Origin of the sequence: Ruminococcus sp. Marseille-P328 (genome assembly GCF_964249465.1) — a bacterium.
GTDB lineage: Bacteria > Bacillota > Clostridia > Lachnospirales > Lachnospiraceae > Blautia_A > Blautia_A faecis.
In genome coordinates this window covers 1-57671 of sequence record NZ_CAXUBQ010000005.1, presented here as the reverse complement: position 1 = coordinate 57671, position 57671 = coordinate 1, and the positions used below count along the sequence as shown (strand labels likewise).

Here is a 57671-nt window from a genome sequence, read left to right as displayed (position 1 = left end):
GTCATCATGGACTACGTAAGCACAACAACTTACGCCAAATGCCCACACAAATAATCGCCTGCACTAACTTTAATGGGAGGAAGTTAGCCCAGCCGAATTATTAAATCATTCACACTTACCCAATTATGTCATTTTCCATTATTATCTTTCGTGAAGCTCAGAGGGAACGGAAGCTAAAAACGAGCCAGGGAAGCGTTTCGCTTTCCCTGGCTCTTACCCGTTTCAGAAACATATTATAACATTTCTCTTCTTTCTTTCCATCACGCCGCTTTCCCGGTACCTTTCAGCTGTCCATGCACCGTCTGTCTCACAAACACAAAGCAGACCACCTGCAGCACAATGGTAATGAACCAGGAGGCCGGATAGGAAATAAACAAGGTGTACAGGCTTCTGTGCTGTGGGAATATCCAGAAGATCCACACAATTCTGGTACCAACCGTACCGATAATAGAAAGGATCATAGGCACACCGGAATGTCCCATTCCCCGGAGAGCGCCAGGAAAAAGATCCATGATTCCACATAAGAAATAGGGCACTGTGGTGATGGAAAGAATTTCCACACCGCATCGGATAACCTCCGGATCCTCTGTGTAAACCTTCAGGATCTCACCGCCACACATGTAAGAGCCGCATCCCAGCACAAGGGCGATCACAAAAGACAGGATTCCGCAGTCCAGCAGCACTCTGTCCATACGTTTATATTTCCCAACGCCATAATTCTGGCTGGTAAAGCTCATACAGGCCTGAGTGACCGCATTTACAGACGCATACAAAAATCCCAGAATATTATTCGCCGCCGTATAACCAGCCATGGCAGTGGAACCAAAGGAATTTACAGAAGACTGCAAAAGCGCATTGGAAATGTTAATAACCGTACTCTGCACTCCCGCCGGTATTCCCACCTGGAAAATCTGTACCAGATAAAATTTCTTCATGCACAATCTGGAAAACCGAAGCTGATAACTGCTGTCCGTCATATACAGACATCTAAGAACCAGAATACAGGAAATCAGCTGGGAAATAATGGTCGCAATGGCAACACCTGCAACACCCAGATGAAACACGATCACCAGAATCATATTCAGCACCGCGTTGGTCACACCAGCCACGACCAGGAACATCAGCGGACGCCTGGTATCCCCTACCGCACGCAGAATAGCTGCACCATAGTTATAAAGCATAAAAAACGGCATTCCCAGGAAATAAATCCTCATATACAAAGTGGACTGGTCAATCACATCCGCAGGGGTTCCCATAACCTCCAGTGCCCATCTTGAAAAAACAAGTCCTACAGCAGCCATCGCCACACCACTGACCAAGGCCAGTGTCACAGACGTATGTACCGTTTCCGACATCTCTTTTGCCTTACCTGCCGCATAGAATCTGGCAGCCAAAACATTAGCTCCCAGTGAAACACCAATAAAAAGATTGGTAAACACATTGATCAAAGCGGTAGTAGAACCAACTGCTGCTAGGGCCTGGCTGCCGGAAAACCGTCCCACCACAATAATATCCACAGCATTGAACATCAACTGCAGGATTCCGGAAACCATCAGCGGAATGGCAAAAGAAACCAGCTTGTCCATAATGGTTCCGTTACACATATCAATTTCGTACTTATTCTTACTCAACTCTATCGCTCCCTCATTCATATGCCAGCACCACCGGAAGCCCCTTCCGGTCTGCTGCCAGAGTATATAAAAAGCTCTGGCAGGTACTGGCGCACATCATCCTTTCTGTCCCCGAAGCCATTTTTCAAGGACAGAATAAATCACATTCATGTCAATAGGCTTAGTTACATAATCACTCATTCCACACTCTGCAGCCCGGCTCTCATCCTCCTGGAACACATTTGCGGTCATGGCGATCACCGGAATATTTTTCCAGTAATCGCTCTCTCCTGCACGGATATTTGCCGTAGCCTCATACCCATTCATCACCGGCATCTGAATATCCATGAAGATCAGTTCATAATAATTCTCCGGCCTGATTCCAAGAAGCTTGATCGCCTCCTGTCCATTCTCTGCCACATCCACGATCAGACCGGATTCGGACAAAAGCTCGTAAGCAATCTCCCGGTTCAGCTCATTGTCCTCCACCAGCATGATCCTGCGTCCCTTCAAAAAGCCCGGATCTTTTTTCTTCTCTTCACCAGCCTCTGCTGCCAGTAAGGCCTGATCAGCCTCCTTCTCTTCTTCCACAAGCTTCAGATCCAGCCGCACAAGAAAAGTCGTACCTTTCCCCTGAATGCTCTTTACCTCAATACTTCCACCCATCTGCGCAATGATAGACTTGGCAATAGAAAGTCCCAGTCCTGTTCCCTGGGTAGCATTTGTCATGCTGTTATCTTCGCGGGAAAAAGGCTCAAACAGCTTCTTCTGAAATTCTTCCGACATTCCGATTCCATTATCCTTCACCACAAAAAAATAGCTTGCTTTGCCCTCTGCAAAGCTATTGCCCTGGGTTACTTTTACCTGCACACATCCATGCTCAGGCGTATACTTCACTCCATTTGAAATCAAATTGATCAAAACCTGCCTGAGTCTTACCGGATCTGCCAACACATGATCGTCCCGGATTTCTTCTATATCCATATCAAAAATCTGGTGTTTGTCAACAGCTGCCTGACGGCATACTCCATCCACAATTTTCATGGTTTTGCTCAGGTACAGTGGTTCCTCATGAAGCGTCGTATCCCCACTCTCAATTTTCGACATATCCAGAACCTCATTGATCAGCTCCAGAAGGTGTCTGGAAGAATCATCGATCTTCTGAAGACAATCCAGAATACGCGCAGGATCGTTCAGATGATTCATGGCGATCTGGGTCATACCAAGTATTCCATTCATAGGAGTGCGGATGTCATGGGACATACTGCTGAGGAAAATGCTTTTTGCCTTGTTTGCCTCTTCTGCAGACTGATATGCCTCCTTCAGACTGTTCATCAGCTGTTCATTTCTGCTGTGGCTTTCCTGAACATCTGTCGCGATCACAGTCATCATGCCAGGCATAACATTTTCCTCGTCCAGGCAGATAAACTGGAACCGCACCCAGCGGTAAGCATCTTTTACCCTGATCCGGGCTTCACACTCATAGCTGCCCTCCTGCTCCAGAAATATATGGGAAAGCTCTGACAGTCTGATTTTCAGCCGTACTTTTTCCCAATCACCCGGTTCGCAGTTTGGCGCCAGATATTCTTTCAGGAAGTCTCCGTAATAACCGTCCGGAATCTTTTTATCCAGAAGTCTCTGGTTTCCGCGGTAGTATACCTTGTATTCGCCAGACATCATATCCACATACAAAATGATCAGAGAATTCCTTGCCAGTGCTCCAAGAAGCTGACGGCTCTCGTTTCCGCTTTTGTGAAGGAAATCGAGAATCGTATCTCCCTCTTCATCACTTTGCTTCCGGCTGCTGGCTTCCCAGTTTTCAATATCTGTGAACAACCTGCTTTCTTCTATTTCAGTTTGATCTACTGCCTTGCCATATACCGAATAACAGGTACGGATGCGTCCCGCTCCCAGCAGATATCTGAGATCTGCCTGCAGTTCTTTGTCCTCTTCCAGAAGCTCCACCAGCTCTGGACAATAAACAGAACCCTTTCCCCAGGAAAACTCCTCCGCTACCTGTTCCAGCTTCTTGGCATTCTTATAGCTTCGTCCCACAAAGTCAGTGGCTGCATCCAGACAATCGCTGATATGCAGTATTTCAATAAGAATACGCTCATTTGACCTGGTATTGTCAAAATCTGCCGGATATCCTATTTTTCCATCCCAGGATTTGTGATGTCCCAGAACAGCATCCCGATATTTGCGAAGAGCCGGAATCTCCTCGACGAATTTAGCCCCTTCACAGGGATGGCTGAGAATACCATTCTTTTCCCTTTGTGTCAGCTGCCGTGACTGCTTGTTCACAATAGATGCAAGTCTGATCATTCCAATATCCAGAAGCTGTGCAGACTGGGAAACATAGTCCAGAATGGTCTCCTGATTTTCCAGCACTTCCACCACGTTCTCATAACCAAAGGTTCCAATCAGAAGCTCCGGCCGCTTTTTCATCACTACATTCAGAATTCGCCTGGCAATCTGCTCCACCATTGCACTGTGCATGGCAGTGCCCTCATCCCGGCTTACCATGATCTGCATAAGAACCAGGGTGTTTATTTCATCTCCGGTAATATATTTCAACACATCCCTGAGAGAACGCCATACTACATCATTTACAAAGGTATCGTTTTCTGTCCTGGACAGCCTGCGAATAGCATGCACATAATTGGATACACAAAAATCACGGAGATCTGGTGCTCCGTGATATTCATCCGCATATTTCTCCAACAATTCCAAAATCGTCGGCAGATGGTTGATCGCAACCTGAAAATAGCGGCTGTCAGAAAAAGGCACTCCCTCCTGGCTGTCCAGATCGTCATGCTCCATACTGTGTTCACAGAATTTCCGGTAATCCTCCAGAAGCTCTGTGCAGGTTATCTTACCCTGATAGAACAGACAGGACTTATAATTACAGTATATTTCATCCAGCATTTCGTAGGGCTCCGGATTCTTCTCAAGCTCACGCTGATAATATTCTTCCAGAACCCGGGATGCTCTGGAAAGAAGCTCCGGATCAATCTCCCTCACGGTAAATCTCAGGACTGAATTTCCAAGAAGATCATAATTCAGTTCTTCGATCAGTTCATCAAAATCAAACCGCTCTCCGTCTAATTCCCGGACTTTCTCATCATTATAAAACTCCAGTGCCTCATCAATGTACTGCAAAAGCTCCCTGGACGTGTCCAGATTAAAGTTCATCAACACTATCGGAAAATTATAATAAGAAAAAAGGATTCGCTTCCTTACGTCAAAATCCTCGATTTCAAAATATCTGGAAGAAAGTGCCCGCAGTCTGTCAAAATACATGGCTCCTTTCTTTCCATCTTCATCGCTGAAGGGACGGTTATAAAAATTTCCCAGAAGATTCAGGGTCCAGATATAAGAGTCCAGATCATCACTTTTCTGAAAATATCCATCCAGAAGCTCCAGAATTTCCAGCATGGCAAGGTTATCCTCATAGCCCTCCTCATCGGCCATGCGGATCTGATGCAGAAATTCTCTCGCCAGTTCCTCGTTCAGGCTCGCCTCTCCGTCAAGGAAGGGGCGGATATACAGATTCAGAAGTGCCTCATTTTCAATGTAAAGCCGGCGCATCATTCTGGATTTGTTCTTCAGATTTTCGATCCACGCCTCCTGGTCTTCTGCCTTCAGCAGATTCTCCTGAATCTGATCTTCCGTCTTCAGATTTTCTTTGTATTTGGTGTAAAAATGAATAATATTTTCCCGCGTAATCATTCCGCCGCACCTCTTTTGGAAATACGCTCATGATTCCGGCTCTTGCACTGATACATTCTTTGATCCGCTTCCTTCACCAAATCTGCGATTTTTCCCTTTTTTTCCTCAAATGCCACAATGCCATAGGAAAAGCTGATGTTGCGGATTTCTCCGTTAATATCAAAATGAATCGGGCTCTTTTCCAGAATTTCGTTTAGCCGTTCCTGTATCTGCTCCGGCTCCAGTGCAGACAAAATAAGGAACTCATCTCCTGCATACCGGTACAGAAGATCCTGCCTGTCCATAGCACACTTCATATTCTCTGCAAAACACACCAGGTAACGGTCTCCGTTTTCATGGCCATAGCAGTCATTGATCAGCTTCAGATAATCCAGGTCAATAAATACAAGGCTGCCCTTCTTATAATTCTTCATAAAGCGCTTGCTGTTGTGGTCAAAAGCCGCACGGTTCAGACAGCCGGTAAGGGCATCCTTCTCCATGGACACCTTCAGGCGTTCAATCCGAAGCTCCTCACGGGTAAGGAGACGTACCATCTGGTCGTAATTCTCCTTCTCCTGCTCCAGAGACTCCAGATACATTCTCTCGAATTCCGGTATCTGTCTCCGAAGCTCTTCCCGGTCACTTCCGTATGCAGCCGTGCGCATAAGCTTATAAACCGGGCAGAAGCTTCCACTGAAATTTCTGGCATTCTTAATGTAATTGCCAATACGTATAATATCGTCCCAGCGTTCTTCCTCCGCCATTACCTGAAGGAACTCTCCGAAATAGCAGACGCAGAAGCTTAAGGTATCCCTGGCACCCTCCCCGGCTTCCATTTTCTTCATATAGCTGTTAAATTCTTCCGCAATGACCGCCTTGTCTTTTTGCTGGTAAAGGCGAAGATACAAGTCCGTAAATTCCTTCTGAAGCAGGAAAAAGGCTCTGCCATCTTCAGGAATCTCCCGTTCTGTAAGAATCGCCTGCATATCCACTGACGCCTGCTCTGCACCTGCAACATCTCCCATTCCCAGTTTCACGTAAACTTTGCTGTCATAATAGACCAGCTCATTTAAAGTATCCGAATTCCAGAAATTCACACTGCTGTCACAGGGATCCAGTCTGGAAATATCCATCATTTTCTCCAGATAAAAATCCGCCTCAAAAAACAGTCCACAGTCTGAAAAAGCGGCTACGATAGTGTTATAAACGGATTTCAGAGGGGATCTTAAGGTAAATCCGGAATTGGCATATTTCAGGCCATATTCTACAATCTTCGGGGGAAAACCAAGGCAGAAATAAAGTCTTACCAGGGCAAGATAAAGTCTGGATTTCTCCTTGGAACGCTCCATGTGAACTCCGGCCTCCCGGCAGATTTCGATCAGAGGATAAGCATATTCCCGAAAATTATAGGCAAAAATCCCATAACTTATATAATAGATTTCTTCTGTATAAACAGTAAAATCCGATATCTGCTTCAGCTCCTCCACACAGCGTGCCACATCCTCTTTTGTCCAGGTTCCTGTTTTTACTTTATTTTTTATTTCTTCAACTGTATACATACAAGTTTTATTCTCCTGCTTATTACTGTTGTTAATTCGACAAAAGACCCGGTGAGTTTAATAGATCACCCGGTCTCTTCCCTGTTCTTTGCCCATATAAAGTTTCGCATCCACATTTTTCAGCAAGGTGTCTATATTGGACTTGAAATCATTCTCCTCCACGCCAAACGTCATAGTAACCGGAATCCATTCTCCCCTCCAGTCAAACAGATCGTTGCCCAGCTTCATGCGAAAAGTGTTGAGCATAAGGCATACTTCGTCTCCGTTCATATCCGGGAAAAAGAAGATGAATTCTTCGCCTCCCCAGCGGCACAATTTGGCATGCTCACCCAATTCCCGGCTCATGTGCTGTGTGATCCATACCAGTACCGCATCTCCGCAGTCATGTCCCCAGTGGTCATTAATTCTCTTAAAGAAATCAATATCACCCATACCAATGGTAAACGCCATAACAGGCTCTTTCCTGCGCTTCTCCGTAATGTACTGTATCATCTGACGGCGGTTCCACAAACCTGTCAGCGGATCGGTCCCTGCCTGTTTCTTCAGCTGCTCATTATACAACACCAGCTTCTTCTCCGCAGATTCCACATTGGAGCTGAACATACTGCACGCTACAGCCATAAGCACAAACGTCACAATGGTATTTATGATCTGTAATACAACTGTAGCCGTTTCTGTCAGGGCAAAAACAGAAATATTTACCCTGCAGTACAAAAACAGACTGAATCGTACTGCAAACAGAACTACTGTATAGCTGATCTTATACACAAGAGAATTGTAGACAGCAAAATATACCAGTACCAGCATCTCAAACATCAGATGCTGAATACCGCAGTCCCATCCATAGAGAATAACAAACACAATCACCCATGCCAGCTGCAGACCACTGCAGACAAGCACACTGGTATGTACCTTCAACCGGTATGTTGCATAAAAAGCAGCAACCGACATTGCTGCGAAAATATATCCTGTCCAGACCTCTGTCTTCGGTCCCACAATGCAGAATACGAACGGAATGATCAGAAAATAAAGTCCCAGAATCAACAATATAATTCTGAGAAGGAACAATATACGCTGAGGCTCATTCTCATGAACTGCTTCTTTCCTCAACAATGCATTAAATTTCCTGCACAGCCCTTTAACCATTACAGGTGCCGCCTTTCCCACGAGTGTTCAATATAATAATATTGCACTATTTATCACAAAAATGCAACCTTTTTTGTAATTATTTATATTATTTGCGCTTTTTACTTTACGGTTCAATGGTAACGTTCCGCAAGGTGCTTTTTGCGAACAAAGTTCACAGGGAACCCGGGAATCTCAGCGCGAAATCATGCGAATGCATGATTTCTGCGCATCGCAAAGCGTGTTACTGGTCACGGAGTGACAGTAGCCTTTTTGCCAAATATTGCTTTTTATTCATAGTCAGGATTACAGAATCAAAAAATCTGATATATAAATCTTCGGCAGGTGCTTTAATCCTCCACTCTTGTTCCCATGTAATAGAAGCCTTTACAGGTATCCAGACGCACATTCACATACTTGCCAAGAAGATCCGGGGTTCCCGGAAAATGAACCAGCAGATTATACTGGGTTCTTCCTGTGAAAATACCCTTTTCCTTGCTCTCCGTCTCAACAAGAACTTCCTGAATCTCGCCCTGGAATCTGGAAGAGACTTCTCTTCCTTTCTCCTGAACCAGCTTCAGAAGGCGGTCAAAACGATCCTTCACCACATCCTCCGGAACCTGATCCTCCATCTTCGCCGCAGGAGTGCCGCTTCTCTTGGAATAGATAAAGGTAAATGCAGTATCAAAACCAGATTTCTCCACTACATCCAGAGTCTCCTGAAAGTCCTCCTCAGTCTCACCCGGGAAGCCTACAATAATATCTGTAGTCAGGGAAATATCCGGCACCGCTGTACGGATTTTCTCCACCAGTCCCAGATACTTCTCCTTATCATAATGCCGGTTCATGATCTTCAGGATACGGCTGCTGCCAGACTGCATAGGCAGATGCAGATGATGGCACACCTTCCTGCTCTTACTCATATATTCGATCAGCTCATCAGAAAGATCCTTCGGATGAGAAGTCATAAACCGGATTCTCTTCAGCCCCTCGATCTGCTCCACCTTCTCAAGAAGCTGTGCAAAAGTCACCGGATCCTTCAAAGTCTTTCCATAAGAGTTTACATTCTGTCCCAGAAGCATAACCTCTGTAACGCCATCCGCCACCAGAGCCTCTATCTCTTTCACAATCGCCTCCGGCTCACGGCTTCTTTCACGCCCTCTTACATAAGGTACAATGCAATAACTGCAGAAATTATTGCATCCAAACATAATATTCACGCCGGACTTAAAAGAATAATTACGCTCTGTAGGCAGCTCCTCCACGATCTTATCCGTACCCTCCCAGATATCGATCAGCTGGCTGTCACGATTCTCCATCTCATAAAACAGCTCTGCAAACTTAAAAATATTATGGGTTCCAAACACCAGATTGACAAATGGATAATCCTTCTGGATCTTATCCACAACCTGCTTCTCCTGCATCATACACCCAAACAAAGCAATCTTCATATCCGGATTAGACTTCTTCAGACTATGCAGCTTACCAAGGCGACCATACACCTTAAGATTGGCATTCTCACGAACCGTACAGGTATTATAAATCACAACATCCGCATCCTCTGTTTCCTGTCTCTTAAATCCAATCTCATCCATAATCCCTGCGACAACCTCAGACTGCTTCTCATTCATCTGACACCCAAACGTCTGCAGACAATAAGTAATCCGCCGTCCCAGCTCCCGCTCCCTCAAAGCCACCATCTCAGCCAGCTTCGCCATATAATAATACTGACGCTCTGTATCATCCTGAGGCGGTGTAATATTCGTATCTATCTTACTGAAATCAATTTCATTAAACATACTTTATTCCTTTCATAAAAAGACCCCTTGTCAAATCAAGGGGCTACTCCTGTCTATATCTAAATATTTTATCCTATTTACCCCCTTTTGTCCAGCAATTTATTTCCCCACACTAAGCACTATCCTGCACACAACCTTTTCATTTCCCGATCCATCCTACACCTTCCCACCTATACAATTATCCTCCCCCAGGCGCTGCCTGCAGCCGCCGTCCCTTCCCAGTAACCAGTGAGAGGAAGTGGGTGCCGTCTGGGGGCATTGCCGAAATGGGGCGTCTGGCGAGCATAGCGATCTATAAAATTGCACTGTCTGAGCCCTGCAAGGGCGAGTTTGCAATTTTATAGATCACTAGGCGGCGGAGCCAGACACCCCATTTCGGCACCGCCCCCAGACGGCACCCACTTCCTCTCACGTCCCTCGAAATCAAAAAGGCTTCAGGGAACGCACTCACACACTCCCTGAAGCCATTCATATAGGGGAAATTACAGCTCTACGTAATGTCCCTCTGCTTCACCGTTTACTACATAATATGCCTTATTCTCTTCAGTCTTAACGTAAACTTTAATATCCTGGATATCTTCTTCTTTCTTTCCGGTCATCTCTGTCCAGGCCTTTTTCACATTTGCCACTACATCCTTAGTAGTGAATTCCTTGCCTGCATACTGAATAAAAATCTCCTCAGCTGCAACAGCAGCCTTCTTAGCAGTTCTTCTAACAGCAGGCTTCTTAGCCTCTGCCTTCCCAGCTGTCTTAGCCGGAGCCTTTGCAGTCTCCTTAACAGCCTCTTTCGCAGTCTCTTTAACGCTCTCAGTAGCAGCCTTAACAGTCTCTGTAGCTGCTTTCACAGTCTCAACAACAGCTGTCTTAACAGCCTCTGCCTTACTTGGCTCAGCCTTTACCTCTGCTGCAGCTGTAGCTTTAACCTCAGCCACAGTCTTAGCAGCCTTCTTGGCCGCCATTGTTTCTGCCTTTTTTGTAGTTCTCTTCGTAGCCATTATAATAGCCTCCTTGACGGTGAATATAATCTTCGTTTTCGCTTCTATGATAGAATACTACGAATCAATTTTTTTTGCAAGTTCTGCTAAAATCCCCCTTGACAAACCATTTCTCTGAATTCATAGGTAAAAGTATACAAACAAAGCCTGTTAATTTCAGGAAATCCTCGGGTACAAATCTTAAAATCCTGATAATTTTTGTTTTCTTGCACAGTTATTACCAAAAAAAGGATGTATTTTCTTATTTTTTTCGTCATCTATTTCCCTGTAAAACCTTACAATCCAAGGTTCTCAAGGTCATATTTCATATAAGCATTCAATCTTTCTTTCAATTTTTCGTGCTGGGACAGTTCCAGCTCCCTGTCAAGCTCCAGAATTCCTCCTGCGGCGTCACTGGCAGCTTTCAGTACATCTGAATCCTGATAAATATCTCCGATCCGGAACTCCAGCTGTCCGCTCTGACGGATTCCAAACAGATCTCCCGGTCCCCGAAGCTTCAGATCCTCCCCTGCTATAAAAAATCCATCATTCGATTTATTCAAAATCTCCAGTCTTCTGGAGGTCTCTTCCTCTTCATTTCCCTGCATAAAAATACAGTAAGACTGATACGCCCCACGTCCAACACGCCCTCTCAGCTGATGAAGCTGCGCAAGTCCGAACCGCTCCGCATTTTCTACCATCATCACCGTAGCGTTTGGCACATTTACCCCTACTTCCACTACTGTAGTAGACACCAGCACCTGGATTTCTCCCCTTGCAAACTGTTCCATGATTCCATTCTTTTCCTTGGGCTTCATTTTTCCATGGAGCATTCCAATGGTGATGTCTGATGGGAAAATCTCTCTCAGCCGTGCTGTATAGTCCGTCACGTTTTCCCCGTCTGCCCCCTCGCTTTCTTCTACCATAGGGCAAATCACATACGCCTGGCGCCCTTCCCGCACCTGCCTTTCTATAAAGGAGTAGGCTTTCGGGCGATAAGACGTGCCAACTACACAGTTCTTAATCGGGAGACGCATGGCAGGAAGCTCATCTATAATGGAAATATCCAGATCCCCGTATACAATGATTGCAAGAGTTCTGGGGATGGGAGTGGCACTCATAACCAGCACATGCGGCGCATTTCCCCTGGTAGTCAGTGCCTCTCTTTGCTTCACGCCAAAGCGATGCTGCTCATCGGTGATCACAAGGCCAAGATTCTCGTACACCACTTTTTCCTGGATCAGGGCGTGAGTTCCAATGATCACATTTGCCTCCCCGGATGCGATTTCTCCATAGATTCTTCTTTTCTCTTTCTGGGTGGTTGAGCCAGTAAGAAGAACCGGATGGCAGGATGAAATCTCCTGTTCCTCTATCAGCTTTGTAAATGCTTCAAAATGCTGATTTGCAAGTACCTCTGTGGGCACCATCAATGCTGCCTGATAGCCATTTTCCACAGTAAGGATCATTGCCAGAAAAGCCAGAATCGTTTTTCCGCTTCCAACGTCGCCCTGAACCAGCCGGGACATAAGGGTATGCCCGCAAAGGTCTCTTTCGATTTCATGCCAGGCGTTTAGCTGCGCCTTTGTCAGATGATAAGGAAGACCTTCCATAACCTGTTCTGTGGTCCATACCGGCTTCATGGGAAAAGCGTTAGGAGCTTCTTCTGTTTTTCCCTTCAGGATCTGTACTGCCAGAATAAACAAAAGAAATTCGTCAAACACAAGGCGTTTTCGTGCCACCAGAAGTTCCTGCATATTGCCTGGAAAATGGACAGTTGAAATAGCATAATTATCATCTGCCAGGTGATAAAATTCCTTAATCTCATCTGGGAGAAATTCTGTCTGCAGGCTCTGTTCATCCAGGATCTGATGCATCAGCTTGATTATCAGTTTGTTTGTAAGCCCTGCAGTAAGTCCGTATATGGGCTGCATGCTGTGAAGGATTTCTTCATAAGCCGCCGGTGTGAAAATCTCCGGATGCTCCATCTCCAGGTGACCTTTTTTTCTGGAGATTTTGCCGCGGAAAATAAAGCAGCTGCCTTTTTTCAGAGTGTTTTTTAAGTAGGGGACATTAAACCATACCACAGGAAGTTTTCCGGTGGTATCTGCCACAGTGATGGAGATCACCTGAAGATTACGGATCCTGTTTACATAGACTCCGGCAGTGACAGTTCCACGAACAGACACCACGGAGTTCTCCTTCAAAGAACCAATTTCCTCCGGTGCCTCATATGAGTCGTAATTTCTTGGATAATAATGGAGCAGATCATCTGTTGTGGTGATACCGATCTTCTGAAATAGTTTTTCCGTCTTTTCTCCTACTCCTTTTAGTTCCCGAAGAAGCTTTGCCACTGTTTTTCCTCTCTTTCTGATCATTCATCTCTGTTTCCGGGTCTTTCTTCATTTGCCCGAAAAGTGTTCTCATTATTTTACAACAAAGACTGCCGATTTTCCATACTTATTTCACTTTGCACATGCTAACCACTTCGAACTCAATAACAGCTTCACGGTGCGCAAAAAACTTAATATTACCAATGAGCCTATGTTTATTGTTAAAGAAGACAGGGCGGAAATCTTCCACCCTGTCTTCCATCTCTTTATCACTCGCCGCCCTGCAGCTATTCATTAGTTACTGTTCACTCCGTGACCAGTAACGCGCTTCGCGATGCACAGAAAAACGAACCTTCTTGTGACAAGCACAAGAAGTAGCGTTTGCTGCGCAAACTTAATTCTCGGGTTTTCTGTGAACTTTGTTCACAAAAAACACCTCGCGGAACGTTATCACTGAACAGTAACATTCATTACTCAACAGAAATAATGTAATAATAAATCGGCTGTCCGCCCATATTTACCTCTACTTCGCAGTCCGGATATGCTTCCTCCAGCTCTGCGGCAAGGCTCTCGGCATCCTCTTCTGTGGTCTCAGCACCGTAGTAAATACTGATCACCTCAGAATCCGCGTCTACCATAGCTGCCACCATCTCTTTGGCAACATTCTCACGTCCCTTGCCTACTGCAAGAATTCCGTGATCACCGATTCCCATAATATCGCCCTCGTGGATTTCTTTCTCATCCAGTCTGGTGTCGCGGACTGCGTATGTTACCTGTCCGGTCTTCACCATGGATACAGCCTCCATCATGGCTTCCAGATTCTCTTCTCCGTTCATTTCCGGCTGGAAGCTGATCAGAGCTGTGATTCCCTGCGGGATCGTCTTGGTAGGAACTACCACGATCTCTTTGTCCTCGGTAAGGTCTCTCGCCTGGTTTGCAGCAAGAACAATATTCTTATTATTCGGGAAAATATAAATAGTATCTGCATTTACTTCAGCGATGGCATTTAGCATGTCCTCTGTACTTGGGTTCATGGTCTGACCGCCCTCGATGATATAATCTACATTCAGCTCTTTAAACAGGGTGGAGAGTCCTTCTCCGACGGAAACACTGATAAATCCGTATTTCTTATGCTCTTTGGCGGCTTTCGCAGCAGCTTCCTTCTTCTCCTGTTCTTCCTGCTCCCGTGCAAGCTTCTCGGCATCCTTGATCAGCTTCTCCTGGTGTTCCTCACGCATGTTATCAATCTTCATGCGGGAAAGTGCACCGTAGGTAAGCGCTTTCTCGAATGCCTGGCCAGGATGATTGGTGTGTACATGTACCTTCACGATTTCATCATCTGCTACCAGTACAATGGAATCACCAATTGATGTAAGGAACTCCTTGAAGCTGTGAAGCTCCTCGTCCGGAAGAGGCTTGTTCAAAAGAATGATGAACTCCGTGCAATATCCAAATTTGATATCTGCTTCTGCCTGCTGGGAAATCCTGGTCACTGCCGGGCCGGAAGATACTTTCTCAAATGCAGAATAGTCGATTTCTTTTCCAAGATAACCATCAAATGCACCACGGAAAACTTCCAGAAGTCCCTGTCCGCCTGAGTCTACTACACCTGCTTCTTTCAGGACAGGAAGCATTTCCGGTGTGCGGGCAAGTGTCTTCTCAGCATGCTCGAAAATGGCACGGAAGAAAAGCTCCAGATTTGCAGATTCCTCTGCAATCTCAGCAGCCTTTACTGCGGCCTCACGTGCTACTGTAAGAATGGTACCTTCCTTCGGCTTCATAACTGCTTTGTATGCAGTCTCTACAGCCTTCTCCATAGCAGCTGCGATCACAACTGCATCCATTTCTTTATGTCCCTTGGTTCCCTTGGTAAAGCCTCTGAGAAGCTGGGAAAGAATAACGCCTGAGTTACCTCTGGCTCCACGCAGGGAACCGGACGAAATAGCCTTGGCGAGTGTCTCCATATCAGGATCTGTAAGACTGCTTACCTCTGATGCAGCTGACATAATAGTCATTGTCATATTCGTACCGGTATCTCCATCCGGAACCGGGAATACATTCAACTCGTTGATCCATTCTTTCTTCGCTTCCAGGTTCTTGGCTCCTGCCAGAAACATTCTGGAAAGTATCTTGGCATCTATGGTCTGTCTATCCACCACAAGTTTCCTCCTCTAATCCTAATCTATTGCACGAACACCTTCTACGTAAATGTTGATTTTCTCAATCTCCATTCCTGTAAAAGCCTCGACTTTATATTTCACATTGTTTACAAGATTATCTGCAATAGTGCTAATATTCACACCGTACGCCACGATTACATGAAAATCAAGGCGAATCTTATTATCTTCTGTGATCTTAACATTTATACCATGCTGTAAGGAATCTCTCCTGAGCAGCTTTACAAGGCCGTCCTTCATGCTGACAGCGGCCATACCGATAATACCAAAACATTCTACTGCAACGCTTCCTGCATAAGTCGCGATTACATCCGTATCAATAATGATCTGGCCAAGGCCGGAATCTATACATCCCTTCATATGGTTTACCTCCATTAATTTGATTTTCAAAATGTATATACCATATTATACCCTTTTTTCATTCATAACACAATGTCCAATTTTAGCACGCATCCACGCAAATAGCAAATTTATTTTAAATTGTTTTAAAATTTTCCTTTTTTTGCTTGCAAAATGTTTTTCCATCTGTTAGAATATGAACTGTTGAAAAAAAGCGTCAAGGAGGTGCTATCATGGCTAAATGCGCAATTTGTGAAAAAGGTGCTCATTTCGGAAATAATGTGAGTCATTCCCATAGAAGATCCAATAAGATGTGGAAATCAAACGTGAAATCCGTTAAGGTTAAAACTGAAGGCGGAGCTAAGAAAATGTACGTATGTACTTCCTGCTTAAGATCCGGAAACGTTGAAAGAGCCTAAGAAACACCTGCCCTCACAGTTTTGTGGGGGCTATTTTTTTGTTTCCGAATAAGTATTTTCTAAGTGTGGTTGAAAATCATTCCCGCAAAGTATGGCGCACATTTTGCAGAAGGCCTTTTTCAACAAACTCCAGAGCAGCTTCTCCCAGACAGAAATTATTTTAATAAAAAGGATAGTTACATAAAATGTAAATGGGTATGAAAGGATTCGCTGATAATCTTTTCATACCCATTTTATTTACAAAATAAATGATAGCCACACAGCATACACAAAGCTGCTGCAATCAGAAGTGCGGTGGTCTCGGAGACAAGCAAGCCGATCACCATTCCAAGTCCGATGAAAAACAGCATAAAACCAAGAGCTTTTCCCATAATTCATACAGCCTTGCCTCTTTGGTTTAGTATATTTTATGCTGAAATGCCACATCTGAACACATTAACTTCTAAAATAACCGCCTGCAGCTTTTATAATCAGTTACTCGATCAGACACGATCTAGTTCTCTTCAGAATCTACAGTTTCATCCGCGCTGTTATCTCCGCCAGGTGCGAAGCGGTTTACAAAGTCAGGAACCATATCCAGAACTTTAGTAAGACCATCCTGGTTCTTTACGTTTACAAGCTTGGTGGTACCATTCTGGATTACCAGAACTGCGCATGGGGTCATCTTTCCGGCGAGACCTCCGCCGCCATTGTTCTTTTTATCACCTGCAAATGCACCAGCGCCTACACCAAAGGATACATCCACCAGGGGAAGTATAATGGTGTCTCCTACATGGATCGCATCTCCTACCACTGTCTTCGCAGATACAAATCCATCCATTCCCTTAAACAGGGAGCTTACGGTTTCTTTAAAGTTGTTTTCGTTTTCCATTTCTAGTCCTCCTTATGCTTCCATCGGTTGATAACGTATTTTATATTTTTATTGAAGTAAATCTCTATTGCTGCCTTGATAAGCACAATGCCATAAATACGACCTTTCAGAAATACATTTCCAGTCAGCTGGTTCTCTCCATCAAAAAGCGGATTCACATGAATCCTGTTCTTGTGAAATGGAAAGGTCATACCAAGCACTGCCAGAACTGTCCCGGTAATGGCCGGATCATCGCATCCAAAAGTAACATCACCTTCCAATTTCGTTGGAAGTACATGATGGAGCAGACCTTTTACATCTTTCCATATAAGAGAAATTGCAGCCTTGGTCCGTTCATTGGTAAGAAATTCTTTCCACCAGCCAAGCTTATCTGTGATTCCTGAAATTGTTTTCTTTATATTTTTAATTTTCTCAATTATACCTTTAATTATTGAAATAACCTTATTCCACAGATTACCCGGGAATCGGATTATTTTGCTTAGTATTTCCCAAATACGCGTAATTAAGCCGGACTTTGAAGCAGATTTGATATTTTCTTCCTGCTTCTCTGCTGATGGCTTCCCTGTCTGCGGTTCTGCTGTATTATTTTCCAACAGCACCGCCTCAGTTTTTGGTGCATGATCTTGAAAATTCTCTGCTGCATGTGCTTCAGGCTGAGATGCTTTCTTCTCAGTTTCTATGCGAGACTCTGCCATCTGCTTAGTTTTCTCTTCAGCAACAGCATTACTCACATTCGACTCTTCACCAGAAGCTTCTTTTACATCTGGCTTTTTTGTTCTGTTCTCCTGAGATATTCCCTTCGTTTGCGCAGATTTCTTTTTCCTCTTCTTTGCCTTACTCCTGGAGGTTTGGCTGACGGAGTTCTTTCTTCTGCCGCCTTTTAGCTTCTTAAGCCAGCCTTTTATAGTTTCTAATGAAACTCCAAAAAACAGGATCACCAGCTTTCCTTCTCCATTATGAAAGCAAAACCTGACGCCTATGACGTGGAACAGCCAGGTAATTCTGGCTTCCAGTTCTGTCTCCTTGAAGCTGCCGGTCTCCTTCACAGCCCTCGCCTGGTAGCGTACCGGGCAGAACAACAGAAGAAGCACTGCCAGAAGCGCAAGTCCCAGCAGGATTCCCAGTATGATCAATATAAACTTTATGAGGATCCACAGTATATGTAACATGCGCTCACCTGTTCTTAAAATATTCTTTTACCTGAAATGCACCTGTCTCCCCGTAAATATTCTTCACAATATCTACTGCCAGATCAATGGCTTCGTCTTTTCCCTTCGCCATGCCAACAATCTCAGGACATCTGGCATAATAGCTCTTCTGGATCAGCATGTAGGACGGTACAATTTCAAGAAGATTTCCCGGATTCTCAGACAATGTAACCAGATAAACACCAAAAGCCACCCTGCCTGCGTCAATCCTCTTCCGTGCTTTTGCCGCGTCTTTGATTCCTTCTCCCACATAATAGTCTTCTCGCCATTTCAGCATATTCGGCACAACTCTCCTTTGTTATTACTGCTTGACATACACCTTTTGTTATATTAATGATTCCCTTCTCTGGAAATTTTAAACATTTTGCAACTATTCCGCAAAGCATTTCTTGTGAACCTCGTTCACAGAACGAACCTGTCAGATGCTAGAGCGTGTTTGAAAAATCATTCCCTAAAGCGTGTTTGAAAAAGGCTTTCTGCAAGATGTGCGTCACAATTTGTGGGAGATCTTGTCCGGAGGAGGGCGCCGTAGCGGGCTACGGCAACCGAATTCGGGCAAAATATACCGCAAAGTGGGGCGTGCAGATTGCGGGAATGCTTTTTCAAACAGGCTCTAGCAACATTATCATATAATAAAGGCTGCGTAAATCAGCTACGCAGCCTTTATTCTCCCCATGAATCAGAAATATTTCTGCTGCCTGTCCCATAATCCGGCACTTCGCAGTTCCAGATATTCCTGGTACGCCTTCTCAACGATCTGCTTCTCGTTTGCAAAACGAAGCAGATGGTAAATCTCGTGAAACTTGTAATACCCGGAGTCCACGAAAAATTCCTCTCTTTGAGGCTTGCTATGATAATTATCCGCCGTCATAAGATACCAGTGTACCTCTTTATTGACCATGTCTTCCGGCACTGTGAAATTGTACTGGCTCTTGCCTACATACTTCACAATGGAAGCTCTGACATCAGCTTCCTCCTTCACTTCCCGCAATGCGGTCTGCTCATGAGTCTCTCCTGGCTCTACGGTTCCTTTCGGTAAAACCCAGCCTTCGTAACGGTTTTTGTAAGATTTATATAGTGCAAGAATCTTACCTCGATGAATTACCACACCGCCACAGCTCGTTGCTTCTATCATGCTGCAATCCTCCTGTAATGCGTGTGTTTTCTAAACTGTATATAGTATACCTCTTTTTCAGAAAACTGGCAACAGGGAATATCATATAGATTGCTGTTAGCTGGCGTGATAAGCATCAAAAATCTGTCCTGCAATCGGAACTGCTGCCTCACTGCCGGAGCCGCCATTCTCCACGATCACGGCAACCACCAGATCCGGATCATCCACATTGGAATAGCCGATAAACCAGGAATGGCTGTGTCCTTCCTCGTCAAACTCTGCGGAACCAGTCTTACCTGCTACTGTATAGCTTCTGCCGGAAAGTGCGGAAGCTGTACCGGAATCAACCACCTGTTTCATTAATTTGCCAAGAAGATTGGCCTCATTGGAACTCATCAGCCGTTTATAAGCTACCGGTTCTGTCTTTTTTACTGAATCGCCATTGTCATTTACCACCTCGTCAATAAGATAAGGTTTCATCAGAACACCGTCATTTGCAATGGCACAGGTGATCAATGCCATATGCATAGGAGACACAAGAGTATTGCCTTGTCCAATGGCAGTCTGCATGATCAGAGGCGTTACGGAATCTGCATCAAGGGAAAAGCTGCTGGTTCTGTAGGAGTTCAGAGGCAGACTCTTGTTAAACAGAAGATCCTCCGCAGTCTCGCGAAGAGACGCACCCCCAAGACCAACTCCAATATCTGCAAATGCACAGTTACAGGAATTTGCAAATGCAGAATAGAAATTCTCCTGCCCGTGAACCGTATTGTGATAACAGTGAATCGTGTGATCCTGCAAGGTGATACTTCCCTCACAGAGATAATTGTATCCCTCAAAAGTTCCCTTTTTGCGGAAATAGTCAAGTGCAGTCACAACCTTGAAGGTGGAACCTGGCGGATATGCACCATTTGTGGCTCTGTTCAGAAGACTGCTGTCATTCTCGTCGTTTACCAGATAGTCCCAATTATCCCCAATGGTATTGGGATCAAAATCAGGCTTGCTCACTTCTACAAGCCTTTTTCCGGTAGATGGTTCCATTACCACAACAGCCCCTCTTCTGTCACCCAATGCATTGTATGCAATGCTCTGAAGATTGGCATTCAGGGTAGATACAACCGTATCTCCGGTATTCTTCTCATTAAGGAACTGATTCTTCATCTGAGTCAGAAAAAAGGAATGGGAAGTCAGAAGGGTAAAGTTCGCCTCTGATTCCAGACCGCTTTTTCCATTGGTATCATAACCCACAACATGGGAGAACATATTGGAATATGGATAATTACGTGTCTCAGTTCCATCCTCACTTACATTGGTCTGCGCCAAAATCTGTCCGTCAGAAGACAGGATCTTACCTCGTACTACACGGTCGGAAAAGGAATCCTGTCTGGTATTGTAAGGGCTGTTAATAAAATCATCGCTTTTAAAGCCATCGAAATAAATCAGATACCCGATCATACTGATAAAAATAATCCCAAAGAAGATGGAAACAAAGGTATATTCTTTATTTCTGGCTTTGCGCTTTTTAGTAATCTCTTTCTTCCGCTGCCTCAACAGCTCTCTGTCTCGCTCTCTTTGCTGCCTCTCGTCGATGTCTCTCAATTTCTTCGTCCTCGTCCTCTCTATAAATATACAAGCCCTGGATAATAGCGATCATCAAAATCATACACATAATGGAACTTCCTCCATAGCTGACCAGAGGAAGAGTCACACCTGTCATAGGTATGAATTTGGTAGCACCTCCAATGGTAAGGAACACCTGAAACGCATATTCCGCACCAAGACCAATGGCGATCAGTTTATAAAATGGATTCTTGATCTGCAGGGCAATCTCCACGATAGTAAGGAAAAAGCTCATACACACAAAGATCAGGCAGATGGCAAAAATCCCGCCAAGCTCCTCGCAGATCGCACTGAAAATAAAGTCGTTTTTTACAACCGGAATTTTCTCCGGAGAGCCCTGGCAAAGTCCCATTCCAAACCATCCGCCTGTACCAATGGCAAACAGGGACTGTACAATCTGGTATCCTTCATTCTGATAAACTGCCATAGGATCTTTCCACGCACTGACACGCTGCCTTACATGACCAAACAGGTGATATGCCACTACAGCGCCTGCTGTACCGCCTGCAATTCCAATGCAAAGGTATGCCGGCTTCCTGGTTGATACATAGATCAGCACCAGATAAGCTGCAAAAAAGATTACAGCGCTTCCAAGATCTCTTGAAAGCACCAGGATTCCCACATGGAGACCTGCCACAACAGTAGCCAGCACAACTTTCTTAAAAGTTACCTCTCTTGCCAGAAGGGATGCCATAAAGAACACAAAGGTGAGCTTGATCACCTCGGAAGGCTGGATTCCCATCAGAGAAAGCTTGGCGCCGTAGCTTGTCTGTGCCAGAACAAGAACTGCTCCAAGAAGAACAATCCCAAGCCCTGCATACACCCAGGTAAGATCCTTGAGAAATTTCATCTTGCGGATCATAACCGGGATCACCAGCGCCACTGCACTTCCGCACGCAACGATCAAAAGCTGCTTATTGGCAGAGGCAATATCCAGCCTGCACAGCATTATAAATCCAACGCTTAAAAGCATGCACATGTTATTTAAAAGCAGCATAGACGCATTTTTATAAATTCTGCGGTATAAAATAAGGATCGCAGCAAAATATATCATCATTTCTGCATAGAAGATGACAACCTTAAAATCAAAGGTTTTCAGAAAAATCACAACAAATGCGGTAAAATCCAGAAAAAAGGTTAAGGTGATCTGACTTCTTAAAAGTCCTTTCCTGTCTGAAGCGTGTTTCCCCACAACAAGGTAGTAGCACAAAACTGTGTACACGATCATCAGTGTCAGGATCACATATTTGGATAATTCAACAACAATATTAATCATACGCCTTTACTCGGCTCCTCTTTTAAAATGACCTTTTGTAAACTCATATTCGTGAGATACCTGGCTGCCATGATATGCAGCCACAAAGTCTTCCACGATCCGTTCTGTTTCTTCCCTGCTTTCTATGGTAAAAGCCAGTCTTACAGATGAAACACCAAGCTCTTTCACCCTGTCAGCTTCCTTCAAAAGACCGTATGGCAGACTGTTATAGATGATATTATAACACGACTCTGCCGCCTTTGTATTTCCCATTTTCCATGGACGACAATAACAGACTACAGGAAATTCCTTGTCATAACGGTCTTTCAGAACAAGCCTCTCCTCCTGTCCATTGCAGCCGAAAGTATTCTTTCGTACACACTGGGCGCTGTGCATAAGAGGCAGACGGCCGTAGACAATCATCTCGCTGCCTGCATTTTCTCTGTGGCGAAGTTCCTTCTCATTCAGCTCCAGGGGAACTGTATTTCGAAGGATTCCCTGATCTTTCCAGAAACGGATGGCTTCATCATTCCAGGTATACAGGGAGTGATCCAGCACACACTTGTCTGCCAGTCCCATCTGTGCCAGTGCACTGTAGGACTCCAGATTCCGCACAAGAAATCCGCTCAGCCCTGCTTCCAGCCACTTTTTCACCTGCTCCATATAGCCTTCCGGTGGATTTTCTCTTGTAATGTGAGGAAGAGAAAGATACATTTCTTTTCCATTGTCAAGACCTGTCTGCAAATGTTTCTCTATTAATGCGTAAGGAAGATAAATACCCTGGATTCCGTCTTTTTGGCAGAGGACTTCAGAAGCCTCCTCGCTTTCACAGGACACGTAAACCGGAATGTATTCCTCTTTTTTGCGGGGAACATTATCACAGGCCGCAATCGCACTGATTTTTGCCGGCGTCTCCTCCGCAATTCTCTTAACCCGCTCGTCTCCCACGTTTCGCCTGTATTTTTGTAAAAGCTTCTCCTTCAGATCCTCTAATGCCTGATGCCGCGCTTCATTTAAAGTCTTCATGGGAACAAAAACGGAATTTTCCATATAAATTTCCAGTTTTTCCCATATAAATGAGGTGTTTCCCAGCTTGTCCATCTGCTGACGCACCCTCTCTTCCGTTACCGGCTGGCTCTTTGCGTATTGTACTTCTCCAACACATTCATATGCATCTTCCCCCTGACAGGAAACATGAAGAAGAACCGGAGAACCGGGGACAAGGTGAAGTTCGCCTGTAATTTTCTCTTTCAGCTGCTTCGTTTCCAGAAAAACTTCCCCCGTTTTTTTCTCATTTGTAAATGCCATCATCTGAGGACCATTTCCCATCTGATAGTAGCCTGTACAGGAACCGCCTCTATTAAACAGATCCAGAAGATATTTTTTATCTTTTTCTATCACGTGATAATTCGCAGGTCCTTTTTCAAAAAGAAAATCCAGATATTTCCGATACATACCGGTAACGCCAGCAGTGTAAGCCGACTGCTTCATTCTGCCCTCTATTTTCAGAGAGGTAACTCCCGCTTCTATAATTTCAGGTAAAATTTCAATGGTACAGATATCTTTCAGGCTTAACGGGCAGAATTCTCCTTTTCCATACTCTTTTGCCCTGAAATTCTTCACCTGGTATGGCAGACGGCAAGGCTGGGCACAACGACCTCTGTTTCCGCTTCTGCCTCCCAAAAGACTGCTCATCAGACATTGTCCTGAATAGCTGTAGCAAAGTGCTCCATGGACAAAAGCCTCTATCTCAATTGGGCAGGCTTCATGCATACGGGAAAGTTCCTGAAGGGAAAGTTCTCTTGCAGCTACCACCCGGGTCGCCCCCTGATCTGCCAGGAATTTCATTCCTTCCGGACCAGTTACAGTCATCTGCGTGCTGGCATGAAGGTGAAGTTTCGGAAATTCTTTTTTCAAAAGGGAAAATACTCCCATATCCTGGACGATCACTGCATCCAGGCCTGCATTGTAGTATGGTTCCAGATAGGAAACCAGTTCTTCTTTTAATTCTCTATTTTTTAACAGGGTATTGACCGTAAGATACAGCTTCTTACCATGAATATGCGCCACATCAATGGCGCGAAGAAGCTCTTCTTCGTTAAAATTCTGGGCATATGCTCTGGCTCCGAACATTGCACCGCCTACGTACACAGCGTCCGCACCTGCTCCAAGTGCAACTTCAAAGCCTTCGTAGGAACCGGCAGGAGCCAGCAATTCTATGTTATTAGGATTCAAAGTTTGTCCTCCAATTTTTATGAGAATTTAAGGTTTCTTCAATGAAAACAGCCTCCACAATTCACAGCTTTTTCCTTTATGTATAGCAGGCCTAAATCTGCAAATTGCGAAAACGTTTTTTACACACTTTGATAAAGGAAAAGAGGAATCACCTAAGCAATCCCTCCTGCTATTATTTCAGCATTTCATCCAGTTCTTTTTCCAGTTCTTTTACTTTACCCTCCAGAAGATTCTTCTCGTCAAGGGCTTCCTGTTCATTCTTCTGTGCCTCTTCAATCTGCATACGAAGAGAAATAAGCTCATGCTTCAGATCATACATCTCCTGATCCTTCTGCTGCAGATCAAGTTCATAAGTCTCCACCTGCTTCTTCGCCTTGAAGTAATCGTCGGTAATGTTCAGGCTGAGAAGCATATGCTTGGTCTCCATAGGCTGTCTGCCGTATCCTGGCACAGTCTCCAGCTCTCCTATCTTCTTATTCATATATGATGCAACCTGCTGGAAATATTCCTCTGATTCATATCCTCCAAGGGTAATGATCTTACCCCCGATGATCACCTGTGCTGTATTCTTGACCGCCATTCGTTCAAGCCTCCTGTATCTTTATACTACCAGCTTCTCCTTACACTGTTACCCACAAATAATCCGCTGCTTTTCTTCTATAGACAGTAACCGTATCGCGGAATATTAGCAGAAAACAGCAACTTCATATTGTTACTGTTCACTCTGTGACCAGCAACACAATATGCCCGGAAAAACCAGTCTGTTTATTATCTTTTCGTATTACAATTTATGTAAGCACTCCTATTATAATCGAAAAATGTTGAAAAGTATAGGATTTTTTACAAAAGTTTATCTTTTATATTTCCGGAACAGGAAAACCAAGGTGTTCGTAAGCAAGTGCGGAGGCCATCCGCCCTCTCGGGGTGCGGTTCAGAAAGCCATTTTTCAGAAGGTACGGCTCATACACATCTTCTAAAGTACCGGAATCTTCACCGATGGCTGCTGCCAGAGTGTCAAGTCCAACAGGGCCGCCTTTGAAATTTACAATAAGAGTAGTCAGAATCTGGCGGTCCAGTTTGTCCAGACCATATTGATCTACCTCCAAAAGGTTCAAAGCAAAACATGCTACATCGTAAGTGATCCTTCCGTCATATTTCACCTGGGCAAAATCACGGACACGCTTTAACAGACGGTTTGCAAGACGGGGCGTTCCCCGGGAGCGCATGGCGATCTCTCCGGCACCTTTCACGTCAATTTCTACTCCAAGTACCTGGGCAGAGCGCATGATAATTGTGGTTAGTTCCTTCTTACTGTAAAATTCCAGATGATGAATCACACCAAAACGGTCACGGAGCGGCGCAGAAAGAAGCCCGGCTCTGGTGGTAGCACCTACAAGGGTAAATTTCGGCAAATCCAGTCGGATCGACCTGGCGGAAGCGCCCTTCCCGATCATAATATCGATGGCGAAATCCTCCATGGCAGGATAAAGCACCTCTTCCACCTGTCTGTTCAGGCGATGGATCTCGTCTACAAAAAGAATATCCCCTTCCTGAAGATTATTCAGAATCGCCGCCATTTCTCCAGGCTTCTCAATTGCAGGGCCGGAAGTCACTTTCATATGCACACCCATTTCATTGGCAATAATACCGGAAAGGGTAGTTTTTCCAAGTCCCGGAGGACCATAGAAAAGGACATGGTCCAGGGAATCGTGACGCTGTTTGGCAGCTTCAATATATACTTTTAAGGTATTTTTGGTTTTTTCCTGGCCAATATACTCGTCCAGGGTCTGTGGGCGAAGATTCCCTTCCAGAGAAAAATCCTCTTCCATAACATCAGTGGTTATGATACGATTGTCCATTTTTTACCTCTTGAAATTAGTGTTTGCATTTATATACCGGGATGCATTTCATTCACGATAGCACCCTTTGCGAAAAAATTTATGGAATCTAAAAATTCTTCAATGCAGCTTTCAGGATCCCTTCTACATCCGTCGGCTCCACATCTGTCACCTTGCGCACTGCGCGGAGGGCATCTGTACTGCTGTAGCCAAGTGCCACCAGTGCTTCTACTGCTTCCTGTCTGGCATCTGTCATTCCTGCTCCAGCTGCAGCTGTAGTAGCCTGAACCTGTTCATTGGCAAGCTTCTGCTCAAAGGCTTCTTCCAGACTGAGCTTATCCTTCAGCTCCAGGATCAGCTTCTGGGCTGTTTTTTTACCGATTCCAGGGGCTTTTGACAAAGTTTTCACATCATCGGAAAGAACAGCAAAGCGAAGCTCATCTGCAGTGATTCCTGCCAGAACTCCCAGAGCAGCTTTCGGTCCAACTCCGTTTACACCAAGAAGAAGTTTAAACACCTGTAAATCATCTTTATTGAAAAATCCATAGAGAACCATTGCATCTTCTCTTACCTGAAAATAAGTATGAAGCTTCACTTCCTGTCCAATGTGCAGCTGTGCCAGAGCGTTTCCGGTCATATTTATTTCAAATCCGATGCAATTTAATTCTATGATTGCAGAATTCTCGGTAAGGTCTGCTACTGTTCCTCGGATGAATGAGATCATGGGGAGGACCTCCTGTTTTATCTATTGTAAAGAGTTATATTCGAAATTCTTTGTCATCATACCATATTCCACCGAAAAAAGCAAACATTCATTCGATTTTTTCAAAAAGGACGCGCCGGCAAGCGATATATTTTCTTTTCATAATAATAAAATACTCCTTTCAGTTGCAGGAAGGAAACTTGCGGGCCCTTATTTCCTTGTCCGAAAGGAGTATAGCACTTTAATTTTCAGAAAATAATAGTAAAAGTGTAGTATTATTTTTTCTTTGTAAGAAGCCAGGCACTTGTCAGGGCTGTAAAAGGGGCAACTGTCACAAGCCCGAAGCTTCCAACTACAGTATCCAGTAATTCAGCTGCAACATACTTGTAATTCATAATATTATCAATTGGTGTTCCCTGCGCCATAAACGTCATCAAAAGAGCAATATAACCGCCAGAATAAGCAAGAAGCAATGTGGTAGTCATAGTTCCCATTGCTGCTCTGCCAACATTCATTCCTGATCTGGCTGCTTCTTTCCATCCAATATTCGGCTTTTTACAAATTACTTCATTTACTGCCGAAGTAATATCAACGGACAGATCCATCATAGCACCTGATGCTCCGATAAAAATACCGCTCATATAAATCTGAGAAAGATTCAGATTCTGATAACCAGCGTACAAAAGACTTTCCGAATATGCCATAACTGCTCCGTGAATTTTAAAAGCGTCTGTAAAAATACACCCCATAACACAAGTCACAAACACCCCCAGCAAAGCACCTGAAGATGCAGCCAGTGTTTTCCTGTCAAATCCGTACACCAAAAATATAATAAGAAGAGTAAGAAAGGCAGTCAACGCAATTCCCCACCATATTGGATTCGCACCTTTTAAATAAGCTGGTGTCAAAATTTTCCAGATTGCCAGAATTGTAATGAGAAACGAATATACTGCTCTTAAACCTGTTTTTCCCGCAAACCCGATTAAAAGCAAAACAAATAATCCAGCCAGAATAGCTTCTTTATCCAGACGATAATGGTCACTCATCATAATTGAAAGAATCTTATCTTTGCTATAACTAATTACTACATGAGCAACATCTCCTTGCTGAAATATTTTGTCCGCTTCCAAAGAGCCACTCAGCATATTTACTGCATCTGCAGTCTCATTTTTAAACTTTCCATCAAGTATTTTCACCTTACAATACTGCTCGCCTGACTGAATCAAGCCATTATTAATCACAGAGCTTTCATCTGTGGAAATCACCTTTGCTCTTACTCTGTCTGTTCCCTTATAAATAGCAGCATCCTCATAGCACGTTGGAAGAACTATGAGGATGAGGATTAACAATATTGCTATTATAGAAACAGAACTTTTTTTAAGTCTGTCTCTTACCATTTATTTTACTCCTGTAATTGCAGCCACTTTATTGAAAATATCGGTATTGTCATAATAGCCTTCAAACTGCTCCTGTCCGACTCCCATGGCAAATACTTCCACCGGAAGTCCTGTATGTGCATAAGATGCAAAATTAATGCCAGACTTGTTGTTCAGAATATGAGTAATTGTTACAGTAAGTGGTTCATAGCTTCCATACATCAGATATTCTTCCTGACCAAACTCTTCCTCTTCTCCTGTTCTGCTCATTGTTTCCTCATAAGCATTCTGAAGCTTCTGATACTCATAATCTGTCATTACAAGACTTCCCTTATCTTCTTCGCCTTCTGGGTGCACATCCTTGCTGTCAGCCTGATTTGAGGACTCTGTTGTACCAGTAGGTGCCTGCAGACCAAAGAGTTCTGTGATATCAGCCATTACTGTATCAAAATCAGTTTTGTTTTCTTTATATGCCGCTACATAATCAGAATCAAATTTTGCGTAAGAGATTTTCTGATTACTGATATTTGCAAGAAATGTATCATAGTCGGTGCCTGCAAATCCTATGGTAAGACCACCTGTCTCGTGATCACCTGTTACCAAAATCAAAGTTTCGTCTGGATGCTCGTTATAAAAATCAACAGCTTTTCCCACTGCCTCATCCATTGCAACAGTATCTGTAATAGTTGCAGCTGCATCATTTGCATGACAGGCCCAGTCAATTTTTCCTCCCTCAACCATCATGAAAAATCCAGTATCATTATCCAGAACTTCAATACCTTTTTTCACATAGTCAGAAAGACCCCATTCGCCATCTTTCAGATCCATATCATAGCTCATCGCATCGTCATCAGCAAGTGTCTCATCAATTACAATTGCTTTTCCATCTTCTGCAGTAAGATTTTCTGCCTCTGCTTTTGTCTTAATCACTTTATATCCAGCTTCCTGAGCAAGCTCATATAAATCTGTCTGGTCTCCCTCTGAACCAGTTGTTTTCTTAAGACCACCACCTGCAAAATAATCAAAATTACTTGCAATCAGTTCCTGACCAATTTCATAATAGTTATTTCGGGAAGCCTGATGAGCATAAAATGCAGCCGGTGTTGCATGATTTAAGTTTACGGAAGAAAGAATTCCAACCTTATAGCCAAGCTGTTTTTTTAATTTTTCAGCAATTGTCTCATAAGAAGTTTCCATCTTCTCATCCATATTGATTGTTCCACTGTAAGTCTTATGGCCTGTGGAAATGGAAGTAGCTGTAGAAGCGGAATCCGGACAGAATGAAGTGCTGTCATAGGTCTGCGCAGAGCCTGCTACCGGAAATTTCATCATATTCAGTTTGCTTTCACTTGTAAGAATATCATCTCCATCATCTTCAATTGCATTCAGATAATAGTTTGTTGTCTGAACCTGAGGATAACTCATTCCATCACCAATAAACAAGAAAATATATTTCGGAACTTTTGGTTCATCTGCTGCTGCACCCTGTGCCGGAACCGCACAAGCGGTCATTGCTGCTGCTAATAATAATGCGCTGATCTTTTTTGCTTTCATGTACATTTTCTCCTTCTTTTTCATAAAGCGATTAATTCGAACACGTATGATTTTATACATTATTTGTAAAATCCGCTGTTTTCCCCCTGTTAAATTCCGGCAAAAAATAAGCTGTCGGTGTAAAAAATCCTTTCACACTGACAGCATTATTATAACTTCTAGAATTTATATCAAGCAATTATTCGGTTAAAACAAGTCCTTAACCAACCTTCTTTGCCTTGGGATATACCTGCGCCATCCGCTCATCGTCAAAATGTTTGTCCACCCAGCTTTCAAAGCTGTTTTCCGCTTCTATGCCATTGCTTCTGGCATTATAACGCGCCAGTGCAGCGCTGGATACAATTCCGTCAGCAAGCATAAATATAATAAGGAGCCAGGTAATGATTTTTCCAATTTTCACCGGAATCTTCTCGATCAGCCTGGAAACAGGCGGATAGAATATTTTAAACCATGCCACTGCTGCAAATCCCCAGAAGAAGCAATACAGAAGATTAATCCTGCCGCCAAGGTTAAATGGGATATCACTGTAATCCCAGAATACAGTTCCAAATACAATTTCCGTGAAAACACTGCAGATATATTCATAGGCACCGCCAAGAAATGTACCCATCCAGAAAAGGAACTGCTGGGAGCGGTTTCTGTATTTATAGAGAAGGGCTGTAACCGCTGCAATGGCAAGTCCCCACACAATACTGAAATCTCCCCATACCACACTGCTGCGGCTCATCCAATATCCGGCTGTGATCCTGCAGAAAATAGTCTCTGTAATATCTCCAAGAAATGCGCCGATAAAAAACAGCAGTACGATTTTATAAAAGCTGCAGCCGTAGGCAAAAATCTCCGGATGTGCCTCTTCGCTCTCCGTGTGTTGCTTCTGAGGATAGGCTTTGGTAATTCGACGATTTACAACATCATCAATTTTTGCCCCAAGCTTCTTTGTTACAGAGTCAATATCCCGGTCAGCAGCAATCCATCTTTCAGGATTCTTGCTGTGCCCAAAAAGGATGGTCAGTGTGGCAATAGCATCCACTGCCAGAACCCCCAGCAAAACCAGTATGATAATTCTGCTTATAAGACCTGGGAGCATGCCATACAAGGACATGCAAAGCCCATTTCCGATTTTGATCACAAATACACCAAGAATACCCCAGACACAGGAGGTCGGCACACTGACATAGCCGTCCAGATTCCACTTGATCTTGCGGTAATCCCACCATCTTTCGTGATACCACATCTCAATTAAATGACCAGCGATCCATTCAAGCAGGGAAGCTACAATGGCACAGCCAAGAAACAGCCAGATGCCCGTCAGTTCTCTTGTAAATGCAGTAATGAAGAATCCGCCGAATCCATAGATCAGACAGAATGGTCCATTAATAATACCTCTGTTTGCGAATTTCTTCTGTTTCAAGGAAGCAAGGACTGTCTCAAGCACCCATCCTGCAAAGGAATAGATGAGAAACAGCCATAGTAATTTCCAGATCATATGCATGTCTCCTCTTTTGTTTATTGAAATATAAAAACGTTCCGGGAAAACCCGATTAGAATATCATAGCACAATAGAGCGTGTTTGAAAAAGGTTTTCTGCAAGATGTATGTCACAATAAAGGCGCCGTAACGGGCTACGACAACTGAATTCGGGCAAAATATACCGCGGGGTGGGGCGTGCAGATTGTGGGAATAATTTTTCAAACACGCTCTGCCCCCAAGAATAAAGCCTGTATTCCAGCTGCTGGTTCTCATAAAAATTACATTCTATGCCAACAGTCTGAAAATACAGGCTTTTCATTTTTATTTTACGCCTCCCGGATAACCCCTCTCGGACAGGCCTCCTTACATGCTCCGCATCCTGTACACTTCTCATAATCAATATGTGCACAGAAATCTTCCACGGTAATTGCACCGTTCGGACAGGTCTTCTCGCACTTCTTGCAACCGATACAGCCAATCTCACAGGCAGCCATTACCTTTTTGCCCTTATCATGGGAACTGCAGTCCACAGCCATCTTCTGATCGTACGGAATCAGCTCGATCAGATGTCTCGGACATTTGGCAACACATTTACCACAGGCTTTACATGCTTCTTTATCTACTACTGCAATGCCATCTACAATATGAATGGCATCAAATGGACAGACCTTTACGCAGCTTCCAAAGCCACAGCAGCCATATGTACAGGTCTTTGCTCCGCCGTTTGGCACGAAAGGAAGCATCTCGCAGTCTTCCACTCCAGTGTAAATATACTCTTCTTTCGCTTTTTCACAGGTTCCGGAGCATTTTACATGAGCTACCTGACGGGCAGTCTCAACTGCCGCCTGTCCCATAATACCGGCAATTATTTTCCCAACAGGCTCGCCGCCTACCGGGCAACGGTTTACAGGCGCTTCACCTTTGGCAATTGCTGCTGCCAGACCATCACAGCCCGGATATCCGCAGCCACCACAGTTATTTCCAGGAAGAGCTTCTCTTATGGCAACTTCCTTCTCATCAATTTCAACAGCAAATTTTTTTCCGGCTGCTCCAAGAAAAACACCGATGAAGAGGCCTACTGCTGCAACCAGAATTGTTGCTGCTATAATCGCACTAATATTCATCCCGACGCCTCCTTAAATTAATCCTGAAAATCCGAAAAACGCAATCGCCATCAGTCCAGCTGTCAGAAGAACGGTTGGAAATCCCTGGAAAGCTTCCGGAATATCGTTGTAGGCAATTTTCTCACGGATTCCTGCCATCAGCACAATAGAAATGGAGAAACCAAATGCTGTTGCGAAACCGTTTACAGTGCCTTCCAGAATATTGTAATCCTTCTGCACGTTTGTAAGAGCCACACCAAGAACTGCGCAGTTTGTGGTGATCAGAGGCAGATACACGCCAAGTGCTTTGTAAAGAGAAGGCATACTTTTCTTCAGGAACATTTCTACGAACTGCACCAGTGCTGCAATGATCAGAATGAACACAATGGTCTGAAGGTAAGTCAGATCAAGCGGCTGAAGGATCAGCTTGTAGATCACACTTGTTACAAAGGAGGACAAGGTGATTACAAAAATAACCGCACCGCCCATACCAGCTGCCGTATCTGTAGTCTTGGAGACTCCAAGGAAAGGGCAAAGTCCCATGAACTGGCTCAGGACTACGTTATTTACCAGCGCAGAGCTTACAATGATCAGTAATAATTCTTTCATCTTCTCTTACCCCCTTTTTCCCGAACACATGGAATTTCCGCAGGAAGCACAGCCACCCTTGCAATCCGGATTGCTTGGATCGATGCCCCGTTTTGCAGCACCAATCTTGAATTTGTTCTGAAGCGCAGATAAAAATGCAAGGACAAAAAATGCGCCAGGTGCAAGAATAAAGATGGTTACCGGCTCATAGCCCATTTTTCCTGCTGCAGCGTCTGCAAGAGGAAGGATCTGTTTGCCGAAAATACTGCCGGCACCGATCAGCTCACGTACTGCTCCGATGCAGGTGATGCTTAAAGTAAATCCAAGTCCCATTCCAATACCATCAAAAAGTGAGGGAATTGGTTTGTTCTTGGATGCATAAGCCTCTGCTCTTCCCAGGATGATACAGTTTACAACGATCAGCGGAATGTAAATTCCAAGGGAAGAATACAAAAACGGGATAAAGCCCTGGAGAAGCATCTGCACAATTGTTACAAAGGATGCTACAACAACAATGTAAGCAGGCATACGCACACTGTCCGGAATAAAATTACGGAGCAGGGAGATCATCAGGTTGGATGCTGCCAGAATCACCGTTGTGGTAAGTCCCATTCCGATACCATTGATTGCAGATGTGGTGATGGCCAGTGTTGGACACATACCAAGCATCAGCACAAAAGTAGGATTTTCTTTGATAATACCATTTATCAGTCGTTCAGATGGTGTATTCTTTTTCATTTCTGGCTGCCCCCTTTCTCATAACGGAATGCGGCAAGTCCTGCATTGACGCCATTTGTCATGGCATTTGTGGTAATTGTCGCACCACTTAAAGCATCGATCTCATCATCAGAGGTGGCACCAGTTTTTGTGTAGGTAAATTTCTCTACGTTCTTATCCTTGAACTGATTTTTAAAATCATCTGTAGTTGCACGCATACCAAGACCAGCGGTCTCACTGATGGATAAAATGGAAATTCCGTTCAGAGTTCCATCATCCTGAACGCCCATGGCAAACTGAATGTCCCCGCCATAGCCTTCTGAGGTTGTTACGGTAAAGGCATAGCCAAGTTCATTTCCCTGGTCATCCTTTGCCAGCATGACTTCATCAATATTCTGAGCTTTGAAACCGTTTTCATCCAGATAGCTTTCCAGATCCGTATCCTCACCGCTTGTAACTGTCTCGAAGCTGGCTGCATCAGCAAATACTGCCTTATATGCCTCTTCTTTCTCTTTCGCCTGCTGGCTTGCAATCGGACCTGCTGTAATATCGTTTACAAGACCAAGAAGCAGCCCGGAAACCAGTGTGATCACGGTCAGCGCAAGAGTATCTTTTACGATCTTATTTTTCATTTCTTCGCGCCTCCTTTTCCAAAAGCAACCGGACGGGTGAAACGCTCAATCTGAGGTACCAGCAGGTTGCAGAAAATAATCGCATAGGAAACGCCCTCTGCGGAAGCTCCGAAAATACGGAAAATTCCGGTAAGAACACCAAGACAGACGCCATATACATACTGCCCCTTTGGTGTAATGGGGCTTGTAACGTAGTCCGTCGCCATAAACCATGCACCAAGCATAAGACCACCACCACAGAGATGGGTGAGCAGATAATTTACATCAAAGCCTTTGCCGGAAGCGAGCATGTAGATGATCACAAATACTGCAAAGCTGCCGATATAGGTCAGCGGAATTCTGGCGCTGATCACTTTGTAGCAAAGCAGGATTGCTGCACCGATCAGGATGGCAATTACAGAAGTCTCTCCGATGGTTCCCTGGATATTACCAAAAATCAGATTCTTAACCGGAACGGAGGAGCCTGCCACAAAGCCATGGTCACGAAGAGCGGCCAGAGGAGTGGCGCCTGTCACACCGTCAACTGCACCTTTAAAGCTGTCTGATACAGAAAAATCTGTCATCTTGCCGGCAAAGGAAATCATAAGGAAACAGCGGGCTGCCAGGGCCGGATTCATAAAGTTCTGTCCAAGACCGCCAAAAAGCTGTTTTACCACAATAATTGCAAAAATACTGCCGAGCACCGGGATCCAGAGCGGAATTCCTGCCGGCATATTCAGGCCGATAAGAAGTCCGGTTACCACTGCACTGAAATCCTTCACAGTGTTCTTTTTGTGCATAAAATGATCATATAACCACTCTGCAAGCGCTGCTGAACCGGTGGATACCACCAGAACGGCAAGAGCCTTTAATCCATGATTATAAATTCCCATAAGGGCAGCAGGCAAAAGCGCTATGACAACCAGCTGCATGATTTTTGCAGTGGTCATCCTTGCCCGGACATGGGGATTAGATGATACATTAAACATTTGTTCCATTCGTTTCTTCCCCCTTATTATTTCTTCTTCCTGCTTGCCAGAACCATTTTACGCATGGACTTAATGCTCTGGGTCAGCGGACGTTTGGCCGGACAGATGTAACTGCAGCAGCCGCATTCACAGCATTCCATTCCATCAAACTTCTGGAAGCTCTCCATATCGCCGCGCTGTGCAAAGGTCGCAAGTCTTGCCGGAATAACATGTCCGGGACAGACACTTACACAGCGTCCGCAGTTAATGCAGGCTGTCTCTTCCTCTTTCGCATCTGATACCGGGTCACTCTGCATACACAGAAGGGAAGAAGAGGTCTTCACACATGGTACATGAAGATCATACATAGCAAATCCCATCATAGGACCGCCGGAAATCACCTTACCGGCATGCTCCTTCAGGCCACCGGCTGCGTCGATCAGTTCGGCCATATCCGTTCCTGTACAGACTTCAAAATGTGCCGGACGGTTGATGCCCTTACCAGTTACTGTGAAAATCCGCTTCATGATCGGTCTTCCAAGTGCCACTGCATCATAAATACTGCATATTGTTTCAACATTATCTACAATACATCCGGCATCTGCTGGAAGCATGGATGAGTTGATTTCTCTTCCTGTCACTGCATAGATCAGGGTACGCTCACCACCCTGGGGATATTTGGTCATCAGTTCTTTTACTTCGATATTCGGGACTCCGGCAGCCAGTTCTTTCATTCTGGCAATACAATCCGGCTTATTGTCCTCAATGCAGATACAACCCTTTGCATTTTGAAAAAGTCCGACTACGATTTTCAGTCCTTCCACAACCTTCTCCGGATGATCCATCATGCGCCTGTAATCACTTGTAAGATAGGGCTCACATTCTGCACCGTTCACCAATATGTATTCAATCTTGTCAGGCTCCTTGGGGGAAAGCTTCACATGTGTGGGGAAGCCTGCACCACCAAGACCTACTACACCGCCATCGCGAATCCTTCCGATAATCTCCTCACGGGTAAGCGAAGCCGGATCTGCCGGGTGGAATTCCACCTCTTCATACAGTCCGTCATTCTCCACTATAATGGAATCTACCATACTTCCGGTAGCTGTCAGACGTTTCTCGATGCCTTTCACCGTACCGGATACAGAAGCATGAACAGGGGCAGATACAAATCCGCCTGCTTCTGCGATCATCTGGCCTGCAAGCACGTGGTCCCCCTTTGCAACCACAGGCTTCGCCGGAGCACCAATGTGCTGGGACAATGGATACGCCAGATCTGCCTTAGGGAGATATTTCTCCACCGGGCAGTCCTTTGACATTTCTTTCCCCTCGAAGGGGTGTACGCCTCCTTTAAAAGTTAATCGCACTAATATTCACCGCCTTTATATTATTGATCACTGACTCTTTTGTCTGCAGCAACCTGATTTATTGTCTGTTTGATTTATATTATTAATATCACTTTTGTCTGAGTATTTATTCAGCGTCTTTATTTTTCCTGCCAAATCCATATTTCTTATGGAGCTTATATCCACGGTTCAGATTTGGATATGCCTTTACAAAACGCTGCATGTTGTGGCTGACCTTTCCAGCCATAGCCTCTTTACGCTTCTGAAGCTCTTCAGAGATATCTGACATCATAGCAGTTCTCTTCTCTTCCAGTTCCTTGATCAGTGCAACATCATCAAGGCGTCCCAGCTTATTCTCCAGCTGTTTCTTGATTCTATCTCTGGAAAGTCCGCTGCTCTCCTCCAGATTCTCCATCTTCTCACGCGCCTGTACAAGCAGTTCTGCACGCATCTGATCCAGTGCCTGCTCCCATGCAGGAATACGCTCGTGCAAATGGAAAGCGGCAGCTGCAGAAAAAGCAAAATCCACAATGTAAACGACTGTAATTACACAGACAGCCACCTCTCCAGTTCTTCTGGTATACAATTCTGTAAATTCCTGAACTACCGGATGAAGCACTCTGAAAAGCCCAACGGTAAACACCCCCCATCCAAGGGAACAGCCCAGACAGATACGTCCCTGGAAATTAAACTTGTTATCACTGTAATCCCACCAGGATGTGTGGAAAATATTCTCCATCAACACTGCTGTCACATATTCCAGTGCAGTGGCGACTACAACTCCACCCACAAATAAAAGAAGCAGATTATCACTGATGGGAAGAAGAATCAAGTATACAGCAAGAGCTCCACAGCCATATATGGTACACAGGGGACCATTTATAAATCCTCTGTTTATCAATTTGCCCTTTCGCACAGACACGTAGCAGGTTTCCCAAAGCCAGCCAAGAAAACTGTATATGTAAAACCAATTGGCAATGTGATAGAAATCCACTCCATTAATTGCTAAATCCCACATAGGTTTCTCCTTTTCTTTATATATTCTGACTATTCTATACATTCTACTATACCGCATTTTATGAAAAAATTCACTACCTAAAAATAAAAAAATTGTGTATAATTAAATACAATCCATGAAAGGAGTATAAACATGCTGATTGTTAAAAAAATGCCGATTTTACAAGGTTTTCCGGACTTTGAGACTGTTAAAAATTTATCTGGAAATGCTGCTGAGGATGTCAATTTTTCACCATTATTTTATGATATTGAAACCACTGGATTGGGACGAAATTCATCTTTTTTATATTTAATTGGTGCAGTTTGCTATGAATCTGGTTCCTGGCAGCTATATCAGTGGCTTGCACCCGATTTCCGGGAAGAAAAAGCATTATTGGAGGTTTTTTCAGAATTTATAAAAAATTTCAGCTGTACCATCCAATACAATGGAAATTCTTTTGATCAGCCTTACCTTCAGGCTCGTTATAAATTCTATGAGCTGCCAGATCCTTTTGAGGGGATTTCTTCTTTTGACCTGTATAAAGTGCTTCGCCCTCTGAAGGGATTTTTAAAGCTCCCAGGGTTAAAGCAGGAACAGATGGAAGCCTTTCTAGGAGAACAGAAGCGCATTTACTGTAATGGCGGGGAATGCATTAAAATCTATAAAAAATATATGGCACACCAGGAGCAGACAGACCTGGATACGGTTATGGGACACAATATGGAAGATCTTCTCGGACTTGGAGATGTGTTTAAGATGATGGGGTATCTTGCGCTCAGGGATGGTGCATTTACTATTCGCGGAACTGATTTTGACGGTGAAAATCTGATTTTGCAGATGAACCCCCATTACAGCCTGCCCGCTTCCTTTTCTAACGGCACAGAAGAATTCTATATTACAGGTCAGGACAATCTGGTAAGCCTCCTTGTAAAGCCTTTCAATGGCCGTATCCGCCAATATTACAGCGATTACAAAAGTTATGATTATCTGCCCGGAGAGGACATGGCAGTACCTAAATCTATTAGCAAATTTATGGAAAAAGGACTGAAAAAATCTGCTACAAGAGAGACCTGTTATACCTGGTTTCCATGCACAGAAGAATTTCTGGAAAACGAAGAAAAGCAAAAGCAATATTTAATACATACCCTGGAATTTTTATTTTGGAAATTAAAATAAACTTTCAACCCATATTCCAAAATTCCCAAAACCTTTTTCAAACATACTCAAACTTCCAAAGCACGTAAAATCTCACGTAAAAAAGACATCATCCCCAGAGCGTATCTGAAAAATCATTCCCACAATCTGAACACCCCACTTGCGGGAGATTCACCCGAATTCGGTTGTCGTAGCTCGCTACGGCGCCTTCATCCGGACAAAATCTCCCGCAAATTGTGACGCACATCTTGCAGAAAGCCTTTTCCAGACACGCTCTAACAGACAATGTCTTTTTATCAACATCATATTCATGATATCAAAACTAACCGCCATTCACAAATCCTGTGAATGGCGGTTAGTTACATGGGATAAGAGAAATGCACAACACTTCCCTCTTGGTTAAATTATTCCTCTACAGACTCTTCCTCAGCCGGAGCCTCAAGAGCTTTCATGCTAAGGCTGATCTTCTTGTCTTCGCCATTGAAATCAACAACTTTAGCCTGGATTTCCTGTCCGATTGTAAGCACATCAGATGGTTTTGCAACGTGCTCTCTGGAAATCTGAGATACATGAAGAAGTGCATCTACGCCAGGTGCAAGCTCAACAAATGCACCGAAGTCTGTCATACGTGCAACTTTACCAGTTACTACGTTTCCAACAGCGAAATCCTCAGCAGCTGTAAGCCATGGATTCTCCTCTGGGAATTTCATTGTAAGAGCAATCTTCTCGCCCTTGATATCTTTGATCATAACCTTTACAGTCTCACCAACTGTGAAGACTTTCTTCGGGTTCTCTACTCTGCCCCAGGACATCTCAGAGATGTGAAGCAGTCCGTCAGCGCCGCCCAGATCGATGAATGCACCAAAATCTGTAACGTTCTTAACAACACCCTCTACTGTATCGCCAACATGGATACGCTCCATAAGCTCCTGCTGTTTCTTAGCTTTCTCAGCAACAAGAAGCTGTTTGCGGTTACCAATGATGCGACGTCTTCTTGGATTGAACTCTGTGATAACGAACTCAATCTCCTGATCAGCATATTTGCTGAGATCTTTCTCATATGTGTCGGAAACAAGGCTTGCAGGAATGAATACACGTGTCTCCTCAACGTTAACACATAATCCACCGTCAAGTACCTGAGTTACAGGAGCTTTTAATACTTCCTGATTCTCGAATGCTTCCTCAAGGCGTTTATTGCCTTTCTCTGCAGCAAGTCTCTTGTAGGTTAAGATAACCTGGCCTTCGCCATCATTTACCTTAAGCACTTTGGCTTCCATGGAGTCACCTACATGTACAGCGTCTGTGAGTACTACGGAAGGATCATTGCTATATTCACTCTTGGTGATAATACCATCAGCTTTATAGCCAATATTCAGGATAATTTCATCTTCTTTCACATCGATGACCTTTCCCTGTACGATTTCTCCATTTCTGATTGTTTTTACGGAATCTTCCAGCATCTGTTCAAAACTTAATTCTGACATGTTCTTGAACCTCCTCAATAATTTTCTTTGGGGTTGAAGCCCCTGCTGTAATACCTACATAACTACTGCATTGGAACATATCTGAATCCAAGTCTACAGGTGTTTGTATATAGTAAGTATTTTCACATTCCTTTTTACATATTTCAAACAGCTTTTGAGTATTGGAACTATGTCGGCCTCCTACGACTAACATAGTGTCTACCTCTCCGGCTATGCTCTTTGCTTCTCTCTGCCGTTCTTCGGTAGCATTACAAATAGTGTTTAAAATATTAAGAATATTTAAAACAGTATTATCATACCTCTTTTTTGAAAGAATTTCAACTAAATCTTTAAATTTATTATAATTAAATGTTGTCTGAGACACAATACATATGTTTTTGTCAATCGGAAACACAAAATCCAGTGCATCCTGCTCGGTTCGAATTACCGTGTAAGGTCCCATGCACCAGCCGCAGATTCCTACCACTTCCGGATGATCCGGGTCTCCTATGATCACAATATGGGCGCCTGCCCTGCTCTCTTTCTCTACGATCCGGTGAATTTTCAGAACAAAGGGACAGGTTACATCCACATAGGAAAGTCCGTATTCTTCCAGATGGTCATAAACCTCTTTTCCCACACCATGTGAGCGGATCACAACCGTGCTGCCCTCAGGAAGTGTTCTCAGATCATCCTCAGATGCCACTCTGACCCCCTTTTTTTCCAGATCATTCACTACTTCTTCATTATGAATAATTGGACCCAGGGTAAAAAGCCTGTCAGGACAACTGCCGATTAGCTCGTAAACCTTGTCTACAGCACGCTGTACGCCAAAACAAAAGCCTGCTGTTTTCGCAACCTTCACTTCCATGGTTATTCCACCTTATCTTTGTAGATTCCGAGAATTGCAGCTACAACTTCGTCAATATTCATGAAAGAAGAATCTACAAGCACGGCATCTTCAGCCTGCCGGAGCGGGGAAATCTCTCTTGTCATATCCTGATGATCCCGGTTTTCAATGTCTTTCTTGATTTCTTCAAGATCAGCACCCTCGCCCTTGGCAAGATATTCAGCATAACGCCTCTTAGCTCTGGTCTCCACGCTGGCAGTAAGATAAATCTTCACCTGTGCGTCCGGAAGAATTACAGTTCCAATATCCCTGCCATCCATTACAACATCGTTCTTTGCTGCCAGATTTCTCTGAAGATTGAGAAGATGTGCCCTTACCGCCGGGTTTGCAGATGTTTTGGATGCCATGTTTCCAACCTCTTCCGTACGGATATACTGATTTACATTCTCACCGTTAAGAATTACAACCTGCTCTCCATTTTCATATCGAATGGAAACCTCAGCGCTCTGACAGTTATCTGCAACTGCTTCCGCATCTGTTCCGTCAATTTCATTTCTCAGCAGATAAAGTGCTACGGCGCGGTACATAGCGCCTGTATCTACATAGATAAAAGACAGCTCCTTTGCCACTCTCTTTGCAATTGTGCTTTTGCCTGCTCCTGCCGGCCCGTCAATGGCAATGTTACATCCCATTTTCTCTGTTACCTCCTCTTAAATCGCAGTTTTTTCACTTCTTACATTTATAACAGATTTTCATCCATTTTTCAATGCCATGGCTGCCAGATACGCAGTTGACCAGGCAATCTGAAGATTATAGCCACCGGTTACCGCATCCAGGTCAAGCACTTCTCCAATAAAATAGAGATTTTTTACCTTTCGGGATTCCATAGTTCCCGGCTGAATGTCCTTCACAGAAACACCGCCTCTTGTAATAACTGCTTCTTTATATTCTCCCATTCCATTGATGGTAAATGGGAAAGCTTTCACCAGTTCTTCAAAGTGAATTCTTTCTTCCCTGGAAATATCGTGTATCTTTTTTTCCGGAGAAATACCACCCAGTTCCAGCATGACAGGTGTAAGGGATGATGGAAAAAGTACGCCGATCACATTCTTAAACTGTTTATTCTGTCCTGCCTCAAATTCCCGCAGAATCCTGGCATCCAGCTGTTCCATAGTAAGGGCAGGCTTCAGATCCAGATAAGCATTCAATTCTCCGGATTTCTGCAGTTGTTTGCCAATATGTGCGCTTGCAGATAAAATCATGGGGCCTGTCACGCCAAAGTGGGTGAACATCATCTCACCAAAATCCTGGAAGAGCACCTTTTTGCCTGACTTAATCGTAAGTTCGGTGTTTTTTAAGGAAAGTCCCTGAAGTCTTGGGATATAATCCTCTTTTGTCTTAAGAGGAACCAGTGACGGAGAAAGCTCCGTTACTTTATGGCCGGTTTCCTCTGCAAAGCGATAGCCGTCACCTGTGGAGCCTGTTGACTGATAGGAAAGTCCTCCAGTGGCAACCAGAACATGCTCGCCCTCCATAAAACTTCCATCTGCCAGTTCTACACCTGTTACCCGGCTGTGATGTGCCTTTTTCTCATCCACGTCCGGTTCCTCATAGGGACTGACCTTCACCGTTTTCACCTCTGTGCGAAGATGGATATGGGCACCAGCTTTCTTAAGTTCCCGTTCCAGACCGCGGATAATATCTGAAGAATGGTCAGACACAGGGAAAACCCGGTTGCCTCTCTCTGTCTTCAGTGGAACTCCCGCTTCTTCAAAGAATTCCATTACATCCTGGGGCGTGAAAGAATAGAAAGCACTGTACAGGAATTTCGGGTTAGACATAACTGCCCGGAACAGTTCTTCCGTGTCACAGTTATTTGTAACATTGCATCTGCCTTTTCCTGTAATATACACTTTCTTTCCAAGTTTCTCGTTTTTCTCCAGGATGTGGACCTCATGTCCTGCCCTTGCCAGATAAACACCGGCCATCATTCCGGCAGCACCGCCGCCTATGATCAGTATTTTACTCATTTACATACCTTTCATAAAACAGATTTGCAACTATTCAGTAACTACCGAAAGTTACACAAATTTTACTTATATTTTTCAAAAAGACACGTGCAAAAGGCTTCTCTGCACGTGTCTTTCATTATTTTTGTCAGCAAAGTGTCTATAGGCCAGACACTGACAAATTATTCCTCACTGATTAAACCGGATATGCTCCGTTTTTGGTATCAGCAACCGTCTCATCCACCTTTTTCTCCTGAGCCTGACGATACTTGAAGAAGTCAGTAGCAACCTGTGGGAACAGTGCATAGGACAGAACGTCCTCATCCTGCTCTTTATACTGTGCCATCTCGCCTTCAAGTTTGCCCAGCTCATTCTCAAGAAGATCTGCCGGACGGCATGTGATCGGCTGTGTGTCACCGATACATTTCTTCTGAACTTCTGGATTGAATGGTTTTGCTGTAGCACCATATTTTCCGCTGAGAACATCTTTTGTCTCTTTGGTAACCATCTTGTATCTCTCGCCCATGAGAACGTTAAATACAGCCTGTGTACCAACGATCTGGGAAGACGGAGTAACAAGCGGCGGCTCACCAAGGTCTTTACGTACACGCGGAACTTCCTCAAGAACATCATAGAACTTGTCTTCTGCATGCTGCTCTTTCAGCTGGGAAGTAAGGTTGGATAACATACCACCTGGTACCTGATACAGAAGAGTCTTGATGTTTACGCCAAGGTTCTTCGGATTCAGAAGGCCGCTCTCAAGAGCCTCGTCACGCATTGGACGGAAGTAGTCTGCGATCTCAGCAAGAAGCTGCTGATCAAATCCGGTATCATATGGAGTGCCTTTGAAGGTCTCAACCATAACCTCAGTTGCAGGCTGGGAAGTACCCAGTGCAAATGGAGACATTGCAGTATCGATGATATCAACACCAGCTTCAACAGCTTTTAAGTAAGTCATGGAAGCTACACCAGAGGTGTAATGTGTATGAAGATCGATCGGGATCTTAACAGTCTCTTTCAGGGCTGTAACAAGCTCAGTTGCCTTATATGGAAGAAGAAGGCCGGCCATATCTTTGATACAGATAGAGTCTGCACCCATTTCCTCAATACGTTTTGCAATGTTTGTCCAGTACTCAAGAGTATACGCATCACCAAGTGTATAGGAAAGAGCAACCTGTGCATGGCCATGCTCTTTGTTTGCAGCATGTACAGCAGTCTGAAGGTTACGAAGGTCATTCATACAGTCGAAAATACGGATGATATCGATACCATTTGCCAGAGATTTCTGAACAAAATACTCTACTACATCATCAGCGTATGGACGATATCCAAGAATGTTCTGGCCACGGAAAAGCATCTGCAGCTTTGTGTTCTTGAATCCTGCACGTAATTTACGAAGTCTTTCCCACGGATCCTCATGAAGGAAACGAAGGCTTGCATCGAAAGTAGCACCGCCCCAGCACTCAACTGCATGGTAGCCTACTTTATCAAGTTTATCAACGATTGGAAGCATCTGCTCTGTTGTCATACGGGTTGCAATCAGGGACTGATGTGCATCACGCAGAATGGTTTCCACAATTTTAACAGGTTTTTTTTCAATTTCTGCCATAATTGTTCTCCTTATTTATTTAGTTCATCCGGACTTCCCGGTTTCACTATAGAAAGCCGGGAAAAATCCGAATTTCTGGTATCATTATTAGATTCCGTAAATAGCCATAAATGCTCCGGCAGCAACGGCTGTACCGATAACACCGGCAACGTTTGGTCCCATTGCATGCATCAGAAGGAAGTTGGTAGGATCTGCCTCAGCACCAACCTTCTGGGAAACACGGGCTGCCATAGGTACCGCAGATACACCGGCGGAACCGATAAGCGGATTGATCTTGCCGCCTGTAAGCTTGCACATAACCTTTCCGAGCATAACACCGCCGAAAGTACCACATGCAAATGCCACAAGACCTAATACAACGATCTTCAAAGTATCCACATTCAGGAATGCCTCTGCACTTGTGGAAGCACCAACAGATGTACCAAGAAGGATAACTACGATGTACATAAGTGCATTGGAAGCTGTCTCTGTAAGCTGTTTTACAACGCCGCACTCTCTGAACAGGTTACCAAGCATAAGCATACCAACCAGAGGAGCTGTTGTCGGAAGAATCATGCAGACAACGATTGTGATTACGATCGGGAAGAGGATCTTCTCAAGCTTGGATACAGGGCGAAGCTGCTCCATCTTGATCTTACGCTCTTTCTCAGTGGTAAACAGTTTCATGATCGGAGGCTGGATGATCGGAACCAGTGACATATAAGAATATGCAGCCACGGCGATCGGTCCCATAAGAGCAGTCTGACCAAGCTTACCTGCAAGGAAAATGGAGGTCGGGCCATCAGCACCACCGATAATGGAGATTGCTGCTGCTGCTTTTCCGTTGAATCCAAGGAAGATTGCAAGGAAGTAAGCCATATAGATACCGAGCTGTGCTGCAGCACCCATCAGGAAGCTCTTCGGATTCGCGATCAGCGGACCAAAGTCTGTCATAGCACCTACACCCATAAAGATAAGGGAAGGAAGAATACTCCACTCATCAAGGATGTAGAAGTAATGAAGAAGACCACCAACACCGTTGGACATGTCTTCCGGATTTGCCATAATGTCCGGATAAATATTAACAAGGAGCATACCAAATGCAATGGGAACAAGCAGAAGAGGCTCAAATCCCTTTGCAATGGCAAGATATAAGAATACACAAGCAACCACGATCATCAGGTAGTTTCCCCATGTCAGGTTAAAAAAAGCAGTCTGATGGATCAGGTTGGACAAAGTGTCTGCTACGTAAGACATCCTATTACCTCCCGACTTAGTTCATTGTTGCCAGGGTATCTCCATTTTCTACAGAGGCACCTTCTGCAACGTCAATGCTTGCAACGGTTCCGTCCTGAGGAGCTACAACCGGGATCTCCATCTTCATGGATTCCAGGATTACAATGTTGTCACCGGCTTTTACAGCCTGTCCAACGCTTGCTGCGATTTTCAGAACCTTTCCAGGTACGGAAGCTGCAACCTTAACTGCGCCTGCTCCGGCTGCTGCTTTAGGAGCTGCCTTCGGTGCCGGTGCTGCTTTCGGAGCTGCTGCAGGAGCTGCAGCTGCTGGTGCAGAAACGCTTCCTGTCTCTTCAACAGTTACTTCATATGCTGTTCCGTTAACGGTAATTGTATAACTTTTCATTTTAGGATCCTCCTGTATTTATCTCTTTTTACGATTGATTTTGCGGATGGAACGAACAACGAATCCATCTGTAGTGGTTCCCTCAGCTGCTGCAATTGCTGCTGCGATAACCGCGATCAGTTCTGTATCGTCTGCTTCTGCTGCTTCCACTGGTGCTGCCACCGGTGCAGGGGCAGGGGCTGCTGCAGCCTGAGCTTTTTTCTTTGCTTCCGGATTCGGGATAAATCTGAACAGATAGATCAGGAAGCTCAGGAAAATAAGAACGATGAATACGATCGCAATACCCATGATAGTATTCATAACAGCTCTTCTTAAGGTCTCAGCCATGGAGTACTGTACATCAACAGTAAGGGATGTAGGTGTTCCTGTAGAAGCATCGAAAATATAAACGAAATTTGCATCTGCTTTCTCAAAGGAGACCGGTACAGTAACGGTATATCCGTCGTCAGAAGCCTTCACCTCTGTCTCTCCGGTTCTCTCCTTTAAAGCCCCAACTTCATCCTTGGAGCCTGCCCATGCAGTCATTGCTCCAACAGTAAACTCATCAGATGACTTGGTATAATTCTCAATATCTTCATCACTGAGAGCAATGATGGTATCGGTAAGTCCCTCAGCAGTAGTGACCAGGGTCTGCTTTACCGTGTCATCTACCTCATCAGCTGCCCATACGGAGGATACTCCGGTAAGAGTGAGAACTGCCATCATGAGAAGTACTGTGCAAAGGGAGGATACTTTCTTAAAAATCTGTTTCATATGCTCCACCTCGCTTAGACCGTGCCGTGTTTCTTGGACGGACGTTCTTCCCTTTTTGTGAACAGCATTTCAAATGCACCGATCACATATTTTCTTGTATCAGCCGGGCTGATAATGGTGTCAACATATCCTCTTGCTGCTGCAGAGGAAACAGAGTTCTGAAGTTCTCTGTACTCAGCTGCTTTCTCAGTAAGAGCTGCTGCGTCATCGCCTGCATACATGATCTTGGCTGCAAGGTCTGCATCCATCATACCGATCTCTGCGTTCTCCCATGCGTATACCATGTCTGCACCGATTGCTTTGCTGTTCATAGCTGTGTAAGCGGTTCCAAATGCTTTGCCGATCACAACGTTAACCTTCGGAACAGTAGCGTCTGCAAATGCATGAACCAGTGCTCCGACAGATTTCGCCATCATCTTCTCGCCACATACAGTAGCCTTAAAGCCGTTTACATTTGTAAGAGTAAGTACCGGGATCTCGAAAGCGTCACAGAATTTTACGAACTCTGCTGCTTTTCTTGCACCGCGTGCACTAAGGGTTCCATCAGACTCCCATACCTTTTTGCCTTCTGCATCATAGCTCTCGCTTCTGTTTGCAACAGCACCAACGGTAGCGCCGTTCAGTCTGATAAATCCAACAGCAACGCTCTTACCGTAGTTAGCTTTTACCTCGAAGAACTGGCCGTTATCAGCGATTCTGGAAAGTGCAATGGCTGTGTCACCTGTGCAGTTCTCAATATCCTCGCATACACGGTTCAGGTCGTCTGTGCACTCCATGTAAGAATCAGTGTCTTCGCAGTTAGATGGCAGATATGTTACGAGTTCACGGATTTTTCCAAGGATCTCGTCCTCAGTGCCGATTCCGTCTACAAGACCTGTCTCTTCGCTCTGGAATCTGGCTGAGGATGTGTCACATTTGGAAACGTGGTTGCCTTCAAGGGCGTTCGGGGTGTTTACAAACAGTTTGCCTTTCTTCTCTTCAACAAATGTGAAGTCTGTCAGTGCCGGTACAAGTGCCATACCACCACCGCAGGTACCGAAGATACCTGTGATCTGTGGAATCAGTCCGGATGCCAGAGTCTGTTTCATATAAATTTCACCGAATGCTTCCAATGCGTCAGTTGCCTCCTGAAGACGGAGACCTGCACAATCGATCAGGCCGATCACCGGAGCACCGGTCTTCATAGCCATATCATAAAGTCTGGTAATCTTCTTGGCATGCATTTCACCAACGGTTCCGTTCAGTACGGAAACATCCTGGCTGTACACATACACCAGATTTCCATCGATTACACCATATCCGGTAATAACACCGTCTGAAGGTGCTTTTTTCTCAGTCATGTTGAAATCTGTATTTCTGGCTGTTACACTTTGGCCGATCTCAACAAAACTGTTCGCGTCAAGCAAAGAAGTGATTCTTGTGCCCGCTAAACTTTGTGTTGCGTTACTCATTCTTTCTTGCCCTCCATTTTATAATAATTTAAAAGTATAACCAAAAATTCTGCCGATTCTAATTGTACATTTTTTCACACAATTTTTCAATAGTTTTCCGTGTTTTTATGCAAAAAAATCCCTCGATTTTCGGGGGATTTTTTTATATATCATACATATTCCGTCAGGCTTTTTAGTGAAAAAAGTCATGAAACACCTTGTTTGCGCACCATAAATAGGTGATTTTGACAATATTGCGATCTGCTGTCACAAAATAGTTATCCAGGACAAGTTCTCCAAGACCAAAAGTGACCTGACCAATTTTCTGCCCCTTTTTCACAGGTGCTGTCAAATTTTTCTCAATACGCAGATGGCAGGTAATCTTTTCCCCTTCTTTCAGAAGGATCTGTTTCTTTTTGTCAGAATCAGATGCCTGAATCTGGCCATTTATATATACATCTGCGAAACCTGTCCCAGTTTCTGTGAAAATTCTCCCGGAATTTTCCTGGTTTTCCTTACCAGATTCTTTCCCGCTGCTTTCGTCAGTCCCATCCTTTACTGGTATAGCCGGAATCTCCGGCTCCTGCCAATAGGTTTCCTTGTGAAAATTTGCTTTGCCATATTCCAGCAGTTTCATGGCATCTTTCCATTTATATGTCTTATTATTCGGCCAGCCGCAGCCAAGAAGGGAAATAATAAATTTTCTTTCCTCATTTTCACAGGCTGCCACATAACAATAACCCGCATTTCCTGTAAAACCGGTTTTTCCTGAAATGGCATCCGGAGTCATATCAAGAAATGCATTTGCATTATGGACGGAAAACTGACGTTTTCCTGTAATATCAGAAAAAGAATAATCCCTGGTCTGTGTGATATGAAGAAATGCTTTATTTTTCACAGCATAGCTCATGATCAAAGCCAGATCTCTTGCGGTAGTCTGATGAATGCCTCCTGCATCTGCACTGTCAAGACCGTTCGGCGTAACAAAATGAGTGTTCGTGCAGCCAATCTCCTTTGCTTTTGCATTCATCATTTTTGCAAATCCTTCCACAGAACCGCCAATGTGTTCAGCAATTGCCACAGCCGTATCATTATGGCTTTTCAACATTAAAGAATAAAGAAGATCTTCCAGGTAATACTGCTCCCCTTCCTTTAAATTCAGCTTTACTTCTGGTTGAGAGGCCGCATTTTCTGACACCATTACATAATCATCACCGGAGCCCTTTTCCAGTGCAAGGATACAGGTCATTACCTTTGTGGTACTGGCATTTGGGCGAGCTGTATAGCCCTCTTTTTCGTACAGTACCCGGCCAGAATCCCCATCCATAAGAACGGCGGATAAGGCATAGAGATTTCCAGGTCCGTCTGTTTCTTTCATATCAACAGCTGCCGGTATCATCTGCACAATGGAACTGACAGCCTTTTTTTCATCTGTGCCAGTGCTTCCTGACACCTGGGCAGCAGTGCATAAAACAAGTACAAAAGTCAGTGTAAAACAAAAGAATCTGTATCTGCTTTTCATAGTCCACCCCACATTCCGTTTATAGTATTTTACGCGGACCTGTCCCAAACTATGCAAAGCTCACTCTACAAGTTTTGCCTGATAAAAAGAACAGGTATCTTACAAAATACCTGTCCCTGAAATTGGTTCAATTTTCAGTTTGTATATCACAGCTAACCATTGTAAGTCAGATTCCATCGCTCAGACAACAGCATGTCCTCCTGGGAAAGCTGATACAGCTCCAGCAATTCTGCCGGTGCCTCTTTCACCTCTTTTTCAAACAATGTATTCAGCTGTTCCACAGGTTCCCTGCTGCCACCTGCCGGCTGAGCCATCATATAGTGATCGATCAAAGCAGACTGTGCTCTTCTTCCTCCAAGGCTGGAAAGCTTCGACAGACGCGCCCGTCTCGTCCCGCCATCGTCACATACCAGCAGATTTGTCATAAATTTCATCAGTTTAAGGCTCAGAAGAATATCTCCTGTTTTTACAAGAGGAAAAGCCTTGTGGATTTCCGCTGCATTTTTGCGTTTTGCTTTGATACAATCAGAAGGATAAAAGGCATATGGATTTTTCCCATTTTCTTCCATAAGGAAGCGGTCAAATTCAATTTCCAGAAGGCTGTGGGAAATCCTGCCCTTATCATTCATTTCATTTACAAAAGGATGACAGAAAGAGTCCAGAAGATAATGACAGCCAAAGCCAAGAAGATAGGCAAGAAGTGCCTCATCACCAGTCTCTCTGACCTGCGCCATTCCCTGGGCGAAAAATGCCCGGGCTTTTTCTTTGTGCATACGGTATCCTACACTGCTTACGTGATTCTTAAAAATAAAATAATAGAAGAAAATATCCGGTCCGTGAAGACCGATCCGATACAGTTCACCGTTTTTCCGAATAATTTCTTTCACTTGATCGGGCAATTGCCTGTATACTTTCTGACCAAACAAATCATGTGCATATGTTGTGGGCATTTTTTCTCTCCTGTCTTATCGCCAGCAGTTTATCTGCGGCTTACTTGTCCTGTTTCATTGTCTACAGTTTATCCGGGCTTACTTGTTCTGTTATATCGTCTGCAGTTTATCTGTGGCTTACTTGTCCTGTCTTATATATCCAGCTTCAGCTGTACTTCCTCTTCTGCCTCAGCCTTAAAATCCGCCATTTTTACCGGATCCACAGCCGGAAGCTCTTCCAGACCCTGCACACCAAATGTGCGAAGGAATTCTTCTGTAGTGCCGAAAAGAATCGGCCGTCCAGGTGCATCAAGACGTCCAAGCTCCTTTACCAGATTATACTCAACCAGCTTATTTACTGCATGATCGCTTTTTACTCCCCGGATCTTTTCAATCTCAGCTTTTGTCACAGGCTGCTTATAGGCTATAATAGACAGCGTTTCCAGCATAACATCTGTAAGGGCAGGTTTCTTAGGCTGCATGGCAATCCGGATCAGACAGCCATAGTAATCCCGTTTGGTGCACAGCTGATAAGAGCCCTCCAGCTCAATGATCTGGATTCCCCTTCCCTCATCCTTATATTTATCCATCAGATTATGGAGTAGTTTTTCTGTAGTTGGCTTATCCTGCTGGATTGCTTTCGCAATCTGACCTAATTCCACAGATTCACCCATCGCAAACAGGATTGCCTCAACGGCACCTTCTAATCGTTTAATTTCCATACACTATCCTTCTTCCTCTGCAAATTCTGTCAGATTCTTCCAGGTTTCCGGCTCTGTCACAACATTGATCTGAATGTCATCAAAAATCTCTTCCTGAACCACATGAATGTGTCCCATTTTTATCAGTTCCAGCACGGAAAGGAAGGTAACGATTACCTGTACTTTGGAGCACTGCTTTTTCAACAGATCCCGAAAACTGAATTTCCTGTGAGTCTTTGCAAATTCTTTCATCTCCAGCATTTTATCAGAAAGACTGACTTCTTCCTTCTCGATTTTTCCAAACTGACTTCGGATAGGATCTCGTCTGTCGTCCTGCCGCCTGATGATCGACTGGTAAATGGCGTTTAATTTCTCAAGAGTAAGACCAGCCAGAAGTTCTGAGGGATCCACTGGCTCCCGATACTGAAGCACCTCCCTTGGCACATCCGGCTCACGGAAATAAACGCCGCTGGCATCGTCCATTTTGTCCTTCAGCTCATAAGACATATATTTATACATCTTATATTCCAGAAGTTTCTGAACCAGCTCCGCTCTGGGGTCCTCCTCTTCTCCTTCTTCATTGATTTCTTTTGGAAGAAGCATCCGGCACTTGATATCCAGAAGTGTGGCTGCCATGACCATAAACTCACTCATAACTCCAAGATCTTCTTTTTCCATAGCGTGAATGTATTCCATATACTGATCCGTAATCTCCACAATCGGTATATCATAAATATCAATTTTATTTTTATCAATAAGGTGAAGGAGCAGATCAAGCGGTCCTTCAAAAACATTCAGTTTTACGGGAATTGCCATGCGCTTTCCTCTCTCCCTTACGGTTTCATTTCTATAAAAATCAGCTCTCTTGGATTATGGATCCGAAGAGGCACTGTGTGTTCCCCAAGGCCTGCACTTACGATCATACATTTGCCATTTTTGTAAAAATCGCCGCAACAGTATTTTGGAAAAGGTATAAACTGGGAACTGATGGCTCCCACATGTCTGGAAAAACGGAGCACACCGCCATGGTAATGTCCAGACAGAATCAGGTCGGCGCCCCAGCGGAAATAGGTTCTGCCATATTTTGGGTTATGGGCAAGAAGAATATTTATGGCTTCCGGATCTGGCTTTCCCATAAGCTCTTCCATTTTTTCAGAAGTTAGCTTCGGGGAAAAAGGCTTGTGATAGTATTCCAGTGGAAGTTCCAGTCCATTTACCACAAAGGAATTGCCAGCCAGAACAACTTTGCTCTTCTCATTTGCCAGAAAACAGATTCCTTTTTGTTTCAACTCTGCCTGATATTTCAGGTACTCATTCCGATAAAGGTGCCCTTTGGCTTTCATTTTGGTTTCGTGGTTTCCCATGGCGTAAAAGATGGGGAAATTCTTCGCCAGTGTACAAAGCAGTTTTCTGGCAGTTTCCAGGGTGAAAGGATCCATCCGGACCACCATGTCTCCGGCAAGAAGAATGGCATCGGGGGCATTTTCCTGGATTTTTTTCAGCAAAGCACTATTCTCTTCGCCGAAAATGCTTCCGTGAAGGTCTGCAAGAACAGCAAAGCGCACGCTTTTTTTTATTTTCGGGTTATGGACTTCATAGGTTACAGTTCGAAATTTTTCCATAAATCTCCTTAAATACTTTGTAATTTCCAGAGCGTGTTTGAAAAAGGCCTTCTGCAATCTGCACGCCCCAGGCCCTGCTTACTTTCCAAATCCACAATTGGGGAAGGTACAGACTTTGCAGCTCAGGCAGAGACCGCCTTCTCCGTATGCAGCAACTTCTTCCGGGAAAATTTCATCGTCTGCCATGATTCTTGGCAGAACCAGGTCAAATACAGTACGCTTCGCATACATGACACATCCGGGAAGGCCAAGGATCGGAATGCATTTGCCCTCTTTCTCATAGTAAGCGATGAGAAGCATGGCTCCTGGCAGTACCGGTGCACCGTAAGTAACAACTCTGGCTCCTGTATCACGGATTCCTCCAGGTGTACGGTCATCTGGATCTACACTCATGCCGCCGCTGCAGACTACCATGTCTGCACCCTGGTTAATAAATTCCATAATGTCGTCTGTGATCTGTGCCTTGTCATCTCCTGGAGTCGTCTGACCGATCACCTCAGTGGGGTACTCAGAAAGCTTTTCTTTTAATACAGGGGTAAAAGTATCCTGAATCAGACCTTTTTTTACCTCGCTTCCAGTTGTAACGATTCCAACCTTTTTAAAATGATAGGGAAGAATGGAAAAAATCGGTTCCGGGCCAGCGGCTTCCACAGCTCTGTCCATTTTTTCTTTTTCGATTACAAGAGGGATGATCCTGGTGCCAGCCAGTTTATCTCCTTTTTTTACCGGGAAGTCCCCATGGCGGGAAGCAATCATCATCTCCCCCAGAGAATTCACTGCCAGAAGGGCATCTCTGCGGATTTTCAGAACTCCGTCCTCGTCTGCTACCAGTTCGATCTTGCCTTCTTTCACATCAGTTCCATGCATGGAATCTCCTGCACAGATTTTATACAAAATATCAGCGCCCTCATTTTCATGAAGAATTCCCTCTTTCTTTTCCCACACAAAAAGATGTTCTTTTCCAACAGAAAGGAGCAGCGGAATGTCCTCTTCTTTCACAATATGTCCTTTGGAAAACAGAACGCCTTTCTTCTCATCCTTTATAATCTGTGTAATATCATGGCAGAGGATCTGGCCTGCTGCGTCTTCGGTTCTTATTTCTTTCATTCTGCAATTCATCCTTTCGCATATAATTGCTGTTTACGATCACAATCCGGCTTTGCAAAGTTTCGCATATACGCCGTCCTTCTCCATCAGCTCCTGATGTGTACCTTCTTCTGCAATTCCATCTTCAGTCAGCACCAGGATCCTTCTGGCATTGCGGATCGTGGAAAGACGATGGGCGATCACGAAGGTGGTTCGGTCTTTGGCAAGACGTTCCAGAGATTGCTGCACCACCTTCTCACTTTCGTTATCCAGGGCGGATGTTGCCTCATCAAAGATCAGGATCGGCGGATTCTTCAGAAAAGCTCTCGCAATGGAAAGACGCTGTTTCTGTCCTCCGGAAAGCTTCACGCCGCGCTGTCCAATGTCTGTACCATAGTTATCCGGCATTTCCATAATAAAATCATGAGCATTGGCAAGCTTGGCTGCGCGGATGACTTCCTCGTCGGTAGCGTCCGGACGGCCATATCGGATATTTTCCATAATGTTTCCTGCAAACAGGTATACATCCTGCTGCACAATGCCAATCTGATTACGAAGATCCTTCAGTTTGATCTTTCGGATATCTTTTCCATCCAGATAAATGGCACCAGATGAAACATCATAAAATCTGGGGATCAGACTGCAAAGGGTAGTCTTTCCAGCTCCAGAGGTGCCTACAAGGGCAACATAGTCACCGGGCTTCACTTCCAGATTTACGTTAGAAAGCACTTTCTCATTGTGGTCTTCATAGTGGAAAGAAACATTTTCGAAACGGATATCTCCTTTTACATGATCCATAGAAACGGCATCCGGCGCATCCTCAATATCCGGCGCAATGGACATCATTTCCAGGAAGCGGTCATAACCACTGTAGCCGTTCTGGAACTGCTCGGTAAAGTTTACCAGCTTGGTAACCGGCTCTGTAAAATTGTTAATATACAAAAGAAAGGTCACAAGATCTGTGGCGCTTAAATCTCCTGCTGCCAGGAACATGGCTCCGGAAACCAGTGCAGTAACTGTGATCAGCGTGGTAAACGCATCCATGCCTGCATGATAACCTGCCATATAGCGGTAAGTCACACGCTTGGAATCCACAAAACGCTCATTTCCTTTACGGAATTTCTCAATCTCGCGCTTCTCATTTCCAAAAGATTTTACCACACGGATTCCGGAAAGACTGTCCTCGATCTGGCTGTTGATCTCGCCCATGCGCACACGGTTTTCCTTAAATGCACTTTTCATCTTTTTATTATAAATCAGTGCATAGATCAGCATAATAATTACAACTGCAAAACACAGCAGCGCCATCTGCGGCTTTACATTCATAAGAATGATCAGTGCTCCGAACAGCTTGATCACTGAGATCAGAATATCCTCCGGTCCATGGTGGAGAAGCTCTGTAATATCAAAAAGATCACTTGTGATCCTGGAAAGAAGCTGACCGACCTTCTGATTATCATAAAATGCAAAAGAGAGCTTCTGGTAATGGCTGAATATCTCATTTCGCATATCATGCTCAATATAAGCACCCATCATATGTCCATAATAGGTAATAAAATAACGGCTTCCAAGCTGCACCAGGATCAGTACCAGCATTCCCACCCCGATTTTCAAAATCATGGTCTTCGCTTCATCCGCTGACATTTCACTTATGGAATTCATAATATAACGAACCATCAGTGGAATGACAAGTGTCACTGCTGCCCCAAGGAATGCAAAAAAAAGATCTGCAAAAAACAGTCCCTTATATGGTTTATAATAGCCTGCAAGCATCTTTAATCTGCCAGGCTGTTTTTTCTCTTGTTTCATATGTTTTCCCTCCGCTTTTGCTGCTATATTTTTGTAAGACATCAGCAAAAATTTTCATACAGAGTTTATTATAAACCGATGAGGACTGTTTTGTCAAAATGCTTCTGTAATTATTTTCTCCAAACAGTTTTTATAGGTTGCTTTTTCTATGGTTTCAGTGAAAAGAATGTTGATCTCGCCAAGCTTTTGCCCATCTCTGTAGTATTCCAGAGTACCAGCAGTTTCGCCCTTTTTCACCGGAGCCTGCACCTGGGTTTCCAGATTCAGTTTCCGTTCCACTTCGCCTATGGGTTTTCCATCGGTGCTGAGATACTGGAAATTCTTTTCGTATTTTACTTCTGCGGTGGGCTTGGTTCCTTTTCGAACCTCTATCTGGGGAAGCTTTTCGGGATTTTCATCTGTAAAAAGACTGCATTTGGAAAAACCATAGTTCAACATGGCTGCTGCATCTTTAAAACGGACTTTGTAATCAGGAGCCGCCATAACCACGGAAATCAGAGTAATATTATTTCGGGACGCTACAGCAGATACGCAGTACTTTGCCAGACTGGTACTTCCTGTTTTTAATCCTACACAGCCGTCGTAGCTGCGAAGAAGCTTGTTAGTGTTTGTTAATCCGAACTCTTTGGAACCTTGTCTGGTCACATGGGTAATATTTTCCATCCAGATAGAGGAATATTCCAGTATCTTCGGATATTTTGTAATCAGTTCCCGGCTCATGAGGGCAATGTCACGGGCTGTTGTGTAGTGATCCGTGGAATCTGTCAGCCCACAGCAGTCCACAAAATGGGTATTTTGCATTCCAAGACCAGCCGCCCGCTCATTCATCTGCCGCACAAATTCCTGCTCGCTGCCCCCGATATGCTCTGCCATCGCTACACTGGCGTCATTTCCAGAGGCGATCACAATGCACTTGATCATAGTCTCCACATCCTGGGTTTCCCCTTCCTCCAAAAATACCTGGGAGCCACCCATAGACTTAGCGTAAGCGCTGGTTGTTACAAGGTCATCCATTTTCAGTGTACCATTCTCCAACGCATCGAAAATCAGGATCAGTGTCATGATCTTCGTAATACTTGCCGGACTGCGTCTTGTGTCCGGATCTTTTTCGTAAATCACAGTACCGGTACCGGCTTCCATCAGAAGGGCTGAAGGCGCCTGTACAAAAGTGTCATCGGTAGCCACTTTTGACTCTGTGGTTTGCTGCTGTTCCTCCGCATATGTAATCCGACAACCAGCCCCCACCATGAGACTAGCCAGTAAAATGGACAGAACCGCCTTTCTTATTGCCTTTTCAAGCATAGGATGTCTCCTCAAAAATAAGTTCTATTCTATTGTAAAACTCGTGCTTCTATTTTATTCCTCTAATCTCAAACGTAAAAAGCGGCGGCCAAGGAAACTTCCTCTTTGCCACCGCGGATTGCTATTTAGTTGATTAAAAGTTCTTCAATGCGGACGCATTTGGACAATGTGTATTACTCACTCGCCGGCGCAA

General features: G+C 44.4%; 55 protein-coding genes and 2 pseudogenes (1 of these 57 running past the window's edge). 6 read left to right on the top strand and 51 right to left on the bottom strand.

Going from position 1 to position 57671, the window contains the following annotated elements; translation table 11 throughout:
• On the top strand, window positions 1–54 hold the 3' portion of the coding sequence (locus ACESTK_RS05185) for a M56 family metallopeptidase (protein ID WP_373119009.1). It extends 1203 nt beyond the left edge of the window; 54 of the gene's 1257 nt are visible here — the last part of the coding sequence; its start codon lies off the left edge, out of view; it ends in the stop codon at window positions 52–54.
• Between the two features lie 206 nt (window positions 55–260).
• Here the strand turns inward: ACESTK_RS05185 and ACESTK_RS05180 are convergent, their stop codons facing one another.
• From ACESTK_RS05180 to ACESTK_RS05140, 9 genes are all read right to left on the bottom strand, one after another.
• Entirely contained in the window at window positions 261–1631 is a 1371-nt protein-coding gene (locus ACESTK_RS05180; protein ID WP_330661434.1) for an MATE family efflux transporter, read from the bottom strand.
• 96 nt (window positions 1632–1727) lie between these two features.
• Entirely contained in the window at window positions 1728–5342 is a 3615-nt protein-coding gene (locus tag ACESTK_RS05175) for an ATP-binding protein (protein WP_373119006.1), read from the bottom strand.
• Complete coding sequence (locus ACESTK_RS05170) at window positions 5339–6880, bottom strand: GGDEF domain-containing protein (protein WP_373119003.1); 1542 nt, start codon at window positions 6878–6880, stop codon at window positions 5339–5341. The genes ACESTK_RS05175 and ACESTK_RS05170 overlap by 4 nt, the downstream gene beginning before the upstream one ends.
• Before the next feature lie 57 nt (window positions 6881–6937).
• A complete protein-coding gene (locus ACESTK_RS05165; RefSeq protein WP_373119000.1) occupies window positions 6938–8026 on the bottom strand; it encodes a GGDEF domain-containing protein in 1089 nt (362 codons plus the stop codon).
• Between the two features lie 329 nt (window positions 8027–8355).
• Window positions 8356–9804 (bottom strand): tRNA (N6-isopentenyl adenosine(37)-C2)-methylthiotransferase MiaB, encoded by a 1449-nt coding sequence (miaB, locus tag ACESTK_RS05160; RefSeq protein ID WP_373118998.1) that lies wholly within the window; start codon window positions 9802–9804, stop codon window positions 8356–8358.
• A 482-nt stretch (window positions 9805–10286) separates the two neighbouring features.
• Window positions 10287–10799 carry a DUF6465 family protein gene (locus tag ACESTK_RS05155; protein ID WP_118578057.1) on the bottom strand — a complete coding sequence of 171 codons (513 nt, stop codon included), beginning with the start codon at window positions 10797–10799 and terminating at the stop codon, window positions 10287–10289.
• 275 nt (window positions 10800–11074) lie between these two features.
• On the bottom strand, window positions 11075–13153 hold the full coding sequence (gene recG / locus ACESTK_RS05150) for an ATP-dependent DNA helicase RecG (protein WP_373118995.1): 2079 nt from the start codon (window positions 13151–13153) through the stop codon (window positions 11075–11077).
• Between the two features lie 425 nt (window positions 13154–13578).
• Entirely contained in the window at window positions 13579–15264 is a 1686-nt protein-coding gene (locus ACESTK_RS05145) for a DAK2 domain-containing protein (RefSeq protein ID WP_373119092.1), read from the bottom strand.
• Between the two features lie 21 nt (window positions 15265–15285).
• Entirely contained in the window at window positions 15286–15645 is a 360-nt protein-coding gene (locus tag ACESTK_RS05140) for an Asp23/Gls24 family envelope stress response protein (RefSeq protein ID WP_373118992.1), read from the bottom strand.
• Window positions 15646–15857: 212 nt separating this feature from the next.
• Here ACESTK_RS05140 and rpmB point away from each other — a divergent pair, with 212 nt between their 5' ends.
• A complete protein-coding gene (gene rpmB / locus ACESTK_RS05135; protein ID WP_118578056.1) occupies window positions 15858–16043 on the top strand; it encodes a 50S ribosomal protein L28 in 186 nt (61 codons plus the stop codon).
• A 233-nt stretch (window positions 16044–16276) separates the two neighbouring features.
• Here rpmB and ACESTK_RS05130 read toward each other — a convergent pair whose 3' ends face one another.
• The 5 genes from ACESTK_RS05130 to ACESTK_RS05110 all read right to left on the bottom strand — a co-directional run bounded on the left by ACESTK_RS05130 (window position 16277) and on the right by ACESTK_RS05110 (window position 18686).
• Window positions 16277–16414 carry a hypothetical protein gene (locus ACESTK_RS05130; RefSeq protein ID WP_173715983.1) on the bottom strand — a complete coding sequence of 46 codons (138 nt, stop codon included), beginning with the start codon at window positions 16412–16414 and terminating at the stop codon, window positions 16277–16279.
• Window positions 16415–16536: 122 nt separating this feature from the next.
• Window positions 16537–16914, bottom strand: a complete 378-nt coding sequence (locus ACESTK_RS05125) for a GerW family sporulation protein (RefSeq protein WP_118578055.1) — start codon at window positions 16912–16914, stop codon at window positions 16537–16539.
• Window positions 16915–16916: 2 nt separating this feature from the next.
• Window positions 16917–18083: a DUF2953 domain-containing protein gene (locus tag ACESTK_RS05120; RefSeq protein WP_226854438.1), complete on the bottom strand. Its 1167-nt coding sequence runs from the start codon at window positions 18081–18083 to the stop codon at window positions 16917–16919.
• A 4-nt stretch (window positions 18084–18087) separates the two neighbouring features.
• Window positions 18088–18399, bottom strand: coding sequence for a hypothetical protein (locus ACESTK_RS05115; protein WP_118578053.1), 312 nt, complete (start codon window positions 18397–18399; stop codon window positions 18088–18090).
• A gap of 167 nt (window positions 18400–18566) precedes the next feature.
• Window positions 18567–18686: a DUF6783 domain-containing protein gene (locus tag ACESTK_RS05110; RefSeq protein ID WP_308768455.1), complete on the bottom strand. Its 120-nt coding sequence runs from the start codon at window positions 18684–18686 to the stop codon at window positions 18567–18569.
• On the opposite strand from ACESTK_RS05110, the pseudogene ACESTK_RS05105 reads away from it, so the two are divergent.
• A pseudogene (locus ACESTK_RS05105) lies at window positions 18645–18755 on the top strand (DUF6783 domain-containing protein); the annotation flags it as partial. The gene ACESTK_RS05110 and the pseudogene ACESTK_RS05105 sit on opposite strands and share 42 nt — an antisense overlap.
• 46 nt (window positions 18756–18801) lie before the next feature.
• Here the strand turns inward: ACESTK_RS05105 and ACESTK_RS05100 are convergent.
• From ACESTK_RS05100 to ACESTK_RS05050, 11 genes are all read right to left on the bottom strand, one after another.
• Window positions 18802–19257, bottom strand: coding sequence for an NUDIX hydrolase (locus ACESTK_RS05100; protein WP_021925514.1), 456 nt, complete (start codon window positions 19255–19257; stop codon window positions 18802–18804).
• Between the two features lie 96 nt (window positions 19258–19353).
• A complete protein-coding gene (locus ACESTK_RS05095; RefSeq protein WP_173772315.1) occupies window positions 19354–20835 on the bottom strand; it encodes a penicillin-binding protein 2 in 1482 nt (493 codons plus the stop codon).
• The gene (locus ACESTK_RS05090; protein WP_118578052.1) at window positions 20759–22132 is read right to left on the bottom strand and encodes an FtsW/RodA/SpoVE family cell cycle protein; all 1374 of its coding nucleotides are present in this window, start codon (window positions 22130–22132) and stop codon (window positions 20759–20761) included. Before ACESTK_RS05090 ends, ACESTK_RS05095 begins: the two co-directional genes overlap by 77 nt.
• A gap of 6 nt (window positions 22133–22138) precedes the next feature.
• Window positions 22139–24346 carry a DUF3656 domain-containing protein gene (locus ACESTK_RS05085; protein WP_373118985.1) on the bottom strand — a complete coding sequence of 736 codons (2208 nt, stop codon included), beginning with the start codon at window positions 24344–24346 and terminating at the stop codon, window positions 22139–22141.
• A 172-nt stretch (window positions 24347–24518) separates the two neighbouring features.
• A complete protein-coding gene (gene zapA, locus ACESTK_RS05080; RefSeq protein WP_021925518.1) occupies window positions 24519–24926 on the bottom strand; it encodes a cell division protein ZapA in 408 nt (135 codons plus the stop codon).
• A gap of 277 nt (window positions 24927–25203) precedes the next feature.
• The gene (gene ruvB / locus ACESTK_RS05075; RefSeq protein WP_173715981.1) at window positions 25204–26205 is read right to left on the bottom strand and encodes a Holliday junction branch migration DNA helicase RuvB; all 1002 of its coding nucleotides are present in this window, start codon (window positions 26203–26205) and stop codon (window positions 25204–25206) included.
• 88 nt (window positions 26206–26293) lie between these two features.
• Entirely contained in the window at window positions 26294–26908 is a 615-nt protein-coding gene (ruvA, locus tag ACESTK_RS05070; protein WP_373118982.1) for a Holliday junction branch migration protein RuvA, read from the bottom strand.
• Between the two features lie 254 nt (window positions 26909–27162).
• The gene (locus tag ACESTK_RS05065) at window positions 27163–28284 is read right to left on the bottom strand and encodes a YibE/F family protein (RefSeq protein WP_373118979.1); all 1122 of its coding nucleotides are present in this window, start codon (window positions 28282–28284) and stop codon (window positions 27163–27165) included.
• Window positions 28285–29817 (bottom strand): alkaline phosphatase, encoded by a 1533-nt coding sequence (locus ACESTK_RS05060; protein ID WP_373118976.1) that lies wholly within the window; start codon window positions 29815–29817, stop codon window positions 28285–28287. It abuts the gene before it with no gap.
• Window positions 29818–30016: 199 nt separating this feature from the next.
• Entirely contained in the window at window positions 30017–31303 is a 1287-nt protein-coding gene (locus tag ACESTK_RS05055; protein ID WP_173715978.1) for a putative ABC transporter permease, read from the bottom strand.
• A gap of 20 nt (window positions 31304–31323) precedes the next feature.
• On the bottom strand, window positions 31324–31560 hold the full coding sequence (locus tag ACESTK_RS05050; protein ID WP_334298300.1) for a DUF6783 domain-containing protein: 237 nt from the start codon (window positions 31558–31560) through the stop codon (window positions 31324–31326).
• Between ACESTK_RS05050 and ACESTK_RS05045 the strand changes: the two genes are divergently transcribed.
• The gene (locus ACESTK_RS05045) at window positions 31453–31683 is read left to right on the top strand and encodes a DUF6783 domain-containing protein (RefSeq protein WP_373119088.1); all 231 of its coding nucleotides are present in this window, start codon (window positions 31453–31455) and stop codon (window positions 31681–31683) included. The genes ACESTK_RS05050 and ACESTK_RS05045 overlap by 108 nt on opposite strands.
• Here the strand turns inward: ACESTK_RS05045 and ACESTK_RS05040 are convergent.
• The 7 genes from ACESTK_RS05040 to ACESTK_RS05010 all read right to left on the bottom strand — a co-directional run bounded on the left by ACESTK_RS05040 (window position 31614) and on the right by ACESTK_RS05010 (window position 37638).
• On the bottom strand, window positions 31614–32411 hold the full coding sequence (locus ACESTK_RS05040) for an RnfABCDGE type electron transport complex subunit B (protein WP_373118973.1): 798 nt from the start codon (window positions 32409–32411) through the stop codon (window positions 31614–31616). The two genes, ACESTK_RS05045 and ACESTK_RS05040, sit on opposite strands and share 70 nt — an antisense overlap.
• A 12-nt stretch (window positions 32412–32423) precedes the next feature.
• Window positions 32424–32999, bottom strand: coding sequence for an electron transport complex subunit RsxA (rsxA, locus tag ACESTK_RS05035; protein WP_021925525.1), 576 nt, complete (start codon window positions 32997–32999; stop codon window positions 32424–32426).
• Window positions 33000–33005: 6 nt separating this feature from the next.
• Entirely contained in the window at window positions 33006–33716 is a 711-nt protein-coding gene (gene rsxE, locus ACESTK_RS05030) for an electron transport complex subunit RsxE (protein ID WP_118578047.1), read from the bottom strand.
• Window positions 33713–34327 carry an RnfABCDGE type electron transport complex subunit G gene (locus ACESTK_RS05025; RefSeq protein WP_118578046.1) on the bottom strand — a complete coding sequence of 205 codons (615 nt, stop codon included), beginning with the start codon at window positions 34325–34327 and terminating at the stop codon, window positions 33713–33715. The genes rsxE and ACESTK_RS05025 overlap by 4 nt, the downstream gene beginning before the upstream one ends.
• Window positions 34324–35304, bottom strand: coding sequence for an RnfABCDGE type electron transport complex subunit D (locus tag ACESTK_RS05020; protein ID WP_118578045.1), 981 nt, complete (start codon window positions 35302–35304; stop codon window positions 34324–34326). The genes ACESTK_RS05025 and ACESTK_RS05020 overlap by 4 nt, the downstream gene beginning before the upstream one ends.
• 17 nt (window positions 35305–35321) lie before the next feature.
• Window positions 35322–36647 carry an electron transport complex subunit RsxC gene (gene rsxC / locus ACESTK_RS05015; protein WP_272092319.1) on the bottom strand — a complete coding sequence of 442 codons (1326 nt, stop codon included), beginning with the start codon at window positions 36645–36647 and terminating at the stop codon, window positions 35322–35324.
• Between the two features lie 100 nt (window positions 36648–36747).
• Window positions 36748–37638 (bottom strand): hypothetical protein, encoded by an 891-nt coding sequence (locus ACESTK_RS05010; RefSeq protein WP_173715973.1) that lies wholly within the window; start codon window positions 37636–37638, stop codon window positions 36748–36750.
• Between the two features lie 132 nt (window positions 37639–37770).
• Between ACESTK_RS05010 and ACESTK_RS05005 the strand changes: the two genes are divergently transcribed.
• The gene (locus ACESTK_RS05005; protein WP_373118969.1) at window positions 37771–38793 is read left to right on the top strand and encodes a ribonuclease H-like domain-containing protein; all 1023 of its coding nucleotides are present in this window, start codon (window positions 37771–37773) and stop codon (window positions 38791–38793) included.
• Between the two features lie 72 nt (window positions 38794–38865).
• On the opposite strand, the gene ACESTK_RS05000 is transcribed toward ACESTK_RS05005, so the two are convergent.
• The gene (locus ACESTK_RS05000; RefSeq protein WP_308768383.1) at window positions 38866–38916 is read right to left on the bottom strand and encodes a hypothetical protein; all 51 of its coding nucleotides are present in this window, start codon (window positions 38914–38916) and stop codon (window positions 38866–38868) included.
• A gap of 82 nt (window positions 38917–38998) precedes the next feature.
• Here ACESTK_RS05000 and ACESTK_RS04995 point away from each other — a divergent pair.
• Window positions 38999–39175: pseudogene (locus ACESTK_RS04995) on the top strand (DUF6783 domain-containing protein); the annotation flags it as partial.
• A 1-nt stretch (window position 39176) separates the two neighbouring features.
• On the opposite strand, the gene rpsA reads toward ACESTK_RS04995, so the two are convergent.
• The 18 genes from rpsA to ACESTK_RS04905 form a co-directional block, all read right to left on the bottom strand.
• The gene (gene rpsA, locus ACESTK_RS04990; RefSeq protein WP_118578042.1) at window positions 39177–40256 is read right to left on the bottom strand and encodes a 30S ribosomal protein S1; all 1080 of its coding nucleotides are present in this window, start codon (window positions 40254–40256) and stop codon (window positions 39177–39179) included.
• Window positions 40237–41106: a 4-hydroxy-3-methylbut-2-enyl diphosphate reductase gene (gene ispH / locus ACESTK_RS04985; RefSeq protein WP_173715972.1), complete on the bottom strand. Its 870-nt coding sequence runs from the start codon at window positions 41104–41106 to the stop codon at window positions 40237–40239. The genes rpsA and ispH overlap by 20 nt, the downstream gene beginning before the upstream one ends.
• A gap of 2 nt (window positions 41107–41108) precedes the next feature.
• Complete coding sequence (gene cmk, locus ACESTK_RS04980; protein ID WP_373118964.1) at window positions 41109–41777, bottom strand: (d)CMP kinase; 669 nt, start codon at window positions 41775–41777, stop codon at window positions 41109–41111.
• 60 nt (window positions 41778–41837) lie between these two features.
• The gene (locus ACESTK_RS04975; RefSeq protein ID WP_187564798.1) at window positions 41838–43115 is read right to left on the bottom strand and encodes an NAD(P)/FAD-dependent oxidoreductase; all 1278 of its coding nucleotides are present in this window, start codon (window positions 43113–43115) and stop codon (window positions 41838–41840) included.
• A 175-nt stretch (window positions 43116–43290) separates the two neighbouring features.
• On the bottom strand, window positions 43291–44703 hold the full coding sequence (locus tag ACESTK_RS04970; protein WP_118578038.1) for an oxaloacetate decarboxylase subunit alpha: 1413 nt from the start codon (window positions 44701–44703) through the stop codon (window positions 43291–43293).
• Window positions 44704–44790: 87 nt separating this feature from the next.
• The gene (locus tag ACESTK_RS04965) at window positions 44791–45939 is read right to left on the bottom strand and encodes a sodium ion-translocating decarboxylase subunit beta (protein WP_118578037.1); all 1149 of its coding nucleotides are present in this window, start codon (window positions 45937–45939) and stop codon (window positions 44791–44793) included.
• A 16-nt stretch (window positions 45940–45955) separates the two neighbouring features.
• A complete protein-coding gene (locus ACESTK_RS04960; RefSeq protein ID WP_118578036.1) occupies window positions 45956–46324 on the bottom strand; it encodes a biotin/lipoyl-binding carrier protein in 369 nt (122 codons plus the stop codon).
• A gap of 18 nt (window positions 46325–46342) precedes the next feature.
• Window positions 46343–47077, bottom strand: a complete 735-nt coding sequence (locus ACESTK_RS04955; protein ID WP_173769066.1) for an OadG family transporter subunit — start codon at window positions 47075–47077, stop codon at window positions 46343–46345.
• A gap of 14 nt (window positions 47078–47091) precedes the next feature.
• The gene (locus ACESTK_RS04950) at window positions 47092–48528 is read right to left on the bottom strand and encodes an acyl-CoA carboxylase subunit beta (protein ID WP_373118959.1); all 1437 of its coding nucleotides are present in this window, start codon (window positions 48526–48528) and stop codon (window positions 47092–47094) included.
• 172 nt (window positions 48529–48700) lie between these two features.
• Window positions 48701–50029: a D-alanyl-D-alanine carboxypeptidase family protein gene (locus ACESTK_RS04945; RefSeq protein ID WP_373118956.1), complete on the bottom strand. Its 1329-nt coding sequence runs from the start codon at window positions 50027–50029 to the stop codon at window positions 48701–48703.
• A 152-nt stretch (window positions 50030–50181) separates the two neighbouring features.
• Window positions 50182–50979, bottom strand: a complete 798-nt coding sequence (locus ACESTK_RS04940) for a zinc dependent phospholipase C family protein (protein WP_373118953.1) — start codon at window positions 50977–50979, stop codon at window positions 50182–50184.
• A 131-nt stretch (window positions 50980–51110) separates the two neighbouring features.
• Complete coding sequence (gene scpB, locus ACESTK_RS04935) at window positions 51111–51680, bottom strand: SMC-Scp complex subunit ScpB (protein ID WP_118578031.1); 570 nt, start codon at window positions 51678–51680, stop codon at window positions 51111–51113.
• 3 nt (window positions 51681–51683) lie between these two features.
• Window positions 51684–52475 (bottom strand): ScpA family protein, encoded by a 792-nt coding sequence (locus ACESTK_RS04930; RefSeq protein ID WP_118578030.1) that lies wholly within the window; start codon window positions 52473–52475, stop codon window positions 51684–51686.
• A gap of 17 nt (window positions 52476–52492) precedes the next feature.
• On the bottom strand, window positions 52493–53281 hold the full coding sequence (locus tag ACESTK_RS04925) for a metallophosphoesterase (RefSeq protein ID WP_270413740.1): 789 nt from the start codon (window positions 53279–53281) through the stop codon (window positions 52493–52495).
• On the bottom strand, window positions 53253–53378 hold the full coding sequence (locus ACESTK_RS04920; RefSeq protein WP_368356998.1) for a DUF6783 domain-containing protein: 126 nt from the start codon (window positions 53376–53378) through the stop codon (window positions 53253–53255). Before ACESTK_RS04920 ends, ACESTK_RS04925 begins: the two co-directional genes overlap by 29 nt.
• Entirely contained in the window at window positions 53360–54388 is a 1029-nt protein-coding gene (locus ACESTK_RS04915) for a molybdopterin-binding protein (protein WP_173717744.1), read from the bottom strand. Before ACESTK_RS04915 ends, ACESTK_RS04920 begins: the two co-directional genes overlap by 19 nt.
• A 39-nt stretch (window positions 54389–54427) precedes the next feature.
• Entirely contained in the window at window positions 54428–56176 is a 1749-nt protein-coding gene (locus ACESTK_RS04910) for an ABC transporter ATP-binding protein (protein ID WP_118578027.1), read from the bottom strand.
• A 93-nt stretch (window positions 56177–56269) separates the two neighbouring features.
• Complete coding sequence (locus ACESTK_RS04905; protein WP_195391620.1) at window positions 56270–57478, bottom strand: D-alanyl-D-alanine carboxypeptidase family protein; 1209 nt, start codon at window positions 57476–57478, stop codon at window positions 56270–56272.
• Window positions 57479–57671 lie beyond the last annotated feature (193 nt).

Coding starts and splice junctions, on each gene's coding strand:
- ACESTK_RS05175 (WP_373119006.1), bottom strand. CDS start 5,342: ATGATTACGCGGGAAAATATTATTCATTTTTACACCAAATACAAAGAA.
- ACESTK_RS05170 (WP_373119003.1), bottom strand. CDS start 6,880: ATGTATACAGTTGAAGAAATAAAAAATAAAGTAAAAACAGGAACCTGG.
- ACESTK_RS05165 (WP_373119000.1), bottom strand. CDS start 8,026: ATGGTTAAAGGGCTGTGCAGGAAATTTAATGCATTGTTGAGGAAAGAA.
- miaB (WP_373118998.1), bottom strand. CDS start 9,804: ATGTTTAATGAAATTGATTTCAGTAAGATAGATACGAATATTACACCG.
- ACESTK_RS05155 (WP_118578057.1), bottom strand. CDS start 10,799: ATGGCTACGAAGAGAACTACAAAAAAGGCAGAAACAATGGCGGCCAAG.
- recG (WP_373118995.1), bottom strand. CDS start 13,153: ATGATCAGAAAGAGAGGAAAAACAGTGGCAAAGCTTCTTCGGGAACTA.
- ACESTK_RS05140 (WP_373118992.1), bottom strand. CDS start 15,645: ATGAAGGGATGTATAGATTCCGGCCTTGGCCAGATCATTATTGATACG.
- rpmB (WP_118578056.1), top strand. CDS start 15,858: ATGGCTAAATGCGCAATTTGTGAAAAAGGTGCTCATTTCGGAAATAAT.
- ACESTK_RS05130 (WP_173715983.1), bottom strand. CDS start 16,414: ATGGGAAAAGCTCTTGGTTTTATGCTGTTTTTCATCGGACTTGGAATG.
- ACESTK_RS05125 (WP_118578055.1), bottom strand. CDS start 16,914: ATGGAAAACGAAAACAACTTTAAAGAAACCGTAAGCTCCCTGTTTAAG.
- ACESTK_RS05120 (WP_226854438.1), bottom strand. CDS start 18,083: ATGTTACATATACTGTGGATCCTCATAAAGTTTATATTGATCATACTG.
- ACESTK_RS05115 (WP_118578053.1), bottom strand. CDS start 18,399: ATGCTGAAATGGCGAGAAGACTATTATGTGGGAGAAGGAATCAAAGAC.
- ACESTK_RS05100 (WP_021925514.1), bottom strand. CDS start 19,257: ATGATAGAAGCAACGAGCTGTGGCGGTGTGGTAATTCATCGAGGTAAG.
- ACESTK_RS05090 (WP_118578052.1), bottom strand. CDS start 22,132: ATGATTAATATTGTTGTTGAATTATCCAAATATGTGATCCTGACACTG.
- zapA (WP_021925518.1), bottom strand. CDS start 24,926: ATGGCGGTCAAGAATACAGCACAGGTGATCATCGGGGGTAAGATCATT.
- ruvB (WP_173715981.1), bottom strand. CDS start 26,205: ATGGACAATCGTATCATAACCACTGATGTTATGGAAGAGGATTTTTCT.
- ruvA (WP_373118982.1), bottom strand. CDS start 26,908: ATGATCTCATTCATCCGAGGAACAGTAGCAGACCTTACCGAGAATTCT.
- ACESTK_RS05065 (WP_373118979.1), bottom strand. CDS start 28,284: ATGGTAAGAGACAGACTTAAAAAAAGTTCTGTTTCTATAATAGCAATA.
- ACESTK_RS05060 (WP_373118976.1), bottom strand. CDS start 29,817: ATGAAAGCAAAAAAGATCAGCGCATTATTATTAGCAGCAGCAATGACC.
- ACESTK_RS05055 (WP_173715978.1), bottom strand. CDS start 31,303: ATGATCTGGAAATTACTATGGCTGTTTCTCATCTATTCCTTTGCAGGA.
- ACESTK_RS05050 (WP_334298300.1), bottom strand. CDS start 31,560: ATGAGAACCAGCAGCTGGAATACAGGCTTTATTCTTGGGGGCAGAGCG.
- ACESTK_RS05040 (WP_373118973.1), bottom strand. CDS start 32,411: ATGAATATTAGTGCGATTATAGCAGCAACAATTCTGGTTGCAGCAGTA.
- rsxA (WP_021925525.1), bottom strand. CDS start 32,999: ATGAAAGAATTATTACTGATCATTGTAAGCTCTGCGCTGGTAAATAAC.
- rsxE (WP_118578047.1), bottom strand. CDS start 33,716: ATGAAAAAGAATACACCATCTGAACGACTGATAAATGGTATTATCAAA.
- ACESTK_RS05025 (WP_118578046.1), bottom strand. CDS start 34,327: ATGAAAAATAAGATCGTAAAAGATACTCTTGCGCTGACCGTGATCACA.
- ACESTK_RS05020 (WP_118578045.1), bottom strand. CDS start 35,304: ATGGAACAAATGTTTAATGTATCATCTAATCCCCATGTCCGGGCAAGG.
- ACESTK_RS05010 (WP_173715973.1), bottom strand. CDS start 37,638: ATGTGGGATTTAGCAATTAATGGAGTGGATTTCTATCACATTGCCAAT.
- ACESTK_RS05005 (WP_373118969.1), top strand. CDS start 37,771: ATGCTGATTGTTAAAAAAATGCCGATTTTACAAGGTTTTCCGGACTTT.
- rpsA (WP_118578042.1), bottom strand. CDS start 40,256: ATGTCAGAATTAAGTTTTGAACAGATGCTGGAAGATTCCGTAAAAACA.
- ispH (WP_173715972.1), bottom strand. CDS start 41,106: ATGGAAGTGAAGGTTGCGAAAACAGCAGGCTTTTGTTTTGGCGTACAG.
- cmk (WP_373118964.1), bottom strand. CDS start 41,777: ATGGGATGTAACATTGCCATTGACGGGCCGGCAGGAGCAGGCAAAAGC.
- ACESTK_RS04975 (WP_187564798.1), bottom strand. CDS start 43,115: ATGAGTAAAATACTGATCATAGGCGGCGGTGCTGCCGGAATGATGGCC.
- ACESTK_RS04970 (WP_118578038.1), bottom strand. CDS start 44,703: ATGGCAGAAATTGAAAAAAAACCTGTTAAAATTGTGGAAACCATTCTG.
- ACESTK_RS04965 (WP_118578037.1), bottom strand. CDS start 45,939: ATGTCTTACGTAGCAGACACTTTGTCCAACCTGATCCATCAGACTGCT.
- ACESTK_RS04960 (WP_118578036.1), bottom strand. CDS start 46,324: ATGAAAAGTTATACAATTACCGTTAACGGAACAGCATATGAAGTAACT.
- ACESTK_RS04955 (WP_173769066.1), bottom strand. CDS start 47,077: ATGAAACAGATTTTTAAGAAAGTATCCTCCCTTTGCACAGTACTTCTC.
- ACESTK_RS04950 (WP_373118959.1), bottom strand. CDS start 48,528: ATGAGTAACGCAACACAAAGTTTAGCGGGCACAAGAATCACTTCTTTG.
- ACESTK_RS04945 (WP_373118956.1), bottom strand. CDS start 50,029: ATGAAAAGCAGATACAGATTCTTTTGTTTTACACTGACTTTTGTACTT.
- ACESTK_RS04940 (WP_373118953.1), bottom strand. CDS start 50,979: ATGCCCACAACATATGCACATGATTTGTTTGGTCAGAAAGTATACAGG.
- scpB (WP_118578031.1), bottom strand. CDS start 51,680: ATGGAAATTAAACGATTAGAAGGTGCCGTTGAGGCAATCCTGTTTGCG.
- ACESTK_RS04930 (WP_118578030.1), bottom strand. CDS start 52,475: ATGGCAATTCCCGTAAAACTGAATGTTTTTGAAGGACCGCTTGATCTG.
- ACESTK_RS04925 (WP_270413740.1), bottom strand. CDS start 53,281: ATGGAAAAATTTCGAACTGTAACCTATGAAGTCCATAACCCGAAAATA.
- ACESTK_RS04915 (WP_173717744.1), bottom strand. CDS start 54,388: ATGAAAGAAATAAGAACCGAAGACGCAGCAGGCCAGATCCTCTGCCAT.
- ACESTK_RS04910 (WP_118578027.1), bottom strand. CDS start 56,176: ATGAAACAAGAGAAAAAACAGCCTGGCAGATTAAAGATGCTTGCAGGC.
- ACESTK_RS04905 (WP_195391620.1), bottom strand. CDS start 57,478: ATGCTTGAAAAGGCAATAAGAAAGGCGGTTCTGTCCATTTTACTGGCT.